55 protein-coding genes and 1 tRNA gene (2 of these 56 cut by a window edge) are annotated in these 57671 nt (G+C 46.9%); 24 read left to right on the top strand and 32 right to left on the bottom strand.

All coding sequences use genetic code 11. The features are described 5' to 3' along the window. From J3P40_RS11275 to J3P40_RS11255, 5 genes are all read left to right on the top strand, one after another. Window positions 1–2150, top strand: partial view of a S9 family peptidase gene (locus J3P40_RS11275; protein WP_256005605.1) — the 3' portion only. The gene continues 7 nt to the left of window position 1, outside the view; only the last 2150 of its 2157 coding nucleotides appear in the window; its start codon lies off the left edge, out of view; it ends in the stop codon at window positions 2148–2150. Between the two features lie 66 nt (window positions 2151–2216). Beyond that, window positions 2217–2972, top strand: coding sequence for an MlaE family ABC transporter permease (locus J3P40_RS11270; protein WP_256005603.1), 756 nt, complete (start codon window positions 2217–2219; stop codon window positions 2970–2972). A 5-nt stretch (window positions 2973–2977) separates the two neighbouring features. Continuing rightward, window positions 2978–3745: an ABC transporter ATP-binding protein gene (locus J3P40_RS11265; RefSeq protein WP_256007073.1), complete on the top strand. Its 768-nt coding sequence runs from the start codon at window positions 2978–2980 to the stop codon at window positions 3743–3745. Between the two features lie 3 nt (window positions 3746–3748). Next, window positions 3749–4732 (top strand): MlaD family protein, encoded by a 984-nt coding sequence (locus J3P40_RS11260; protein ID WP_256005601.1) that lies wholly within the window; start codon window positions 3749–3751, stop codon window positions 4730–4732. Between the two features lie 3 nt (window positions 4733–4735). Next, window positions 4736–5605 carry an aldose 1-epimerase family protein gene (locus tag J3P40_RS11255; RefSeq protein ID WP_256005599.1) on the top strand — a complete coding sequence of 290 codons (870 nt, stop codon included), beginning with the start codon at window positions 4736–4738 and terminating at the stop codon, window positions 5603–5605. On the opposite strand, the gene J3P40_RS11250 is transcribed toward J3P40_RS11255, so the two are convergent. The 3 genes from J3P40_RS11250 to J3P40_RS11240 all read right to left on the bottom strand — a co-directional run bounded on the left by J3P40_RS11250 (window position 5595) and on the right by J3P40_RS11240 (window position 10041). Beyond that, entirely contained in the window at window positions 5595–6794 is a 1200-nt protein-coding gene (locus J3P40_RS11250; protein WP_256005597.1) for a GAF domain-containing sensor histidine kinase, read from the bottom strand. The genes J3P40_RS11255 and J3P40_RS11250 overlap by 11 nt on opposite strands. A 126-nt stretch (window positions 6795–6920) precedes the next feature. Next, a complete protein-coding gene (locus J3P40_RS11245; protein ID WP_256005594.1) occupies window positions 6921–7706 on the bottom strand; it encodes a DUF4249 domain-containing protein in 786 nt (261 codons plus the stop codon). Between the two features lie 4 nt (window positions 7707–7710). Further along, a complete protein-coding gene (locus J3P40_RS11240) occupies window positions 7711–10041 on the bottom strand; it encodes a TonB-dependent receptor (protein WP_256005591.1) in 2331 nt (776 codons plus the stop codon). Window positions 10042–10128: 87 nt separating this feature from the next. On the opposite strand from J3P40_RS11240, the gene J3P40_RS11235 reads away from it, so the two are divergent. The 4 genes from J3P40_RS11235 to pdeM are packed head-to-tail and all read left to right on the top strand — an operon-like array spanning window position 10129 to window position 15854. Then, window positions 10129–11133, top strand: coding sequence for a ligase-associated DNA damage response exonuclease (locus tag J3P40_RS11235; RefSeq protein ID WP_256005589.1), 1005 nt, complete (start codon window positions 10129–10131; stop codon window positions 11131–11133). Next, complete coding sequence (locus tag J3P40_RS11230) at window positions 11130–12722, top strand: ATP-dependent DNA ligase (RefSeq protein WP_256005587.1); 1593 nt, start codon at window positions 11130–11132, stop codon at window positions 12720–12722. Before J3P40_RS11235 ends, J3P40_RS11230 begins: the two co-directional genes overlap by 4 nt. A 5-nt stretch (window positions 12723–12727) precedes the next feature. Next, on the top strand, window positions 12728–15229 hold the full coding sequence (locus J3P40_RS11225) for a ligase-associated DNA damage response DEXH box helicase (protein ID WP_256005584.1): 2502 nt from the start codon (window positions 12728–12730) through the stop codon (window positions 15227–15229). Continuing rightward, entirely contained in the window at window positions 15204–15854 is a 651-nt protein-coding gene (gene pdeM / locus J3P40_RS11220; RefSeq protein ID WP_256005582.1) for a ligase-associated DNA damage response endonuclease PdeM, read from the top strand. The genes J3P40_RS11225 and pdeM overlap by 26 nt, the downstream gene beginning before the upstream one ends. Here pdeM and J3P40_RS11215 read toward each other — a convergent pair. From J3P40_RS11215 to J3P40_RS11200, 4 genes are read right to left on the bottom strand one after another with little or no spacing between them, the layout of a single operon-like run. Continuing rightward, complete coding sequence (locus J3P40_RS11215) at window positions 15851–16459, bottom strand: hypothetical protein (RefSeq protein ID WP_256005580.1); 609 nt, start codon at window positions 16457–16459, stop codon at window positions 15851–15853. The two genes, pdeM and J3P40_RS11215, sit on opposite strands and share 4 nt — an antisense overlap. Beyond that, the gene (bioA, locus tag J3P40_RS11210; RefSeq protein ID WP_256005578.1) at window positions 16449–17726 is read right to left on the bottom strand and encodes an adenosylmethionine--8-amino-7-oxononanoate transaminase; all 1278 of its coding nucleotides are present in this window, start codon (window positions 17724–17726) and stop codon (window positions 16449–16451) included. The genes J3P40_RS11215 and bioA overlap by 11 nt, the downstream gene beginning before the upstream one ends. Next, window positions 17704–18180 (bottom strand): NUDIX domain-containing protein, encoded by a 477-nt coding sequence (locus J3P40_RS11205; RefSeq protein ID WP_256005576.1) that lies wholly within the window; start codon window positions 18178–18180, stop codon window positions 17704–17706. Before J3P40_RS11205 ends, bioA begins: the two co-directional genes overlap by 23 nt. Beyond that, on the bottom strand, window positions 18177–19154 hold the full coding sequence (locus J3P40_RS11200) for a cation diffusion facilitator family transporter (protein ID WP_256007072.1): 978 nt from the start codon (window positions 19152–19154) through the stop codon (window positions 18177–18179). Before J3P40_RS11200 ends, J3P40_RS11205 begins: the two co-directional genes overlap by 4 nt. A 131-nt stretch (window positions 19155–19285) precedes the next feature. Between J3P40_RS11200 and J3P40_RS11195 the strand changes: the two genes are divergently transcribed. After that, window positions 19286–20479, top strand: coding sequence for a pyridoxal phosphate-dependent aminotransferase (locus tag J3P40_RS11195; RefSeq protein WP_256005574.1), 1194 nt, complete (start codon window positions 19286–19288; stop codon window positions 20477–20479). Window positions 20480–20561: 82 nt separating this feature from the next. On the opposite strand, the gene J3P40_RS11190 is transcribed toward J3P40_RS11195, so the two are convergent. After that, window positions 20562–21803: an ABC transporter permease gene (locus J3P40_RS11190; RefSeq protein ID WP_256007071.1), complete on the bottom strand. Its 1242-nt coding sequence runs from the start codon at window positions 21801–21803 to the stop codon at window positions 20562–20564. A 128-nt stretch (window positions 21804–21931) separates the two neighbouring features. Between J3P40_RS11190 and queA the strand changes: the two genes are divergently transcribed. Beyond that, window positions 21932–22981 (top strand): tRNA preQ1(34) S-adenosylmethionine ribosyltransferase-isomerase QueA, encoded by a 1050-nt coding sequence (gene queA / locus J3P40_RS11185; RefSeq protein ID WP_256005571.1) that lies wholly within the window; start codon window positions 21932–21934, stop codon window positions 22979–22981. A gap of 39 nt (window positions 22982–23020) precedes the next feature. After that, complete coding sequence (locus J3P40_RS11180) at window positions 23021–23698, top strand: 2-C-methyl-D-erythritol 4-phosphate cytidylyltransferase (RefSeq protein WP_256005569.1); 678 nt, start codon at window positions 23021–23023, stop codon at window positions 23696–23698. A gap of 33 nt (window positions 23699–23731) precedes the next feature. Here J3P40_RS11180 and J3P40_RS11175 read toward each other — a convergent pair whose 3' ends face one another. The 6 genes from J3P40_RS11175 to J3P40_RS11150 form a co-directional block, all read right to left on the bottom strand. Next, window positions 23732–23884 (bottom strand): lmo0937 family membrane protein, encoded by a 153-nt coding sequence (locus tag J3P40_RS11175; RefSeq protein WP_256005567.1) that lies wholly within the window; start codon window positions 23882–23884, stop codon window positions 23732–23734. A 138-nt stretch (window positions 23885–24022) separates the two neighbouring features. Next, complete coding sequence (locus tag J3P40_RS11170; RefSeq protein WP_008240955.1) at window positions 24023–24244, bottom strand: DUF2795 domain-containing protein; 222 nt, start codon at window positions 24242–24244, stop codon at window positions 24023–24025. A 112-nt stretch (window positions 24245–24356) separates the two neighbouring features. After that, window positions 24357–24905, bottom strand: coding sequence for a cob(I)yrinic acid a,c-diamide adenosyltransferase (locus J3P40_RS11165; RefSeq protein ID WP_256005563.1), 549 nt, complete (start codon window positions 24903–24905; stop codon window positions 24357–24359). A 22-nt stretch (window positions 24906–24927) separates the two neighbouring features. Then, a complete protein-coding gene (locus J3P40_RS11160) occupies window positions 24928–25686 on the bottom strand; it encodes an ABC transporter ATP-binding protein (RefSeq protein ID WP_256005560.1) in 759 nt (252 codons plus the stop codon). A gap of 48 nt (window positions 25687–25734) precedes the next feature. Beyond that, window positions 25735–26025, bottom strand: a complete 291-nt coding sequence (gene gatC / locus J3P40_RS11155) for an Asp-tRNA(Asn)/Glu-tRNA(Gln) amidotransferase subunit GatC (RefSeq protein ID WP_256005559.1) — start codon at window positions 26023–26025, stop codon at window positions 25735–25737. Further along, window positions 26025–26753 (bottom strand): lysophospholipid acyltransferase family protein, encoded by a 729-nt coding sequence (locus tag J3P40_RS11150; RefSeq protein ID WP_256005556.1) that lies wholly within the window; start codon window positions 26751–26753, stop codon window positions 26025–26027. The genes gatC and J3P40_RS11150 overlap by 1 nt, the downstream gene beginning before the upstream one ends. A 74-nt stretch (window positions 26754–26827) precedes the next feature. Here J3P40_RS11150 and trpS point away from each other — a divergent pair, with 74 nt between their 5' ends. The 10 genes from trpS to J3P40_RS11100 all read left to right on the top strand — a co-directional run bounded on the left by trpS (window position 26828) and on the right by J3P40_RS11100 (window position 42079). Then, on the top strand, window positions 26828–27826 hold the full coding sequence (gene trpS, locus J3P40_RS11145; RefSeq protein ID WP_256005553.1) for a tryptophan--tRNA ligase: 999 nt from the start codon (window positions 26828–26830) through the stop codon (window positions 27824–27826). 70 nt (window positions 27827–27896) lie between these two features. Continuing rightward, entirely contained in the window at window positions 27897–28514 is a 618-nt protein-coding gene (locus J3P40_RS11140; protein ID WP_256005551.1) for a deoxynucleoside kinase, read from the top strand. Between the two features lie 2 nt (window positions 28515–28516). Further along, window positions 28517–29251, top strand: a complete 735-nt coding sequence (gene kdsB, locus J3P40_RS11135; protein ID WP_256005549.1) for a 3-deoxy-manno-octulosonate cytidylyltransferase — start codon at window positions 28517–28519, stop codon at window positions 29249–29251. Continuing rightward, entirely contained in the window at window positions 29248–29790 is a 543-nt protein-coding gene (locus J3P40_RS11130; protein ID WP_256005547.1) for a hypothetical protein, read from the top strand. Before kdsB ends, J3P40_RS11130 begins: the two co-directional genes overlap by 4 nt. 288 nt (window positions 29791–30078) lie before the next feature. Further along, a complete protein-coding gene (locus J3P40_RS11125) occupies window positions 30079–32850 on the top strand; it encodes an outer membrane beta-barrel protein (protein ID WP_256005546.1) in 2772 nt (923 codons plus the stop codon). Window positions 32851–32955: 105 nt separating this feature from the next. Further along, entirely contained in the window at window positions 32956–34572 is a 1617-nt protein-coding gene (gene pyrG / locus J3P40_RS11120) for a CTP synthase (protein ID WP_256005544.1), read from the top strand. Between the two features lie 18 nt (window positions 34573–34590). Further along, window positions 34591–36387 (top strand): membrane protein insertase YidC, encoded by a 1797-nt coding sequence (yidC, locus tag J3P40_RS11115; protein ID WP_256005540.1) that lies wholly within the window; start codon window positions 34591–34593, stop codon window positions 36385–36387. Between the two features lie 110 nt (window positions 36388–36497). After that, window positions 36498–39272, top strand: coding sequence for a S9 family peptidase (locus tag J3P40_RS11110; RefSeq protein ID WP_256005537.1), 2775 nt, complete (start codon window positions 36498–36500; stop codon window positions 39270–39272). 49 nt (window positions 39273–39321) lie between these two features. After that, complete coding sequence (locus tag J3P40_RS11105; RefSeq protein ID WP_256005534.1) at window positions 39322–40593, top strand: spore maturation protein; 1272 nt, start codon at window positions 39322–39324, stop codon at window positions 40591–40593. An 85-nt stretch (window positions 40594–40678) separates the two neighbouring features. Further along, window positions 40679–42079 (top strand): exonuclease domain-containing protein, encoded by a 1401-nt coding sequence (locus J3P40_RS11100; protein WP_256005531.1) that lies wholly within the window; start codon window positions 40679–40681, stop codon window positions 42077–42079. Here J3P40_RS11100 and J3P40_RS11095 read toward each other — a convergent pair whose 3' ends face one another. Beyond that, complete coding sequence (locus J3P40_RS11095) at window positions 42080–44068, bottom strand: beta-L-arabinofuranosidase domain-containing protein (RefSeq protein ID WP_256005528.1); 1989 nt, start codon at window positions 44066–44068, stop codon at window positions 42080–42082. 165 nt (window positions 44069–44233) lie between these two features. Between J3P40_RS11095 and J3P40_RS11090 the strand changes: the two genes are divergently transcribed. Both J3P40_RS11090 and J3P40_RS11085 read left to right on the top strand, forming a co-directional pair. Beyond that, on the top strand, window positions 44234–47335 hold the full coding sequence (locus J3P40_RS11090; RefSeq protein ID WP_256005525.1) for a ligand-binding sensor domain-containing protein: 3102 nt from the start codon (window positions 44234–44236) through the stop codon (window positions 47333–47335). Next, the gene (locus tag J3P40_RS11085) at window positions 47332–48093 is read left to right on the top strand and encodes a response regulator transcription factor (RefSeq protein ID WP_256005522.1); all 762 of its coding nucleotides are present in this window, start codon (window positions 47332–47334) and stop codon (window positions 48091–48093) included. Before J3P40_RS11090 ends, J3P40_RS11085 begins: the two co-directional genes overlap by 4 nt. Window positions 48094–48103: 10 nt before the next feature. On the opposite strand, the gene J3P40_RS11080 is transcribed toward J3P40_RS11085, so the two are convergent. From J3P40_RS11080 to J3P40_RS11000, 17 genes are all read right to left on the bottom strand, one after another. Next, a complete protein-coding gene (locus tag J3P40_RS11080; protein WP_256005519.1) occupies window positions 48104–48514 on the bottom strand; it encodes a DUF6691 family protein in 411 nt (136 codons plus the stop codon). Window positions 48515–48523: 9 nt separating this feature from the next. Beyond that, a complete protein-coding gene (locus J3P40_RS11075) occupies window positions 48524–49099 on the bottom strand; it encodes a YeeE/YedE family protein (protein WP_256005517.1) in 576 nt (191 codons plus the stop codon). Window positions 49100–49146: 47 nt separating this feature from the next. After that, window positions 49147–49443, bottom strand: coding sequence for a nucleotidyltransferase domain-containing protein (locus J3P40_RS11070; RefSeq protein WP_256005515.1), 297 nt, complete (start codon window positions 49441–49443; stop codon window positions 49147–49149). A 5-nt stretch (window positions 49444–49448) separates the two neighbouring features. Beyond that, on the bottom strand, window positions 49449–49883 hold the full coding sequence (locus J3P40_RS11065) for a nucleotidyltransferase substrate binding protein (RefSeq protein ID WP_256005513.1): 435 nt from the start codon (window positions 49881–49883) through the stop codon (window positions 49449–49451). 74 nt (window positions 49884–49957) lie between these two features. Then, a complete protein-coding gene (locus tag J3P40_RS11060; RefSeq protein ID WP_256005510.1) occupies window positions 49958–51277 on the bottom strand; it encodes a MutS-related protein in 1320 nt (439 codons plus the stop codon). Between the two features lie 66 nt (window positions 51278–51343). Continuing rightward, window positions 51344–51541: a PCC domain-containing protein gene (locus J3P40_RS11055; RefSeq protein ID WP_370687729.1), complete on the bottom strand. Its 198-nt coding sequence runs from the start codon at window positions 51539–51541 to the stop codon at window positions 51344–51346. A 9-nt stretch (window positions 51542–51550) separates the two neighbouring features. Continuing rightward, entirely contained in the window at window positions 51551–51922 is a 372-nt protein-coding gene (locus J3P40_RS11050) for a SpoIIAA family protein (protein WP_256005506.1), read from the bottom strand. Then, window positions 51912–52121, bottom strand: coding sequence for a hypothetical protein (locus J3P40_RS11045; RefSeq protein ID WP_256005504.1), 210 nt, complete (start codon window positions 52119–52121; stop codon window positions 51912–51914). Before J3P40_RS11045 ends, J3P40_RS11050 begins: the two co-directional genes overlap by 11 nt. Window positions 52122–52148: 27 nt before the next feature. Beyond that, the gene (locus tag J3P40_RS11040; RefSeq protein ID WP_256005501.1) at window positions 52149–52334 is read right to left on the bottom strand and encodes a hypothetical protein; all 186 of its coding nucleotides are present in this window, start codon (window positions 52332–52334) and stop codon (window positions 52149–52151) included. A gap of 584 nt (window positions 52335–52918) precedes the next feature. Next, window positions 52919–53560 (bottom strand): DNA alkylation repair protein, encoded by a 642-nt coding sequence (locus tag J3P40_RS11035; protein ID WP_256005499.1) that lies wholly within the window; start codon window positions 53558–53560, stop codon window positions 52919–52921. A gap of 53 nt (window positions 53561–53613) precedes the next feature. Beyond that, complete coding sequence (locus J3P40_RS11030) at window positions 53614–54030, bottom strand: transcriptional regulator (protein ID WP_256005496.1); 417 nt, start codon at window positions 54028–54030, stop codon at window positions 53614–53616. 29 nt (window positions 54031–54059) lie between these two features. Next, window positions 54060–54284: a DUF4287 domain-containing protein gene (locus J3P40_RS11025; protein WP_256005494.1), complete on the bottom strand. Its 225-nt coding sequence runs from the start codon at window positions 54282–54284 to the stop codon at window positions 54060–54062. Between the two features lie 35 nt (window positions 54285–54319). After that, window positions 54320–54727 carry a DoxX family protein gene (locus J3P40_RS11020; protein WP_256005491.1) on the bottom strand — a complete coding sequence of 136 codons (408 nt, stop codon included), beginning with the start codon at window positions 54725–54727 and terminating at the stop codon, window positions 54320–54322. 562 nt (window positions 54728–55289) lie between these two features. Further along, window positions 55290–55363: transfer RNA gene (locus tag J3P40_RS11015), tRNA-Arg, on the bottom strand. A gap of 107 nt (window positions 55364–55470) precedes the next feature. Next, window positions 55471–55647, bottom strand: coding sequence for a BF3379 family histone-like protein (locus J3P40_RS11010; protein WP_256005489.1), 177 nt, complete (start codon window positions 55645–55647; stop codon window positions 55471–55473). A 106-nt stretch (window positions 55648–55753) separates the two neighbouring features. Continuing rightward, window positions 55754–56851, bottom strand: coding sequence for a Gfo/Idh/MocA family protein (locus J3P40_RS11005; RefSeq protein WP_256005486.1), 1098 nt, complete (start codon window positions 56849–56851; stop codon window positions 55754–55756). A gap of 2 nt (window positions 56852–56853) precedes the next feature. Beyond that, window positions 56854–57671, bottom strand: the 3' portion of a protein-coding gene (locus J3P40_RS11000) for a Gfo/Idh/MocA family protein (RefSeq protein ID WP_256005484.1). Its footprint extends 637 nt past the window's final position; only the last 818 of its 1455 coding nucleotides appear in the window; the start codon falls outside the window, past its right edge; it ends in the stop codon at window positions 56854–56856.

The following is a 57671-nucleotide window of genomic DNA, read 5'->3' as shown; positions in this document are numbered from 1 at the left end:
ATAAACATTTTGTGTTTGCGTTAACCGCAGTCGTTTTTTCTTTCTTTAGCGCTGCTGCGCAGGACATCAAGTGGAAAGATGGCAGTTCGTATTATGAAATTTCTAACGGGGAGCTTGTTTCGATTACCCTGCCGGGGGGCGACCGCAAAGTGATCGTGGGGCGCAGCCTGTTGTATGGCAACCAGAACAGCGGTCTGACGAACTTCAAAGACTTCGCGTTTTCTGCGGATGGCTCAAAGGTGCTTTTGTATGCCAACGCGAAAAAGGTTTGGCGCTACGAGACCCGGGGCGACTATTTTGTGGCCGATCTGAAAAGCAACCGCATCACCAAACTGGGTAAGGATAAACCGGCTTCGTCGCTGATGTTTGCGAAGTTTTCGCCGGACGGCAATAAGGTGGCCTATGTAAGTAAGCATAACCTGTATGTGGAGGATCTGACGAGCGGAACGATAACGGCACTGACGAGCGACGGTACGGACCGACTGATTAACGGTACGTTTGACTGGGCGTATGAAGAGGAATTTGACTGCCGGGACGGTTTCCGCTGGAGCCCGGACGGCAAATCCATTGCTTACTGGCAGATCGATGCGACGCGGATCAAGAATTTCCTGATGATCAACAACACGGATTCGATCTATGCCTATACCATTCCGGTTGAATACCCGAAGGTGGGCGAAAACCCTTCCTCCTGCCGCATTGGCGTGGTTAGCGTAAACGGCGGTGCCACAAGCTGGCTGCAGGTGCCGGGCGACATGGTTCAGCATTATATTCCGCGTATGGACTGGATCCCGAACAGCAATGAGATCATCTTGCAGCAGTTGAACCGCGAACAGAATGTAAGCAAGCTGTTCGTGGCTAGCGGGTCGACCGGCAGCGTGAACAATATTTTTACAGAAACAGATAAGGCCTGGGTAGATGCCGGAAAACCATGGCACTGGCTGGATGAAGGTAAAAGCTTTATCTGGACCAGCGAAAAGGACGGATGGCGTCATTTGTACAGGATCAGTCGCGACGGCCGCAAGCAAACGCTGATCACCGTTGGGAATTACGATGTGATAGAGACTTCGCTGGTGGATGAAGAGAACGGTTTGGTCTACTTTATGGCATCGCCAACGAATGCCACGCAGCGGTATCTTTATAAAACGAAGTTGAACGGCTCGGGAAAGGCTGAAATGGTGACACCTTCTATCATGCCGGGAACACACAGCTACGACATCTCTCCGGGTGCCTTGTTTGCCCGACATAGCTATCAGAATGCCAGCGTCCCTCCACTCACGGAATGGATGCGCATGACGAGTTTAAATCCGCTTACCATGGAAGGCAGCATTACCAATCAGCTGGGCCGCATCAAGCCACCTAAAAATAAGGTGGAGTTTTTCAAGGTGACGACTGCCGACGGCGTGGAGATGGACGGCTGGATGAAAAAGCCGGATAATTTCGATCAGACAAAAAAATACCCTGTGGTGTTCTACGTGTATGGCGAGCCTGCAGGGCAGACGGTTACCGATACTTATGGTGCAGGAAGAAACTGGCTGTATGCCGGTGATATGGCGCAGGACGGATATATCTACATCTCGGTGGAGAACCGGGGTGCACCGGCACCTAAGGGCAGGGAATGGCGCAAAAGTATTTTCCAGAAGATCGGTACCCTTAACGTGCGCGACCAGGCGATGGCTGCCCAGGAGATTCTGAAATGGAATTTTGTGGATAAAGACCGGGTAGCGGTTTGGGGCTGGAGCGGAGGCGGTTCTTCTACCTTGAACCTCTTGTTTCAATATCCGGAAATATATAAGACCGGCATCGCGATAGCGGCTGTGGGCAATCAACTGACTTACGACAACATCTATCAGGAACGCTATATGGGGTCGCCGTTAAAGTCGACCGAGGCCTATGTGAAAGGATCACCTGTAACTCATGCCAAAAACCTGAAAGGGAATCTGCTTTATATACATGGTACGGGCGACGACAACGTGCACTATCAGAATGCGGAGATGCTGATCAATGAACTGGTAAGGCACAGGAAGGTTTTCCAGCTGATGGCCTACCCGAACCGCACACACAGCATTAACGAAGGTGATGGTACTTCGGAACATTTGGCGCTGACTTACACGAGGTTCCTTCAAACGTATTGTCCGCCCGGAGGTAAATAGCCAAAAGTGTTTACCTTTGCCATTTATGGCGCATAGTTTGATAGTGATGTGCATACCGTATTTTGAATGAATTTTAGAAATATATTTATCACCCTTTATGATGTATTTCAGTTTATAGGGCGTTTTTTTAAAGAGGCTTTTCTGCCGCCCTATGAGGGCAAGGAATTGCTGAAGCAGTGTTATGATATTGGTTATAAGTCGCTCGCCCTTATTTCGCTAACCGGGTTCATCACCGGAATCGTTTTTACCAAGCAGTCGAGGCCTTCCCTGGCTGAGTTTGGCGCGACATCCTGGCTCCCTTCGCTGGTGGGTATTGCGCTGTTGCGTACCCTCGCTCCGCTGCTGACCTCGCTGATTGCGGCTGGGAAGGTTGGTTCGAGCATTGGTGCCGAACTGGGGTCGATGCGGGTAACTGAACAAATTGATGCGATGGAAGTGTCGGCGACGAATCCTTTTAAATTCCTGGTGAGCACCCGAGTGCTTGCGGCGACGATAACTATCCCCATCCTGACCTTTTATACGGCTTTGGTAGGTATGCTGGGTGCATTGCTGAATGTGTCGCTCAGTGAAGGTACAAGCGCTAAACTGTTTTTTCAAGCTTCACTGGAGTCGATCAGCTTCCTGGACATAACCGCTTCTACGATTAAGGCAGTGATCTTTGGTTTCACGATAGGTATTGTAGGCTGCTATCAGGGTTATAATTCGGCAAAGGGAACCGAAGGTGTAGGTAGAGCGGCGAATGCCTCGGTGGTGATCGGAATGTTCCTGATCTTTATTGAGGAAGTCGTTTCCGTTCAGTTCTTTGGTTTATTCAGAAGTTGACCATGATGGAAAGACAAAGCGGGGAAAAACCGGTTAGCGTTATTGAAATACGGGATTTGTATAAGTCGTTTGGCGACTACCATGTTCTGAGGGGCGTCGACCTTGATCTGTATAAGGGCGAGAACCTAGTGGTGCTGGGTAAGTCGGGTACGGGTAAGTCGGTGCTGATCAAGATTGTGGTGGGTTTGCTTAAGCCCGATCGTGGGCGGGTAAGCGTATTGAACAGCCTCATAGATCAGATCACGTATAAAGAGTTGCTCGAACTGAGACTTAAGGTGGGGTTTTCATTCCAGAACAGTGCGCTGTACGACAGTATGACCGTGCGGGAGAACCTGGAATTTCCGTTGGTACGCAACCGTCGAAAGCTGACAAAACAAGAGGTGAGCCTGGCTGTGGAAGAGATGCTGGATGCGGTGGGTTTGCTGCAAACGATTAATCAGATGCCTTCGGAATTGTCGGGCGGTCAGCGTAAACGGATCGGTATTGCACGCACACTGATCCTTAAACCGGAGATTATGCTCTATGATGAGCCAACGGCGGGACTGGACCCAATTACCTGCCTGGAGATAAACAGTTTAATTAATGAGGTGCAGGAACGGTTTCACACCAGTTCTATCATTATTACGCACGACCTTACCTGTGCTAAGGCAGTGGGTGATCGCGTAGCCATGCTCCTGGACGGGAAATTTGAGCGCCAGGGTACCTTTGAGGAGGTATTTGATACTACGGATCCTCGTGTGAAACCATTTTACGATTATAATTTTATACAATAGAATATGCAGGCTACAGAGAATCGCAGGAAGATTACAGTGGGGATTTTTATTTTATTAGGACTGGTCATTTTTGTGGTGGGAATATTTACGCTCGGCTCGCAGAAAAAGGCTTTTGTGAAGAGCTTTACTGTGGACGTAGTTTTCGACGACATTCAGGGTTTGAAGGCCGGAAATAACGTTTGGTTCTCGGGCGTGAAGATCGGTACGATTAAGAAGATCCAGTTTTACGGAACATCGCAGGTGCAGGTTTTCCTGAATATTGAGGAGGAGGCCCATAAATACATCCACAAAGATGCTACGGCCAGCATCAGTTCAGATGGACTGATTGGCAACAAGATCATTGTGGTGACCGGGGGAAGTCCGAAGTTTCCTTTTGTGGAAGACGGCGACCGGTTGAGGGCAAGTACAACCTTGTCGACCGACGACATCATGCAGACTTTCCAGGTGAACAATAAGAACCTGGTGGATGTGACGGCTGACTTTAAGGTATTGGCACGGAGCCTTGTGGAAGGTAAGGGAACGGCGGGAACGCTTTTATCGGACGAGGAAGTGGCGTCGAATTTTAAACAGATTGTTGCGAACCTGAAAACGACAACGGCTTCGGCCGACAGGATGGCCCGTGAGCTCGATGCTTTTTCGAAAAGATTGAATACGAAGGGCGGGCTTGCCGATAAGCTGCTTACGGATACTGCGGTGTTTGCCCAGTTGGAATCGTCGGTCAACGAACTGCGCAAGACTGCCGCCTCGGCCGCTACCCTTACGGAAAATCTGAACACGGCATCTGGCAAACTGAACCAAACGGACAATGCGCTGGGTGTTTTACTGAACGACGAGGCGACTGCAGAACAGCTGAAGGGAATTGTGAGGAATATGGAGACCAGCAGCAAAAAGCTTGATGAGAATCTGGAGGCGCTGCAGCACAATTTCCTGTTGCGCGGCTTCTTTAAAAAGCGTGCGAGGGAACAGGCTGAAGCACAAAAACCATAACGGATGAATATGATTATTCTGGAAAACGATATTCTTAAGGTATGCATCGCAGAAAAGGGTGCCGAATTACAAAGCCTGGTGAACAAGCAAACCGGGAAGGAATATATGTGGAGCGGTAACCCCGACTTTTGGGGTAAGTTTAGTCCTGTTCTATTCCCTATTGTTGGCGGGTTGAAGGATAACCGTTATACCGTTGGCTGCAGTGAATATAGCTTGCCGCGACATGGCTTTGCGCGCGACCAGGTTTTTCAGTTAAGGGAGGAAGGAGATTTATATGCTACGCTTACGCTTGGCCACAGCGACGAAACGCTTAAGGTGTATCCCTTTGCGTTTAGGCTGAACATCAAATATACTTTAGACGGCGCTGCTGTGGTGTGCAGCTATGAGGTTGTTAATCCTGGTGATGAGCAGCTTTGGTTTTCTATCGGGGCACATCCTGCATTTGCGATAGACACCTCTGTGGCTGACTTTTCAAACTATTATCTGGAGTTTAACCGGGACAATGAACTTGTGAGGCATTTGCTTAGGAAGGATCTGATTTCTGAGGAGACGGAGATAATTCCGCTGGACAACAAGACTTTACAGCTTTCGCACGAATTATTTCAGGAAGATGCACTGGTCATGAAGTCGCTGAAGAGTGACAGGATCAGGCTGGGCAACGTTAAAAATGAAAACGGTATAGATTTCAGGTTTGAGGACTTCCCGTTCTTCGGTATCTGGTCGGCCCCCAACGCTGACTTTGTTTGCCTGGAACCCTGGTGTGGCATAGCCGATGAGGTGAGTCATAATCAGCGCCTGGAAGAAAAAACCGGTATTATGTCGCTCGCGGCCGGGACGACATGGCAAAGAAGCTGGTCGGTAACTACTTTTTAAGGTCTGCAGGCAGCGACATATTAAATATGGCGCCTTTACCTTTTCCTTCGCTTTCTGCCCAGATCCTGCCGCCGTGCGCCTCAACCATCGCTTTAACGATGGACAGGCCGAGACCGGTAGACCTTTCCCCTCCTGTGGGCTGGGCACTTAGACGGGTAAAACGCTGAAACAGGTTTGATTTATCTTCTTCGGTAAGTCCCTGTCCCTGATCGGCCACAGAAACGATGACCTGACCGTTGCTGCCGGTACGTATGGTTACGGTTATACGTGTGTGCTGCGGCGAATATTTGATGGCATTGTTGAGCAGATTGTCAATTACCTCGGAGAGCTTGCTCTCGTCGGCCCGTATATAGATGTCGTCCGGATTTATAAACTCTATAACCTGATTTTTGCGGTCGGCCAGCGGCTGGTTCATTGCAATAACGTTGGCGATGAGCGCTGATGCGTTAAGCTTGACGAGCAACAGTCTGGTTTTGCCCGCCTCGACGGCTCCGGAGTCCAGCAGCTCGTCGATGATATGCACGATATTTAACACCGAAGCTTTGATCTGGTCGCACATTTTGTCGACCATTTCCGGATCGCCTTTCTTGAGTTTGATCAGATCCGCGCGGACCGGAATGGTGGTCAGCGGATTCTTAAGATCGTGGGCAGTGGTATGCAAAAGCTGTCTGTTGCCCACCGAGGCTAGCTCTGATGTATATCTGAGCTCAATCTGCTCCATAACCAGGTCCCGGAAATCAATCAGTGTGTCAATATCTTCCTGCGAAAGTGAACGCGGCTGCACGTCCATGATGCAAAAGGTACCAAGATTAAACCCTTCTTTTGTTTTTAGGGGCGCAGCGGCATAGAACTGTAGTCCGTGCGCCTGAACGAGCGGACTGGAAACAGCCTCTGCATGAAGCAGCGCGTTTTCGATCACATATACATCGTCATACATAATCGCAGTTCCGCAGAGTCCATCGGCCCTGTTTATTTGTTCTGCCTGAAAGCCATATTTTGATTTGAACCAAATACGTCCTTCGTCTACGATACTGATAAATACCAAAGGGACGTTAAAATGTCTGGCGGCGAGTCGGGTTAGTTTGTCATAGCATGGCTCTGAAACCGTATCTAAAATCCGGTATTTATATAGAGCCTTAACCCTTAACGCTTCGTTTGAAGCTATATTTGAAACAGGTTGCATGCCCATCTAACTTTATTTATCTTGAAATAGGTAAGCTAATATAGTCTTCTCTTCCCTGAATTCAAAATTTAACTTTGACTTACAGTAGTTTAAGCACTGATGTACGATTTTTAGCGTATTCTAGCGGTATTTTTACTGGATTACCGCATTTCTCCTGCTTGAGGTATGCGCATTAAAAACACCTAATGCGCCGTTATTAAAGTTTGAGGGCGGATTTGCCGGCGAAACGGGAGGCCCGCCACCACCTGTGATCTGCTCCAGGCTGAAGAAGTATTTGTACACGTCGCGGTTGATGGACTGAAGTTCGACTTCCAGCGTGTCCCCTGTTTTTAGTTTGTCTAACTCATGATACAAGACATTAGAAATGACGTTGCCGTTGTTAAACCGGTCGTCACTAACATCGTCTTCTTCAACTTTATCTTTTACGGTTAAAAGATAGCGGTAATTGTTCTGCGCATTAGCCGGGTCGTTAAAGTTGGCCGCTACATAGGTATTTTCCTCGCCAAAGAAGCTCAGCCGTTTGAAGGAGAGTGAGTCGAGATAGACCTTTTCGGGCATGTAAGAGGTGGAGGTGTAGGTCACGCCCTCGACCGTAACATTCAAGGTGTAGCCTGTGCCGGGCATCCCCCGCATCCGCGGCGTACGGTAAACGCCTTTCTCTACTTCACGAAGGTTCACATCCAGCCCCGGGATAGACAGCACCACTTTAGCGCCTGCAACACCATTGAAGCTGTTGGGTTCGGTGAAGCTGTAGGTGCGTGATACACGAACGAAATGATACTGATAATTGTCATTCAGACTCGCATCGATCACAATTTTAGGTTCGGCGTTGTCCAGATCAAGATCGACGACCTTTTCGCAGGCTGCCGCCGCAACTGCCACTAAAATTAAACCAATAAAAATTCTTATCCTGCCCATCTGCTTAAAATTTAAAGTTCCACGTTACGGAAGGTATTATACCAAATAAGGTGGTTTGAACGGCCTGAGTCCTTTCAGGATCGTCGGGATTATCTTCGAAGTCGATTGAAAAAGCGTTATGGCGGTTGTAAAGGTTGTAGATTCCGAACGACCAGTTGGACTGTATTTTGCGTCCCGGCTTGCCTTCTAAAGTCGCGGATACATCCAGACGGTGGTAGTCGGGTGTCCGGTACCCGTTCTTTTCGGTGTAATAGAATACGGTGCGACCGTTGATCTGGTATTTACCGCTTGGAAAAGTAACCGCATTTCCGGTGTTATAAACGAACACGGACGAGAAGGTCCAGCGTTTGCCCGGCTTGTAAATCCCGACCAGCGAAAGATCGTGGGTCCTGTCCTGACGGGCGTAAAACCACCGGCCATTGTCGATGGCATCAAACTGCCGCTGGGTGCGCGACCAGGTATAGCCCAGCCATCCGTTAAGCTTTCCGAAACGTTTCTTAAAAAACAGCTCTATACCATAGGCCCGTCCATCGCCATACAGTAGATCGGCCTCTACGTTTGCATTGCCCCGAAGATCGGTACCGGTACGGTATTCGATCTGATTCTGCATCCATTTATAGTATACTTCGGCAGAAAATTCGTACTTGTTATCGCTGAAATTCCGGAAGTATCCTGAAGCGATCTGATCAGCGATCTCCGGCTTCACGTTGTTGCTGTTCATGATGTACAGGTCGGTAGGCGACGTTGAGGTAGAATTGGACATCAGGTGTATATGCTGGGTGTTCCTGGTGTACGCGGCTTTGATGGAGCTACTGGCATTGAGCTGATAGCTGGCTGAGACTCGTGGCTCCAGGTTGAAGTAGTTGCTGACTAGTTCGCCCCTACCGTAAGCGGTGGTCGTAAGTGTGTTGCCCTCTTCATCGTAGGTACGGAAATTTCCTGGGCCGAGCAGGGAGAAATTGCTTAGTCTGAGTCCGTATACCAGGTTAAACCGCTCTGCCGGACTCCATTCGTTGGATACATAGCCGGCCAGTTCCAAGCCTTTGCGATCTTCATAATTGGTGTTGTTTACACTGGATTGCGGACCGGACTCCAGGTTTCCGGGTGCTATGGTATGATGAATAGCGTTGACGCCAAATTTGAGCCGGTTATTATTACCAATACTGTATTCAAAATCCTGCTTAAGGTTAAAGTCTTTGATGGCGGACTTGATTTTGAAGCTGTTTTCTGCAATCTGGTTTTCGATAACGTAATTGTAATTGCTGTATATCAGTGAAGTATTGGAGAACAGGCGATTACTGAACAGGTGGTTCCAGCGCAGCGTAAGTGTCGAATTTCCCCAATCGAACCCAAAGGTTTCTGAAATCCCGAGATTGTCGCGGCCAAAATAACCCGACAGGAAGATGGTGTTCCGGTCGTTGATCTGATAGTTGGCTTTCGCATTCAAGTCGTAAAAATAGAGTGTGTTCCCTCTTACTGAGCTGTCGGGCGACAAAGCCAGGAAGGCGTCGAGATAGGTGCGCCTGCCGCTAATCATGAAAGAGCCTTTGTCTTTCGAGAGTGGCCCCTCCACTTTAAGCCGGGAGGAAATAAGGCCTATACCTCCTTCTGCGGCAAACTCCTTTTTGTTCCCGTCGTTCATCTTTATGTCGACAACCGATGAGAGCCGACCACCGTACTGAGCGGGCATACCTCCCTTATATACACTAACATCCTTTATGGCGTCTGAATTAAATGTAGAGAAGAAGCCGAGTAAATGGGAGGCGTTATATACCGGAGCTTCGTCGAGCAAGATGAGATTCTGATCGGTGGAGCCGCCCCGCACATAAAATCCGCTGTTGCCCTCCCCTGCTGATTTGATCCCGGGCAGCAGTTGAATGGTTTTGAGCACGTCGCGTTCGCCCAGTAGTACAGGTACGTCGTTGATTTCCCGAACGTTCATCTTCTGCAGGCCCATTTGCGGGTTGATCACATTTTCGTTTTGTCTGGTAGCAGATATGACCACTTCACTGAGCTGGTTGTCTTCCGTAAGTGCTACGTTTAAGCGCGTGTCTTTCCCGAGCGTTATGGTTTGGTTTTCGGTCTTGTAGCCCACAAAACTGATGGTAACGCTGTAGCTACCTGCCGGGGCGCTTAACGAAAAGAAGCCGTAGGCATTGGTAACGGCACCGCTGGTAACCGGGCCGCTTATTCTAACACTGGCACCTATTAACGTTTCACCTGTTGTGGCATCGGTTATGGTCCCGTTTATGGTATATTTATTCTGTGCCGCAGATAACTTACTTAACCCTACTATCAGCAAGATCAGCAACACGCATCGATGTAGCTTTTGCATACTTTTTCCTCGGCTGTAAAAGTAACAAACAAAAACCAATAGACGGTATAGAACAAACATTATCTTAGAACCTATGTTTCTCATTTAATGGCATTAATCAGTTTTACGAGCAAGGGTATTTATTGCCCGCAGGGCAAGTTCTACATAGATCCCTGGCAACCGGTGGATCTTGCGGTGACTACACACGGGCACGCCGATCACGTGCGTTGGGGCAACAGGGCTTATTTATGTCATAAATTGACGGAACCGATTTTGCGCCAAAGACTTGCTGAGGATTTAAGCATACAAACATTGGGATACAACGAGGAGATCAGCATCAATGGTGTAAAGCTGAGCATGTTCCCGGCCGGACATGTGATCGGTTCGGCGCAGATACGCCTGGAATATAGAGGTGAAGTTGCGGTGGTGTCGGGCGACTACAAGGTGGAGCACGACGGCGTGAGCACGGGCTTTGAACCGGTAAAGTGCCATACTTTTGTGTCGGAAAGTACTTTTGGCCTGCCTATTTACAAGTGGCAGCCTCAGCAGGTGATCTTTAACCAGATCAGGGATTGGGTGGGGGCCAACAAAGACAGAAATAAAACCAGTGTACTTATTGCCTACAGTCTCGGTAAGGCGCAACGGCTGATCAATGGCCTGACTGGTTTCAGCAACATCTATGTACATAGCAGCATTGCGAACCTGAATGACAGATTTATAGCGGCTGGTGTGGATTTGCCTGAAACCATCCGGATTACGCCGGAACTGCGAAAGGAGGAGCTGCAAAAGGGTCTGGTGATTGTGCCCCCGGCCATGGCCGACGGTCGCTGGGTCAAAAATCTGATCAGTCCGGCCGTAGGCGTTTGCTCCGGATGGATGCGGGTACGGGCTGGCCGACGATGGAGAAGTGCGGACGCAGGTTTTGCGCTGAGCGATCATGCTGACTGGCCGGGACTGCTGGATGCGATTAAAGCTACCGAAGCGGAAAAGGTGTTTGTGACGCATGGATTTACGGCTACGTTCTCGAAATACCTGAACGAGATTGGGATTGCGGCTGAAGAGGTGAAGACCCAATACGGGACAGAAGAGGAAGAAAGCGAGGTGGTGGAATGAGAAGATTTACTCAGCTGATCCAGGAGCTTGAAACAAGCAACAAAACGAATGATAAGATAGCCGCGCTGGTAAACTATTTTACGGAAGCGGATGATCGTGATAAACCATATGTGATTGCCATGTTTACCGGCAAGCGGCCTAAGCGACCGGTAAATACTTCCCTGATAAGACAATGGGCCGTAGAGCTGAGCGGTATACCGGAGTGGCTGTTTGCCGAAAGTTATCATAATGTGGGCGATTTAAGTGAAACGATTGCGCTGGTACTGCCCCCGCCCTCCCATAGGGCCGAGCGTAAGCTGCATGAATGGGTTGCTGACCTTAGCGCGCTGCGCACGAAGAGCGAGGAGGAGAAAAAGGCATTTATTGTGCAGGCATGGGATAGCCTGGAACCTCAGGAGCGCTTTGTATTTAACAAGCTGATCTCAGGGAATTTCAGAATCGGTGTATCTAATAAGATGCTGGTAAACGCGCTGGCGAAGATAAGTGACGTAGACCCCAGCAAGATTATGCACAGCATTATGGGACAATGGCAACCGGACGCGATCAGTTACGTGGATCTGCTTGCGGGTGTGCATGTAAATACGGACAATTCCTGGCCCTATCCTTTTTGCCTGGCTTATGCCCTTGAAGCTGAACCCGCCTCGCTCGGGGAGGTGAGCGAATGGCAGGCTGAATGGAAATGGGACGGCATAAGAGGTCAGATCGTAAAACGGAATGGCGAACTCTTTATCTGGTCGCGCGGCGAGGAACTGGTGACCGAACAATTTCCTGAACTCCACTTTTTGCGGGAAAAGCTGCAAGACGGGACGGTACTGGATGGTGAGATTCTTTCGGTACGCGATGGACAGGTGCAGGCTTTTAGTTTGCTGCAGCAGCGGCTAAACCGCAAAACAATCAGTAAATCGCAGTTGAACGACGCACCAATAGGCTTTTTTGTGTACGATCTGCTGGAACACAATACCCGGGATATGCGCGATGTCGCTTTGAGAGAAAGGCGGCGCTTGTTAGAACAGGTATTTGCCGAGATAGGTAACGCCACGATGGTGAGCCTCTCGCCTACCATCAGTTTCTCGACCTGGGAGGAGCTGGCAGAACTAAGGCAGGGTTCGCGCGATATGAACAGTGAGGGTATCATGCTCAAGAAACTGGACTCGCTCTACCATTCGGGAAGAAAACGGGGCGACTGGTGGAAATGGAAGATCAACCCCTACACCGTAGATACCGTGATGATCTACGCCCAGAAAGGAAGCGGCAGGCGCGCAAATTTTTATACAGATTACACTTTTGCGGTGCGGGATGGTGATAAGCTGGTTACCGTTGCGAAAGCCTATTCGGGCTTAACCGATAAAGAGATAAAAGAGGTAAATTCGTTTGTGCTAAAAAACGCGGTAGAAAAATTCGGCCCGGTAAGAACGGTGAAACCTGAGCTGGTCTTCGAAATTGCTTTTGAAGGTATTGCAGAAAGTAAACGTCATAAAGCGGGACTTGCTCTTCGCTTTCCCCGCATCGCGAGGTGGCGAAAAGACAAAAAGGCGGACGAGATCAATACGCTGGACGATTTGAGGCAGTTGCTGCAATCGACACTGTAATTTTTATGGGTATAGAGACAAGTAAGGGTTACAAACAGGTAATAAAATGGCTGAAAAGCGACCGCAGAAAGCCTTTTAAATTTCAGACGGATGCCTGGCAGTACTATGCGGAGGGCTACAGCGGGCTGGTGAACGCCCCAACCGGTTTCGGAAAAACATACTCGCTCTTTCTTGCGGTGGTGATTGATGAATTGAACAGGCGGGCTTCGGCCGGCACAAAAAAACATACGGGCGGCTTAAAACTGATCTGGATTACGCCTTTGCGCTCGCTGGCTAAAGACTTGGCACGGGCCATGACGGTGGTATGTAATGAGATGGAACTGGGCTGGTCGGTAGGCGTACGCAACGGCGACACGGCACAGAGTGAAAAACTGAAACAGAAGAAACAGATGCCGGATGTGTTGATCATCACGCCGGAAAGTATGCATTTGCTCCTTGCTCAAAAAAGTACCTTTAATTATTTCAGTGAGCTTCAATGTATTGTGGCCGATGAATGGCATGAACTGATTGGCAGCAAACGCGGCGTGATGGCTGAGCTGGCGATATCGAGGATCAAGGGACTTTTGTATGAGCAGCACCCGGAACGATTGCTTCGCATATGGGGTATATCGGCAACCATCGGGAATATGGAACAGGCCCTGGATGTGCTGGTTCCCTATGCGGATTTGCTGAAGGTAATTGTGACCGCCGATATCGAGAAGAAAATTACGATCAAATCCATCCTGCCCGATCATATTGACATGCTGCCCTGGGCTGGTCACCTGGGCCATAAACTGGCGCCTAAGCTGCTCCCTGTGATCTATGCAAGCAAGACGACGCTGATCTTTACCAACACGAGAGGTCAGGCAGAGCTGTGGTACCAGACCTTGCTTGCAACGGATGAGAACCTGGCGGGCCAGCTGGCCATCCACCATGGTTCGATAGATCATGAACTGCGCAACTGGATCGAGGATGCGCTGCATTCGGGTATATTGAAAGCGGTAGTGTGTACTTCTTCACTGGATCTGGGTGTGGACTTTAAACCGGTAGACACCGTGGTGCAGATCGGATCACCGAAGGGCGTTGCGCGCTTCCTGCAGCGAGCAGGGCGTAGCGGGCACTCCCCTTTTGAGACGTCCAAGATTTACTTCCTGCCCACGCATGCCCTTGAACTTGTGGAGGCGGCGGCGATTAAAGAAGCCGCCCGGACACAGAACATTGAGAGCCGGGAGCCCATGGTGATGGTGTTTGATACACTTGTACAGTACCTGGTTACGCTTGCGGTGGGCGACGGCTTTGACGACGAGGTAATTTTTAATGAGGTGCGGCAGACTTACGCTTTCAGGGAACTGCTGCCTGAGGAGTGGAACTGGATCATGCAGTTTATTACCACCGGCGGCGACAGTCTGACAGCCTACAATGAGTTCAGCAAAGTAGAGCGTGTAGAGGGCCGCTGGAAAGTTACCAGCCGGCAGATCGCCATGCGGCACCGGTTGAGCATTGGTACGATTGTGAGCGATCCGATGATGAAGGTTAAATTTCTGAGCGGCGGCTTTATTGGCATGATTGAGGAGTCTTTCATCTCAAAAATGAAACCGGGCAATAGTTTTACCCTGGCGGGGCGTGTACTGGAATTCATCATGATCAAAGACATGATGGTGATTGTGAAGAAGAGCAAGCAGAAACAGGCGGTAAACCCAAGCTGGATGGGCGGGCGGATTTCGCTTACGGCTAATCTGGGCAGCGTGCTGCGCAAGAAATACAATGAAACGCTGGATAAAAAGCATGGTGACGAGGAACTGGACTTTATTCTACCTCTGTTTGAGCGGCAGGCCAGGGTGTCGCACGTACCTAAGCACAATGAATTTTTGATTGAAATGATCGAAACACGCGACGGTTTCCACTTTTTTGGATATCCGTTTGAAGGGCGGCAGGTACATGAGATCATGGCTGCGCTGATTGCTTACCGGCTGGCCAAAATTAAACCGATCACCTTTTCTATTGCGATGAACGACTATGGTTTTGAGCTGTTGAGTGAACAACCCATTCCGCTAGATGAAGCCAATGTGAAAAGCATTTTTAGTCCGGTGAACCTTGCGGACGATATTGTTTCGAGCATTAACGCTACAGAAATGGCCCGGAGGAAGTTCCGGGACATTGCCTGCATATCGGGTCTGGTATTTCAGGGATATCCTGGGAAGTATGTGGCCAATAAGCACCTGCAGTCGTCTGCCGCACTATTTTTCAACGTGTTTAGCGATTATGATAAACATAACTTATTATTGCGCCAGGCTTATGATGAAGCCTTTTACCAGCAAATTGAAGAACCAAGGCTTGCTGCGGCTTTACACAGGATACAGGCCAGCGAGATTGTTATTGTACGGACCGACAGGTACACACCTTTGTGTTTCCCGATCAAGGTTGACAGTCTGCGCGACAATATGAGTTCGGAGGAGTTAAGTCAGCGCATCGTGCGGATGACTGCTGAGGCGGAGAAGAAGAATGCAAGAAGGAAAAATGACCATTGACTGCAATGGCGAACAACTGATATTAAGTAAAGAGCGGGCGATTTTCTGGCCTCGGGAGCGCATGCTGATCATCAGCGATCTTCATGTGGGCAAGTCGGCACATTTCCGCAAATCTGGCGTACCGGTGCCAGGCTCGGTGGGCACATCTGATCTGAAGCGCCTGGCATCCCTGATCAGGGAGTTTGAGCCTGCTACGCTTTTGGTGACAGGCGATATGTTTCACAATCATCTGAACAGCGACGTGGAGGTTTTTCGCGAATGGCGAAGCAAGTATCCCGAGTTGAAGGTTGTGCTGATAAAAGGCAATCATGACCGACTGAGCGACTCGGAATATGAGGGCCTTGATATTGAAATTCACCATAAAGAGCTATTGCTGGCCCCGTTTCGATTTATCCACGACAAGCCAACTGTGTCTGATGCGTATTTTAATATATCCGGGCACATCCATCCCGGGGTCGTGCTTCATGGCAGGGCAAGGCAGCGACTAAGGTTTCCTTGTTTTTATTTCAGCAGTCACTGCGCTGTTCTACCGGCATTTAGTGTGTTTACTGGGCTGTTCCTGATCAAACCTGAAGCGGGCGACCGGTTTTATGCCATTACCGCGAAAGATGTGGTGGCTGTCTAAGCGATCTGTCGGCCAAGGTTGCTCATCCAGCCTTCGAACATTTCCTGTTCTATGCGAATGATCTCTGCTGCATGCTTTTGCCATTCTGGTGAGAATTCTTCCAGTTGTTTGATCATTTCTTCCAGGTGACCTTCTTCTTCAAGGATAATCGACTTAACGTTTACCCTGCTTTTTGCGTTGCTGAGCACTTCCTGATAGATGGGATACAGTTCGTCTGCCCTTACTTCGATCACATAGGTTACAAAAAGATAGGCGGCAAACTTTAACTCGTAGCCGCTTAGGTTGAACTCCTTTTTCAGGTAACGACAAGCGGCAATATCAAGCGCGTTGAGATAGTATTTGGTATGATCTGGTGTGAGCAATTCTTCGTTGGTATAGGTCTGAAAGAGATTTGCACCCAGTTTGTCTATTTGTTTTTTAAGATAGTAAGCATGCCTGTGCTCCTCTGCGGCATGCTTGAGGATAATGAGATGCACGCTTTCCTTGTGCTCAGATGCGGAAATCTTTTTTGCACCTGCATTTTCCATGAATGAAAGGGTATTTAACCATTTGGCATGCAAAAGGTTATCGTTCACTATATGTTCCAGTATGGGTTTAATTTGCATAGTCAATTTCTGTTAATGCTGCTGATATTGCGCTGTAAATATAGTCCAGATCGTCGTTACTGATGACATAAGGCGGTAAAATATAAATGATATTTCCCAGGGGCCTCATGATAATTCCACGTTCGAGGAAGAAATTATAGAGCCGATTGCGTAGTCCGCTGAGGTAAGATGCATCTTCCCCTGCCTCCCATTCTATAGCCAGTATAGTTCCCGCCTGGCGTACGTCTTTCAATTTGGGATGACCCGCTATTTTGGCGGCAAACTGGCTATGCTGTTTCTCGATCCGTCTGATGTTGTCCATGGTTTCCTCCCGCTCGAGGATATCCAGGCTGGCCAGTGAAGCCGCGCAGGCGACCGGGTTGGCCGTAAAGGAATGGCCATGATACAGCGTTTTAAGCTTATCGGTGCTGTAAAAGGCCTGATATATCTTGTCGTTGCAGGTCGTAATACCCATCGGCATCGTACCTCCAGTAAGCCCTTTGGAAAGGCAATATATATCGGGCGCGGTTTTTAAGGCCTCGCAGGAGAAGTATTTGCCTGTGCGACCAAAACCAGTCATTACTTCATCGGCTATGGTTAAAATACCGTGCGACTGGCAGCTTTCGATCAGCGCATCAAGATAGGCCGCGTCGTACATACGCATGCCTGCCGTTCCCAATACCATGGGTTCAAAGATAAAACAGGCAACTTCGTTCGACAGGTAATTGATTCGAGATCTTAGCTGGCTGATATTTGCTGCGCTAGGCAAATCCAGGAACTCTACATCAAACAACAGGGAATTAAATGGCTCGGTAAACATACTGCGTCCGCTTACAGACATAGCACCGAAGGTGTCGCCATGATATGCTTCCCGAAATGCAAGTATTTTAGTGCGTGGCTTGCCCCCGTTCACCCAATACTGAAGGCACATTTTCAGGGCGACTTCCACAGCTGTAGAACCATTGTCGCTGTAAAATACCTTCTCCTGCCGGCCTGGCAGCAGCGGCAGGAGCCGTTCGGCTAACTGTACTGCCGACTCATGGGTGAATCCAGCGAAGATCACATGTTCGAGCGTTCTAAGCTGTTCGGCCACTTTAGCCGCGATGTGCGGGTGTGCGTGACCGTGAATATTCACCCACCAGCTGGAAACCGCGTCGATATAGCGTTGCCCCGCATCATCGTATAAATAGCATCCTTCGCCACGTACAATGCCGATATGCGGCAGTGCATCCTTCATTTGAGTGTAGGGATGCCAGATAACTTTACTATCCCTTTCGGTTAAATTCATGTAGGGTATTTTTTATTTGTTCGTTCTGCATTAGTATGACCTCGACAACGCGCTGATCGGTACGGAATGTTACATCGCTGGTGCTCAGCTTCTCCAGGGCAACCCATCTGAAGGATTGCAGCTTTCCTTCGTCGAAATCGTACACCTGGGTCTTAAAGGAAAGGTTGAGCGGTGTAACAGGTTTTACCAGGTAATAGATACTCAGGATCTGGCTGTCGTTGAATGACGACTTCTCGTAAAAATCGGTGGTATACAGGTGGCTAAGCACTTCTACCTCAACTTCGCATTCCTCTATAAATTCCCGCTTAAGCGCTTCCAGAAGACCTTCTCCAAGTTCTACGCCACCGCCGGGGAACTTACTGAAGGTCCGGTCGCCCGACTGCTCGTCGCTGATCAGAACCTGATTCTCCTCGTTGATCAGCACGCCATATACCCGTACGTTAAAGTAACTCATTGATCAAAATGTTTTTGGTTCTTGGTAGCATTCTCAATGGTCCATACAATCTCCTCGCGGAAGGGCTCGCGGCGTACCGGACATTCCTTCATATGGCAGTAATGGCAGCACTCAGGCAGACAAGGATCGGCGTGTATAAACAGCTCGGTCTTGTGCGGCGCGGTGCCGTTGATGGTCTGATCTATCTCGGATATCTCGCGGTGAACCTGTGTGAGCTCAAAATAATAAGGCAATGTAATATGGCAGTCGATATGCAGATCGGCGCCATACTGCTGCGCCCTCAGATTGTGTATATCGATCCAGGGATCGCGCCTGTTATGCTGCAGAATAGCGATAACATCTTTGACAACTTCCTGGTTACTCTCGTCCATAAGGCCGCCGACAGAACGGCGGATAAGTTTGTAACCGTTATGAATGATATAACCGGCAAGCAAAATAGATATCACGGAATCCAGCCATGTTAGTCCCGTAACCTTGATCAATATGATTCCGCCGACAAGTCCCGCGCTGGTTATGGCATCCGTAAAAAGGTGTTTGCCGTCTGCTTCGAGGGTAATGGACCTGTGTGTTTTTCCTGCTTTGATCAGATATAGGCCGGTAAACAGATTGATGATACCAGTAGCTCCGATAATGATCGCACCCTCCAGCAGGTTTTCCAGTGTTTTCGGATAGATCAGATCGGCCCCCGATTTAAGCAAAATAATGACACCGGCCGCGGTAATAAGCACGCCTTCCAGAAAGGCTGAGAAAAATTCAATTTTGCCGTGGCCATACGGGTGGTTGTTATCTTTTGGTCTGGTGGCGAGATAGATGCTGTAAAAAGCGAAGGCACTGGCGATGACATTGACGATGCTTTCGGCTGCATCTGTAAGAATGGCATTGGAATGCGTGATCAGATAGGCCCCAAACTTGGCCAGCATCAGTAAAACACTGATGGACAAGGCAATAAGAATGGCTGTCTTTCTAGGATGCAATGTTCTCGATTTGGTGTTCAAAAATACTGTTTAAGGCGCGCATTCCATTAAAAGTATTTTTTTTAGTTCATAATCCGGTGAGGTTCATATCTTTGTGTCCGCACAAATTTTATTGCTATTCACCACCAATTATGACATTTTTATCTAAAAGAATCAACAACCTGTCTGAGTCGCAAACCATTAAAATGGCTAAGCTGGGCAGAGAGCTATCCGCCAAAGGGATAGATGTTATTAACCTGAGTTTCGGGGAGCCTGATTTTTATACGCCTGACTTTGTAAAGGAGGCAGCCAAAAAAGCCATAGATGAAAACTACTCATATTATACTCCGGTATCGGGATACGCTGATTTGAGAAAAGCGGTTACTGAAAAACTATTAAACGAGAATAACCTTACCTATACTCCTGAGCAGATTGTTGTATCGACCGGTGCCAAGCAATCGCTTGCAAATGCGGTTCTGTGCCTGGTAGATCCGGGTGATGAAGTGATCGTTCCTACGCCTTACTGGGTATCGTATTCAGAAATGATCAAGCTGGCGGAGGGCGAGACGGTGTTTATCAACGCAACTGTGGAGAATGAGTTTAAAATCACTGCCGACCAACTTGAAGCTGCAATAACACCTAAAACCAAGCTGTTCATGTTTTCTTCGCCATGTAATCCGACCGGTTCGGTCTACAGCAAAGAAGAACTTGCTGCACTGGTAGAGGTTTTTGAGAAATATCCGAATATTTACATCATATCGGACGAGATTTATGAGCACATCAATTTTGTCGGCCAGCATGCTTCTATTGCTGAATTCGACAGTGTGAAAGACCGTGTGATACTGATCAACGGCTTCTCTAAGTCGTACGCCATGACCGGATGGCGTGTGGGCTATATGGCGGCCAACAAAGAGATCGCTTCTGCTTGTGATAAATTGCAGGGCCAGATCACTTCGGGCACCTCTTCAATCGCGCAGCGTGCTGCTTTGGCTGGTTACCAGGGTGGCTTAGATTCTGTAAAGGAGATGGTTGCAGAATTTAAAAAACGCAGAGACATTGTTTACGCCCTGCTTAAAGAGATTCCGGGCGTTAAGGTTAATCTTCCTGACGGTGCGTTTTACTTCTTCCCGGAGATTAAGTCTTATTTCGGGAGAAGGAATGGCGATACGGTAATCAACAATGCGGAAGACCTGTGTTTATACATCCTCAATGAGGCTCACGTTTCGACCGTAACCGGCGAAGCTTTCGGTAATGAAGACTGCATCAGGATTTCCTATGCAGCGTCTGAAGACCAGCTAAGAAAAGCGGTATCAAGAATTAAAGATGCTTTAGTGAAGTTGTCGTAAGACACTTATCAAATGATAACGAAAGCCGGATATTTTATCAATATCCGGCTTTTTATGTTTTGTCTCCTGATCTGGTTGCCGGTTATGATCTAATGGCTTCGACGGGGTCGAGACGGGAGGCTGAATATGCTGGCCAAAAACCGGAGATAACTCCAATGATCACTGATACACCTATTCCCAGAATAATGTTCGACATAAACAATACCATCTCAAATCCGAAGGAGCCCGCGATCAGCGTACCGATATATACGAGCAATAAGCCAAGTAGCCCACCTAAAAGACATAGTGCAATGGCTTCAAACAGAAACTGAAGCAGGATAAAGTAGTTTTTGGCACCCAGGGACTTTTGTATACCAATGATGTTGGTACGTTCCTTTACAGAAACAAACATGATGTTGGCGATGCCGAAGCCGCCCACGAGTATAGAAAAGCCCCCGATGAACCATCCGGCAAGGTCGACCACCCCAAACATCGTATCGAGCTGATCGGAGGCGATGGTACTTTTGTTGAGCGCAAAGTCGTCGTCCTGTCCGGGCCTGATCTTTCTGATGGAGCGCATAGCTCCTCTCAGCTCACTTTCGACTTCTTCGAGCGCGATGTGATCATAGCCTCTCACTGTAATGGTGGGGTCGTAACGGCCGCTTTCTACATCCATCATACCGCGCGCTAAATTAAGCGGCATAATGATATTCTTGTCCTGCGACATGCCCATCATGTCTTCCCCCTCCTTTTTAAATACGCCTACCACCGACATTTTTCTTCCCATGACCGAGACCTTTTTGCCTATGGCTGGCTGACCGTTGAACAAGCCTTCTGCAAGTGCAGCGCCAATGAGCACTACCGGCGAACCGGCCCTACCCTCGTTCTCGGTAAAATACCTGCCTTCCTGAAATTCCAGGTTCCAGGTTTTGTTAAAGTCCTGCGAAACCGCCCTCAGTCCGGCGCCCTCCACAGCATTTACGCGGTATTTGACGGTGCGCTCGTTTGCGTAGATTTCGTAGGAAACCCCCTGGGCATAGGTTAATCTTTCTTTTAGCAGATCATAATCCCGGAGAGAGGGTTCGGGACGGTTAACATACTTCCACCATGGATAGTCGCCAAATCCACCCCATGGCCACTTTTGGATAAAGATTGTTTTGGAACCTAACTTATCTATACTTTCCTGAAGCTTACTTCTGAACGTGTCGGCCGCTGAGAAAACGAAAATAATGGCAAAAATGCCTATGGTGATGCCTAAAAGCGATAGCATGGTGCGCAGCTTATTCTGGCGTAGGGCATCAGCTGCAAAACGGAAACTCTCGGCAATCAGTCTAAAAATTATCATCATCAGGATTTAGATCAAATGTACCCAAAAAGGTTACAGCTGGATCACTTTAACTTAAAAATTGCTCAACTAGGTTTATAAAAATTATATTAGTAAATTTGCGCCCTAAATTATTACATCAGAAAAATATGAAATTATCTCAATTTAAGTTTAATTTACCTGAGTCGTTAGTTGCAAACAATCCATCTGAACAGAGAGATGAAGCGCGATTAATGGTTCTGCATAAAGATAGTGGCAAAATTGAACACCGGATTTTCAAAGATGTTTTAGAATATTTCGATGATAAAGATGTAATGATCCTGAACAACACCAAGGTGTTTCCGGCCAGACTTTATGGCAACAAGGAAAAAACAGGTGCTACTATCGAGGTTTTCCTGTTACGCGAACTGAACCGCGAACTTCGCTTATGGGACGTTTTGGTTGATCCGGCCCGTAAAATACGTGTAGGTAACAAGCTTTACTTTGGCGATGATGACCTGCTTGTTGCTGAAGTGGTAGATAATACGACCTCGAGAGGGCGTACCATCCGTTTCCTTTTTGACGGTACTGATGAGGAATTCAGGAAGAACATTGAGATACTTGGAGAGACCCCGCTTCCAAAATATATTAAGCGTAAGGCAACCGCTCAGGATAAAGAGCGCTATCAGACGATCTTTGCGAAACATGAGGGTGCAGTTGCTGCTCCTACCGCCGGATTGCATTTCAGCAGGGAGCTTATGAAGAGACTTGAACTGAAAGGCGTTGACTTTGCAGAAGTAACTTTGCATGTGGGTCTGGGTACTTTCAGGTCTGTTGAAGTAGAAGATCTTACCAAACACAAGATGGACTCAGAGCAGTTCATCATTGAACAGCGCGATGCAGATATTGTTAATAAAGCTATTGAAGAAAAGAGAAAAGTTTGCGCAGTTGGTACAACCTCCATGCGTGCCATAGAATCTGCTGTTTCTTCTAACAGGACACTTAAAGCTGCAAATGACTGGACAAGTAAGTTCATATTCCCGCCTTACGATTTCAGTATTGCCAATTCCATGATCACCAATTTTCATACGCCTGAATCGACGCTGCTGATGATGGTAAGTGCCTTTGGTGGATATGAGCATGTAATGAACGCTTACGAAATTGCCGTTAAAGAAAAATATCGCTTTTATAGCTATGGCGATGCGATGCTGATTATATAGGTACTCGTTTGAAGCGAGATTACCGGTTTAAACAAGTCAATGAAATATTTCGCTATTATAGTTGCCGGTGGATCTGGAAGCCGTATGCAGAGCAAGGTTGCCAAACAGTTTTTGTTGCTGAGGGGCCGACCTGTGATGATGTATACGATTCAGGCCTTTTATAAGTGCACACTTAGTCCAGAGATAATAGTTGTACTAAATAGACATCAGCATCACTATTGGGCAGAGCTATGCCGTCTTCACCATTTCGACATTCCGCATAAGGTTGTGGAGGGTGGTGAAACGAGGTTCCACTCGGTTAGAAATGGCCTGTCTCATATCCTGGAACAGGGTGTGGTAGCTATTCACGATGCCGTAAGACCGCTTGTATCGCCGGAACTCATACTCAGGTCTTATAAACAGGCGGAGAAAAAAGGTAATTGTGTAGTTGCCGTCTCTCCTACAGACTCGCTCAGAAAACTGGATGAGGCTGAAGGAAGCCTTGCGGTGAACAGGAATGATTTCATTTTAGTACAGACCCCACAAACATTTATCGTGGAGACGCATAAAGACTGCTATGATATTCCGTACGAGGAGAAGTTTACGGATGATGCCACTGTAGCTGAACATTGTGGCCACGCTATCCATATCGCGGAAGGAGAGCGGGAAAATATCAAAATCACCTATCCAGAAGATTTGGAGATCGCTGATATTTATCTAAAAAAAAGGGGCTTTTAATATAAAAGCCCCTTTTTGTATCTGAAATACTGACTAAGCCGCACTTCTGATAATTCGTAATATTACGGCAATCACTGCAATAACTAAAAGAATGTGGATGATTCCTCCTGTATAGAAATTACCGAAAAAGCTAATCGCCCAAATGATTACCAAGATTACCGCAATTAAATAAAGTAGATTTCCCATAACGTTTAATTTTTAAGTTTATGTTTTTAGATAGATGTAAGAAGCTTATTACTTCATGACAATACATAAACAATCTTCGTTCCAAAATAAAAACCCCGCTGTTTGGCAGCGGGGTTTTTATTTGAGATTGGTACAATCTTAATATTCGTCTTCGTTGAAGAAGAAATCGTCTTTGGTTGGATAATCTGGCCAGATCTCTTCGATTGTTTCATATGGTTCACCATCATCTTCGAGTGCCTGAAGATTTTCGATTACTTCTACGGGTGCTCCCGATCTGATACCGTAATCGATTAATTCGTCTTTCGTTGCTGGCCATGGAGCGTCTTCCAAATGCGATGCGAGTTCTAGTGTCCAATACATATTCTTAATGTTATTTAAGTTGTTCTACAATAATTCGCAAAAGTATATTAAAAAACCTGACGAAAACAAACTTTTTTTTCCACTATTCACAATGGGTTTTGTATGATAACGCTCAGGAACGCGGAATCCAGATATCTTCCTTAAAATCCCCGTCAAAATTGATTTTCCGTGACAGAACAAAGAGGTAATCACTTAGCCTGTTTAGGTAGATCACAACCTTTTGATCTACGAAACTTTCCGAGGCGAGGTGGACAACAAGTCGCTCGGCCCTCCGGCAAACGCAGCGGGCTACATGGCATTGGGCGCCTGCCGTTGAGCCGCCGGGGAGAATAAAATGAGTCAGGTCGGGAAGTTCCAGATTCATCTCATCGATCTCCGTCTCGAGCAGTGTAATGTCAGCGGCGGTAAGGTCCGGAATCTTCATTTTGGATTTATCAGGATCGGCCGCCAGACAGGCACCTATGGTAAACAGTCTGTCCTGAATGTGCTTAAGCATTTCCTTGTAAGGATTGGCCGCGGCATGACTCATGATAAGGCCAAGATGTGAATTGAGCTCGTCGACCGTGCCGTAACTTTCGATACGCAGATCGTATTTTGGGACACGGGTACCGCCTATAAGGGAAGTAAGTCCCTTATCACCTGTTTTCGTGTAAATCTTCATTCGTAATGATTAAGACGGAAAATTAGACAATTTTCTCGAAATCGTTACCCTTGCTCTTGAGTTCAGCAAGCCTTGGAGATACCGCTTTTACATCGGTATTTAAATAGTCTTTCTCGATCAGACCATCCCTCATGCGAACAATGCGGTGAGCATGCTGTGCAATGTCTTCTTCGTGCGTAACGAGTATGATGGTATTGCCTTTGCTATGGATCTCTTCCAGAAGCCCCATGATCTCAATGGATGTCTTCGTGTCCAGGTTACCCGTCGGTTCATCGGCCAGAATGATGGAAGGATTATTGATCAAGGCCCTGGCTACGGCAACACGCTGGCGTTGTCCGCCAGAAAGCTCATTTGGCTTGTGCATTACGCGGTTTCCAAGCCCCACGTTTTCCAATGCCTGTCTGGCACGACGCTCGCGGTCGCTTTTACCAACGCCGGCATAGATGAGCGGAAGGGCAACATTATCCAGTGAACTGGATCTTGGCAAAAGGTTGAACGTTTGAAATACAAACCCAATTTCCTGGTTCCGCACTTCCGCAAGCTTATCGTCTGACATCTGGCTCACATTGATCCCGTTCAGTATATATTCACCTTTACTGGGTGTATCCAGACATCCGAGAATGTTCATAAGGGTAGATTTTCCTGAACCTGAAGGTCCCATAAGCGCAACAAACTCACCTTTAAAGATTTCAAGCGAAACGGACTTCAGTGCGTGGATAACCTCCGCCCCGATTACATATTTACGGCCAATGTCTTTAATGGTAATTAACGCTTCGCTCATGATTTTTCTTTTTAGACACCCTGCTGCAGGCCGTTGTTACATCTGTTCCTATTTTTCTATGATTTTGGGGACCATAAAAAAGCTTTCGTTATGCAAGGCAGCGTTCCTAAGCCCTTGCGAAGTGGTTACTTCCTGCTTCACGACGTCTTCCCGCCAGACATTCTCTTCATGATTCATATAAATCAGTGGTTCTACGCCAGTAGTATCCAATTCGTTAAGCTTTTCCATAAAGGTCAGAATCTTGTTCATTTCGCTGATCAGCGTATCGACCTGATGATCTTCTATCTCTATCCTGGCCAGATCGGCGACTTTGTGGATGGTTTGCTTGTCGATATTCATTATTGGAGAAGTTTACTGTTTATGGTTTCAAAAATACGGTCTTTTAGCGTATCTGAATCATCTATGTTCAAATCTTTAGTGGCAACAGGCTTGTGAACATAAATACGGCAAAGGCCAGGCTTGCTTCCAAACCTTGATCCATCGTCCCACATTTTCTGCCAGACGCCGATCAGCGAGACCGGTACAATGGCTACATTCTTCTCAATAGCGAGTCTGAACGGCCCGTTTTTGAAGGGAAGCAGAACGGGTGGATAATGGTCGTCGATCTTTCCCTCAGGAAAGATGATGAGGCTCATCCCTTTATCGAGGTTGTCGCCCACCCTTTTAAACGCCCGGAAAGATGACATTTTGCTGTCGCGGTCGACCGGCACATCGATCGTTTCAAAGAAAATGCGGAGCACTGGATTGTTTAGCAGCTCCTGCTTTCCCATAAAATGAAATCTGCCCCGGGCCAGGATGCACATGATCATAATATCCAGATTTGAGGTATGATTTGCGCAGTAGATATAGGTTTGCCGGTGATTGAGCGGCTCCTCGTATTCGAAGCTGAAAAAGATGCCGGTGAAGACACTGATCATCATGCTATTGATTTTTCGCAACCGGTTTAAGACACCGTAGCCGCGCTCATTTCTGGAAAAGGCATAGTAGAATGGGTAAAATAAGAGCGATAAGGCGACTATGACAAACAGGGTGTAATAGCGATGCGTGTGCCGGAGAATTTTATTCATTAAATCAAAAATATTAAATTCAGTTGCATCTGAATCACTTGCCGGCGTATTTATATTTTTATTATTTTCGGCCCATGAAAGAAACGGTAGTGAGCGGTATCCGGCCGACAGGACAATTACACCTTGGAAATTATTTTGGTGCTGTAACCAATTTTGTGAAGATGCAGTATGATTATAACTGCTACTTTTTCATAGCTGACCTGCATTCGCTCACCACACACCCCACGCCTCAGGACCTGAACGGTTATGTAAAACATGTTCTTGTAGAATATCTTGCTTGCGGTATAGATCCGGAGGAAACGACAATCTATATTCAGTCGGACGTACCAGAGGTGGCTGAACTGTATTTATACCTGAATATGAATGCCTACCTGGGCGAACTGGAAAGAAGTACTTCTTTTAAGGATAAAGTCCGCTCACATCCGGATAACGTTAATGCGGGTCTGCTCACCTATCCTACGTTAATGGCGGCCGACATCCTGATTCATAGGGCAGTGAAAGTTCCGGTGGGCAAGGACCAGGAACAACACCTGGAAATGACCCGGACTTTCGGCAACCGGTTTAACAGGTTATATAAAACGGAGTATTTCCCTGAGGCTTTTGCCTTCAACTATTCAGAGAATCTTGTTAAGGTGCCAGGATTAGATGGCAAGGGAAAGATGAGTAAATCAAGCGGCGATGGCAATTGCATTTATCTTGCCGATAGCCCGGAGGTGATCCGTAAAAAATTGTCGCGCGCAGTAACGGATGGCGGGCCTACCGAAGAAAATCAGGAAAAGCCTGAAGCGATACAGAATCTTTTTGATCTTATGAAGATCGTATCTACGCCAGATACGCTTGCGCATTTTGATGAACTGTATAATAGAATGGCGATTCGCTACGGTGATTTCAAGAAGCAGCTTGCCGAAGACATGATTGTTTTCAATACACCAATACGTGAACGTATCGAGGACCTTTCAAAGGATACCTCTTATTTAAGGCAGGTGGCTAAACACGGTGCTTTGAAAGCCAGGGAAAGTGCGCAGAAGACGATTAGGGATGTGAGAGAACTTATCGGTTTCAAAGCATTTTAACATTTAGCTTAATTTTATTACCTTACTCCTGTTGGCTCACTTCGGTGGTCCGGCGTTTACTAGATCATATATGCATATTGCAATAGTTGGAAATATCGGTGCCGGAAAAACTACGCTTACCGGGCTGCTCGCAAAGCACTATAACTGGGAAGCTTTGTATGAAGTGGTTGATAACAATCCTTATCTGGAAGATTTTTACAGCGATATGAAGCGCTGGAGCTTTAACCTGCAGATCTATTTTTTAAATACCCGGTTCCAGCAGGTTGTGGATATACAGAACTTGAACAGAAATGTTGTTCAGGACCGGACCATTTATGAGGATGCGCATATATTCGCAGACAATCTTCACGACATGGGCCTGATGACTACACGGGACCACCACAATTACAAAGCTATCTTCGAAAATATTACCTCTTTTATTAAGCCTCCTGACCTGCTGGTTTATCTTCGCGCCTCGGTACCAACACTGGTAAATAATATTCAACGCAGGGGCCGGGAGTATGAAACGAGTATACGGTTGGATTATTTATCCAAACTGAACGATAAGTATGAGGCCTGGATAAAGAACTATCAATTAGGTAAGGTGCTTATATTGGATAAAGACAAGCTGGATTTTACGGATAATCCGGAGGATCTGGGCACGATCATACAATCCATCGACGCGGAAATAAACGGAATTTTTAATTAGCTATGAAGATCCTGGGCGTTATACCAGCCAGATATGCATCGACGAGGTTTCCCGGGAAACCGCTGATAGATATTCTGGGTAAAAGTATGATAAGACGGGTATACGAGCAGGCTATCAAAGCCGGAAGTCTGGACGAGGTTGTGGTGGCTACGGACGATGATCGAATTGCTGAAGAGGTGCAGAATTTTGGCGGAAATTACATCATGACCTCTTCTGAGCACGCTACGGGTACAGATCGTTGTGCAGAGGTTGTCGCGGCCCTGCCTCTATACGATGTCGTCATTAATATCCAGGGAGATGAACCCTTTATAGACCCGGCACAGATTGATCTGCTTGCCTCCTGTTTCGACCAGGAACACACAGGTCTAGCCACACTCGTAAAAAAAATCACCTCGGTCGATGAGCTCTTGAACGTTTCTATACCAAAGGTGGTCCTCAATGAAACCGGCGAAGCGCTATATTTCAGCCGGCAAACCATACCCTATCTGAGAGGTGTGGCTCAGGAGAACTGGCTTGAGCATGGAACGTTTTACAAGCATATCGGGCTGTACGGATACAGGTCGGCCACTTTGCTGGAATTAACAAAATTGCCTCCCTCCGCTCTTGAAATTGCGGAGAGCCTGGAGCAGTTGCGGTGGATATCTGCTGGTTATAAGATACAGACCAAGACTACCACAATAGAGACATTGGCTATAGACACACCGGAAGATCTGGAAAAAGCTAAAGAACGACTATGAAATTCCCTGCTAAACCGGCCCTGGCAGTTTTAATCCTGTTTGCAGCATGCCTCTTTGCCTGTACACAGTCGGCCACCCCTGATGAGGCCGGATTCAAAAATGCCGTATTGAAGCCTTTTAGCGATACTTTGCATGCAGACACCTTTAAAGTGCGTATCGTTGGCGATTCGCCAAAGGACATGAAAATCGCTTTTCAGATCTCGGCGCATACCGGCAAGGTGATCTATGCTGTTGATATCAAGGCATCAGATCTCTTCAGCAACTACGACGCAACGATCAATCTGGATAAAAAGAAGAATCAACTTCGTTTTCTTCGAGAGGAAGCTAAGAATTTTCTGCATGATGAAAATTTCATGGAGCCTGCAGTAACCGGGGAAGAAGAGCCTGATGAACATGTGCCAGACAAAGCATTTTTTGAAGAGCTTAGAAAGACCGCATTTAACGGGTTCAGCTATCGCCTGGGCAAAGAGAAGAAAATATACATCGCGTGGTCGGCCAGGGAGCACAAAGTGAAGCCGTATTATGTGTGCTGCGAGTGATCAATATCGAGAAGCAACCAGAACAAAAAAGGATTTTTTTAGAAAAGATGAAAATAAAATTATGATAATAGAATATTTAGTTTTATGTTTATAAACCGAAACGATCTGACAAACAATACCATCCAGACAGATCGCAGGAATTCATAAAAAACTGACTATTCTAACCAAATATATTTTTCAGTGCCCGGAAGGATTTTCCGGGCCTTTTTTTTAAGAAGATTTTTGCCTTCCCGCCCTTCGAATATTAAAAAACATTACATTTAATACCGGAAAGCCGTAACGGGGTCTATGCGTAAAAAGTTAATAGTATTTTTCTTTCTTGCCTTTACAATATTATCCGTTTCGGCACAGCATGCAGATATTACTGGTTTGGTAAGGGATAGCCTAAACAGACGAAACCTGCAGAACTGCTCGGTGCTGCTTTTGAGACATGGAGATTCCGTGATCACGAAAAGTACCGCCACAGATATTAATGGCCGATTTGTTCTGAAGGGCATCAGCAAAGGAAACTATCAGCTCGCAATAACGCACATTTCGATGGGTAACTTTTCGTTGAACCTTGAACTGTCTGACACCAGCAGAATTAATCTGGGCCATATTTACCTCGATCCTAAAGCTAAAATACTAAATGAGGTCGTGATCCGGGCAACCAAAAGAGCGATCAGGCTGAAGGGCGACACGATTATATTTCAGGCCGACAGTTTTGCGGTACGCAGGAACTCCAATGTGCAGTTGCTTCTTCAGAAACTACCCGGCATGTCGGTAAACAAGAACGGAACAATTTCAGCTCAAGGAAAAACCGTCCGAAGTGTTCTCGTCGACGGTGAGGAGTTTTTTGGAGATGATCCGCAATTGGCCACGAAATATCTTAAGGCAGATGCTGTTGAGGAAATAGAGGTGTATGACCGGAAAAGCAAGCAGGCTGAGTTAACAGGAATTGACGATGGCATAAGAAACCGGACGGTGAACATCAAACTGAAGGAAAACTCAAAAAATGGATATCTAAGCTCGGTTGATCTTAACCATGGAACAAATGATTTTCAGGACTATGGCGGAATGGCGGGGGTATTTGGGGAACGCACAAAGGCTGCGGCCTTCGGCACGTATACCAATCTGATCAATGAATCGCGTATATATACCTCTATGCGTAAACTGAAAGGCGAAGATTATGATGTGATTGAGGTAGGCGACGATGGCAGTTCAGTGATGTATGCATACGGCATGGATGATGATGAGGATTATACTCAGCCATCCGGCGGTTTGCCAAACAACCTGAACGTAGGCGGCTATTTCTCCCAGCGCATTAAAGACCGAATGGGAATGAAAGTTAGTCTGAAAGCATTCGACTACGGGAATAAGGACCTGAGAACAACCCTGACCCAGGAGCTGTTGCCGGGCGGAGCGCAATTTACGTCCCTTTCCCGCGATGACGACAGGTCTAAAAGTGCCGGAAAGAGTGTAAGAGGCAATTATACCTATAAACTCGATGCGGGTTCGACATTGAAAGTTGCTTTTGGGGCGCAGCAATCCCGGAATTTTACGGAGGCTGACCGGCTGGATTACACAAAGAATGAAAAAAACGATGTATTCATCAGCCAGAACAATCAAAGCCGGGTCGAGAGCGGCGAAAATGCGACAACCAACGGGAACATCAACTGGTTTAAACGATTTCAGAAGAAAGGTCGCACGCTTTCTATCGATATTCAGCCTGAGCGTCAGGTAAGTAGTGCGGCCGGCACGAGCGTAAACCGCACCTACTATTTCGATGACCAGGGTGGAATGAACCGCTTTGAAGATGTTATCCTGAATAAAGACAATACCAACAAGCGCCTTTCGCTTGGAACGCGATTTAATTATACCGAGCCGCTTACGGAGCAATGGACACTGGAGGCGGGGTATAGTTTCAAGACCATATCCTCTACAAGTTACCGGCTCATCCGAAATAACAGGAACCTTAAGGTTGACTCGCTAAGTAACAATTTTAAGTTTGTCAATTTCTCGAACGTTGGAAAAATGACCATGCAGTACAAGTTCGAAAACTTCTCCATTTCCGGCGGATTGCAGGCTACACAAACCACTTTTGAACTGAAAGATCTGGATGTCCGTAATGAGTTTGACCGCGATTATCTGAACCTCGCGCCCAGTACGAACATCTTTTACAAACTGGACGACAACAGTACAGTTTCCGTAAATTATAACGGTTACATGCAGCAGCCAGGCATAGAGCAAATTCAGCCGGTGAAACAGTTGGACAACCCACTGTATCAGATTGTTGGAAATACTAATCTGAAGCCTTCCTTCACAAATACCTTTGGAGTTTCTTATAACACCTACAGCCCCAGATCAGACCTGTTTGTTTCGGCCTATCTGAATTATGGATTCACCAGAAATGCGATAACCGATACGGAGCTTGTCGACGACTTCAATAAAAGGATATTAAGTTTTACCAACCTTAATGGTATCAACTCGACCTCCGGAAATATCTATTTTTCCAGAAATTTCTCGAAGATTAACCTGCGCCTGGGACTGGATCTTGGTTTCAATACGGCCAACGCAATTACGGTAATAAACTTTACGACAAACAAGACAAGGAACAACCGTTACAATCTGCGTACGCATATCAATTATAATACACCCAGGCTGGACCTGAGTTATTCGCCCTCCGCAAACTTTATGTATGGGAAGTCGTCTATTGGCGGCTTGAACGACGGAAAGAGCCTGTCGCACGAGCATGAGTTTTCCGGAAGTGTTCAGCTGCCCTACCGCATGGAGTTTAACACGACGCTTTCTTTAAATTTCAGGCCGTCGAATGCTTCGTTCGACCGCGCCTTAAACGTGGCGATTTTAAACAGCTATCTGGCGGCAAAACTACTCAGAAATGAATCACTTGAAGTGAGAATTACAGCCACAGATCTGTTAAACCAAAAAATCGGGTACAGCCGCTACGTGGGTGGTAACGTTATAAGCGAGAATACCTTTAGCTATATTCCCCGTTATGCCTTGCTGGGTGTCAACTGGAATTTCAGCGGTAATTTTAGAAGAAGTGCGCCGGGCAGATAAGCAGATTTAAAAAAAATACCCCCCGACTTCGTTTTAATTGCTAACTTTGTATCCCGTACAAAAACAATTAAGGCAGCGTAAATACTGCCTATATCACATTCAAACATGACTAAGTATATTTTTGTTACGGGCGGTGTTACTTCCTCATTAGGTAAGGGCATCATCTCCGCTTCATTAGCTAAATTACTGCAAGCACGAGGCTACAGTGTTACCATTCAAAAGTTCGACCCGTACATTAATATTGATCCGGGAACCCTGAATCCGTATGAACACGGTGAATGCTACGTGACTGAAGACGGAGCGGAAACAGATCTTGACCTTGGTCATTATGAGCGCTTCCTGAATGTGCCTACTTCGCAGGCCAATAACATAACCACGGGTCGTATATACCAGAACGTGATCAGCAAAGAACGTCAGGGAGAGTATCTCGGGAAAACAGTTCAGGTAGTACCTCATATCACCGACGAAATTAAACGCAACATGCGGATACTCGGTGAAAGCGGACAGTACGATATCGTGATCACTGAACTTGGGGGTACGGTGGGCGATATCGAGTCGTTACCTTTTATTGAAGCGGTACGTCAGTTTAAATGGGAAGAAGGCGCCAATAACGCCATTGTGATTCACCTTACCCTTATCCCCTTCCTTGCTGCAGCCGGTGAACTGAAAACGAAACCTACGCAGCACTCTGTAAAAGCACTTCTTGAATATGGTATTCAGCCAGATATCCTGGTATGCCGTACGGAGCATCACATTACGCCAGACATCCGTAAAAAGATCGCCCTGTTCTGTAACGTAAACATCAATGCTGTTATCGAATCTATAGACGCTTCGACGATCTATGATGTGCCTTTGCTGATGATGAAGGAGCAACTGGACAAAACGGTACTGACAAAGCTGAAATTGCCTCAGAAAAATGAGCCGGACATGGAAAGCTGGAAAGATTACCTTGGCCGCTTAAAAAACCCAACTGCTGAGGTTACCATTGGTGTAGTGGGTAAATATGTAGAGTTGCCGGATGCTTATAAATCCATTACAGAATCATTTGTGCACGCCGGGGCAAAGAACGAGTGCAAGGTCCGCGTACAGTATATCCACTCGGAAGAGGTGTATGCCGACAACGCCAAAGAGAAATTAGGGCATTTGGACGGACTGCTTGTTGCACCCGGTTTCGGAAGCCGCGGTATTGAAGGTAAGATAGAAGCCATCCGTTATGTAAGGGAAAACAACGTTCCTTTCTTTGGGATTTGTCTGGGTATGCAATGTTCCGTTATTGAATTCGGCAGAAATGTATTAGGCCTGCAGAACGCAAATACCACCGAGATCGATGAGGAAACAAAATTTCCGGTGATCAATATGATGGAAGAACAGAAGAAAGTTACTTCCAAAGGTGGAACGATGCGACTTGGTTCTTATCCTTGCGACCTGAAAAAAGGCACCAAAGCGTACGCTGCTTATGGTAAGGCTCATATTACCGAACGCCACAGGCACCGCTACGAGTTCAACAATGCCTATCTGAAACAATATGAAGAGGCGGGTATGGTTGCCTCGGGTATAAACCCAGACAGCAAACTTGTGGAAATCGTAGAACTAAAAAACCATCCTTTCTTTGTAGGCGGACAGTTCCATCCCGAATTAAAATCAACTGTAGCGAATCCTCACCCGCTTTTTGTTAAATTTGTCGCCGCTGCGATGGATTTCTCCAAAAAGAGAACTAAATAGTCGCTTTAAATACTCATAATGGATAGAAATACTTTTACAGGATTGTTCCTGATTTTAATTATTCTGGCTGGCTCATTTTATTTTTTCAAGCCGTCGGAAGCAGAAATACAACAAGAGCAGGCGCGTATAGCGGCCGACTCGGCACGTAAAGCTTCGGCCGGGCAGCCTAAGGCGGTCGCCCAAGCCACTACAGCAACAAATACTATTGATTCCGCTGCGCTTGCCGGTCCTTTCGGAGGGAGCATTTCTGGCACCGAACAACAAACAGTTCTGGAAAACGAGAAATTGAAACTGACTTTTACCAACAAGGGCGGTAAAATCCGTTCGGTACAAGTAAAGGGTCAGAAAACTTATAGCGGAAAACCTGTAGTGCTGTTCGACGGGGATGATAACAAATTCGGATTTAAGCTTAACCTTGCAGGTAAAGTCTTTAACACGAATGATCTGTACTTCACCGCAAGTTCTACCAGCAACAGCGTTAGCATGCGCGCCAATTATTCGGGCAACCAGTACCTTGAGTACAATTATACTTTAAAGCCTAACAGCAACAATGTTGAGCTGAGCGTTAATCTTAACGGACTTAATCAGGTAGTCCAGGGTAATGCCCTGTTGCTCAACTGGGAAGCTACTTTGCTGGAGCAGGAAAAGTCAAGCAAGAAAGAGCAGGAACACTCGGCCCCTTACTTTAAATATGTGGAGGAAAACCCGGATCACCTGAGCGTGGCTAAAGACGATAAGCTGGAGTTGAACGAAGGCAAAATTGAGTGGGTTTCCTTCAAACAGCACTTCTTTTCTGCGGTTTTGTTACCCTCTGCACCTTTCGAGAAGGGTGATCTGGAGGTAAAGCTCAGCACAGATTCGGGTAAGGTTAAATGGTATGGTGCAAACCTGCAATTGCCTTTCAACCAACTGGCTTCACAAAGCTACGGCTTTACCTTTTATTTCGGAACCAATAAATTCTCTGTACTTAAGGAACAGGGACATGAAATTGAAAAGCAGGTAGATATGGGCTACTGGCCGTTGAAATACATCAACAGATTTGTGGTATTGCCTGTGTTCAACTTTTTGGAAGGATTCGGATGGAACTACGGATTGATTATCCTGGTACTTACGATCCTGCTTAAAGTGGCTATGTCGCCCCTTACTTATAAATCATACATCTCCATGGCGAAAATGCGTATTCTGAAGCCTGAAATGGATGTGATTAAAGCGAAAGTAGGCGAAGACAATCCGACACTCCTGCAGCAGGAGTATCTAAAGCTGTATAAGCAGGTCGGTGTTAACCCGCTGGGCGGCTGTTTGCCAATGCTCTTGCAGTTGCCTTTCGTTATGGCCTTCTTCTTCTTCTTCCCTAACCTTTTTGAATTAAGAGGCGAAAGCTTCTTATGGATGAAGGACTTGTCGACCTACGATGATTTCATCAAATTTGGCTTCAACATTCCGTTTATCGGCGATCACTTGAGTTTAATGTGTTTGCTGATGACGATCTCCACCCTGATCTATACGTACTTCAACAACCAGATCTCGGGAGCGACAGGTCAGATGAAATATATCGGCTACATCATGCCGCTGGTATTTCTTGGTGTACTGAACAGCTACCCTTCCGGACTGAACTACTACTATTTCCTGGCCAACATGCTCACTTTCCTTCAGCAGTTTATCATCAAGTCGATGGTAGATGACGAAAAGATTCATCGTACGCTTCAGGAGAATAAGGCAAAGCCTGCAGAAAAGAAGAAAAAGTCTAAATTCCAGGCGCGGTTAGACGAATACATGCGCCAACAGCAGCAAGCTCAAGCTCAAAAGAAAAAATAAGCAGCAGAAAATGTAATTTTTCTATGATAATATGCAAAAGGGCACCCGATGAGGTGCCCTTTTTTATTATTTTTAAGCCACCACACTGGGGTAACATAACCAAACACACTATGTACAAGTACCTGAGCCTAACACTTCTGCTGTGTGCAAGCGTATGCTTTGCACAGAAAAAACCACTCGACCATACCGTGTACGACAACTGGGAATCGGTCTCCACCAAAAAGCTGTCTAACGACGGCAATTGGGTTGCCTATGTGATTGCCAGGCAGCAAGGCGATGGCAACCTGTACTTCAAAGGATTGAAAAACAACGCTGACCTGAAAGTGCCGCGCGGTGAAAACGTAGCGTTCAGTGCCGACAACAAATTTGCAGTGTTCCTGATCAAACCTTTATACCAGGACGTCCGCACCGCAAAGATCAAAAAGAAAAAGCCAGAGGAAATGCCAAAGGACTCGCTGGGAATTGTTAACCTGAACAACTTGTCGCTCACCAAAACTGCGATGGTCAAATCGTATAAGCTCGCGGAAGAAGGGAACGCTTGTCTGGCATATCAACTGGAAAGGCAACCAGATACAGCAAAAACAAAACGGGATGACAAAGAAGGCACTGATATGATTTTTAAGAACCTGGGTACCGGAATTGAGCGAAGGTTTACTTATGTGTCCGACTACCGATTTGACAAAAAAGGCGAGCGACTGGTGTTCAGCACCACCGGATCGAAGACCGACAAGGCAGCACCGGCAGGAGTTTCCCTGCTAAACATCCAGAGAGGTACCATTAAGACACTCGTAGCCGTTAAAGGCAACTTTAAAAACTTTGTATTCGATGAAGAGGGCGAAGCCCTTGCTTTCCTGGGAGAGACTGATCCTGAAAAGAAAGAAATCAAAAACTATCGCATCTATTACAGCTCCCCGACTCTGGATACCGCGCAGATCCTGGTAGACCAGGACCTACCCGGTCTGCCCCAAAAATGGGCTGTGAGCGGAGAGGCAAACCTCAGGTTCAGCAAGAACGGAAGGAAACTGTTCTTCGGCATCGCGCCGGTCAGACAACCTAAAGATACGAGCCTGGTCGACTTTGAACACGCTAAGCTGGATATATGGGGTTACAAAGACGACTACCTGCAACCCATGCAACTGAAAAATGCCGATAAGGAGATCAAAAGAAGTTATCTGTCTGTAATGGACGTGTACAGCAGTGATGTGCGTATGATTCCGCTGACCGATCTTAAGCTCCCCGACGCAAGTCTGGTTGATGAAGGGAATGCCGACTATGTACTGGCTTCTACAGATTTCGGCAATCGTATTGCCGCACAGTGGACGGCGAGCAGTCTGCGCGACTACTACATGGTAAATACTAAAACCGGATCCCGGAAAAAGATCATTGAGAGTCTGCACGGCAGAGCGATGCCCTCTCCTTCGGGTAAGTTTGTACTTTATTTCGACAATAGAACCGGCGGCTGGTACACTTATGAAGTTGTCACCGGCAATACCGTCCATTTAAACCGGGATATCATCGTGAAACTGACCGATGAGCAAAATGACGTGCCGGACTTCCCTTCGGCGTACGGGGTAGCAGGCTGGACGGAAGATGACAAGTCTGTACTGGTATACGACAGGTATGATATCTGGGCATGCTCACCCGACGGCAAATCGACCCCAAAAAACCTTACCAATGGTTACGGACGCACTAACGAAATTACCTTCCGGATAGAACAAACCGATCCGGAGCAACGATTCCTGGAATCGCGGGAACGTGTGTTGCTCAAGGCCTTTAACAATCAAACCAAAGAAGCAGGTTTTTACCGGGCAACTCTAGGCACCACCAAGAACCAGGAGCTTATTGTCATGAATAAGGCCAGTTACTCCGGGGTGGAAAAGGCCAAAGAGGCCGAGCGTTATGTGTACGACAAGGCCAGTTACACCAGCTCACCGAACGTGTTTGTGTCGGCCGACCTGAAAACCGAAGAGCGCTTAAGCAATACCAACCCTCAGCAGCAGAATTACAACTGGGGTACTGCCGAACTCGTTAAGTGGAACACACCAAAAGGACTCACTTCTGAGGGTATTTTATATAAACCAGAACATTTCGACCCGGCTAAGAAATACCCGATGATTGTTTACTTCTATGAAAAATTGTCGGACGGCCTGTACAACTATATCGCTCCAGCTCCTACACCATCGCGTCTGAACATCTCGTATTTTGTAAGTAATGGGTATCTTGTTTTCGCACCCGACATCAGTTACGAGACTGGTTACCCGGGTCGCTCGGCCGAAGAGTTTATCAACTCGGGTGTGCGCTCGCTGACTAAAAACAGTTGGGTAGACAGTACGAAGATCGGTATCCAGGGACAGAGCTGGGGTGGTTACCAGGTGGCGCACCTCATTACGCGTACCAATATGTATGCAGCGGCATGGGCCGGTGCGCCGGTGGTTAACATGACCTCTGCTTACGGCGGAATGCGCTGGGAAAGCGGAATGAACCGACAGTTCCAGTATGAAAAAACACAGAGCCGCATTGGCGCCAGTTTGTGGGAAAAGCCCGATCTGTATATCGAGAACTCGCCCTTGTTCTTCCTGTCTAAAGTAAATACCCCTGTGGTGATTATGGCGAACGATGCCGATGGTGCAGTGCCATGGTACCAGGGCATTGAGATGTTTAATGGATTGAGACGTCTCGGAAAACCGGTATGGATGCTCAACTATAATAACGAAGCCCATAACCTGGTACAGCGCCAGAACCGTAAAGACATACAGATCAGGGAACAGCAGTTTTTCGACCACTACCTAAAAGGGGCAAAAGCGCCGGTATGGATGGTTAGCGGTATCCCGGCTACAGAAAAAGGCAGAAACTGGGGTTTCGATCTGACCGACGAAAAGCCCTGAGAATATTTCAGAAAAATGCTACATTGAGCAGCTCAAACTATAGCGAAAAATGGCATTAAGCAGAATATGGTCGGCATTCATCATTGTTGCGATCACTGTGGCAGCAATAAAGTGCTTCTTTCTGGGGCAGACAGAAATATTCAACTGGATGGTAATCGGAAAGGCTGACGACCCGGCCAATCCGCTGAAGCTGGACGGTATCATTGAAACATGCTGGACGGCGGTAAACATCTGCTTAAAGCTGATCGGTATCATGGCGCTGTTTATGGGCTTCATGACTATTGCAGAACGCGCAGGAGGCATCCGGCTGTTGTCACGACTCATCAGCCCCTTCTTTTCCAAACTTTTTCCGGAAGTACCAAAGGGACATCCGGCCACCGGGCACATGGTGATGAACTTTTCGGCGAACCTGCTGGGACTGGACAACGCCGCAACACCATTCGGACTTAAAGCCATGGAAAGTCTTCAGGAACTCAACCCCCGTAAAGACGTTGCTTCCAATGCTCAGATCATGTTTTTATGTCTGCATGCCTCCGGGCTTACCCTCATACCCGTAAGCATCATTGCCGTGAGGGCCTCGCTGAACGCAAGCAACCCAACGGAGATCTTTATCCCCTGCATGATCGCAACATTTGCGGCGACCATGGCAGCCATGCTGATTGTGTCTTTCAAGCAGAAAATAAACTTGCTGCAACCGGCCATACTTGCTTGGGTAGGAAGTATCTCGGCCATTATTGCCGCACTAGTATGGTACCTTGTTGGGCTGCAGACCTCAGAATTGCAGTCCTTTTCAGGGATTTTAAGTAACGGCTTGCTGCTGCTCATCTTCCTGCTCATTGTGCTTGGGGCGGTGTACAAAAAAACTGATGTGTTCAGCGACTTTGTAGACGGTGCAAAGGGCGGCTTCGAAACCGCTATACGCATTATACCTTATCTTGTCGGGATGCTCATTGCCATTAGTATGCTGCGTACCAGCGGCACCTTTGATATGATTATCGGTGGGATGAAACAGCTGTGCAGCATGCTCGGCGCTGACACCCGCTTTATCGATGGAATCCCCACCGCGCTGATCAAGCCCATGAGCGGCAGCGGCGCAAGGGGCATGATGGTAGATACGATGACCACCCATGGGGCAGATTCGTTTGCCGGTCGCCTGTCGAGCATCCTCCAGGGCTCGTCGGACACTACCTTTTACGTGGTAGCCGTTTATTTTGGCGCGGTTAGCATCAAAAATACCCGGTATACCATAGGCGCTATGCTGCTGGCCGACCTAGTGGGCATCTGCACAGCTATCGGCCTCTGCTACCTGTTTTTTGGATAGTCTGCCAGCGAATTAAAAAGTTTCACAATTTTTAATATTAATACTAATTTTATTAGCATCTTTACATCACCAAATGCTGTAGAAGATGTTATATGCTGTAGTAGATATTGAAACCACCGGAGGCTATGCATCTGCAAATGGAATTACCGAAATCTCCATCCAGGTGCACGATGGTACGGCGGTGGTCGACACCTTCGAAACGCTCATCAATCCTCTTCAGGATATTCCTCCTTATATTGAAGCATTAACAGGGATTAGTAATGAAATGGTGGCTACTGCGCCCACGTTTGAGATGGTCGCCGAACGCATTTACGGGATGCTGCATGATAAAGTATTCGTAGCCCATAATGTCAATTTCGATTATTCCTTTATCCGGCACCAGCTCAGCGGTTGCGGCTACGATCTGCAATGCAGAAAACTCTGCACGGTTAGACTAAGCCGAAAACTGCTGCCCGGGCATCGCTCCTACAGCCTCGGCAAACTCTGCAATGCACTGAATATAGAGATCAAACAACGCCACCGTGCCGGCGGCGATGCGGCTGCGACAGCTATCTTGCTGGGCATGCTTATAGCGGCCGACCAGGAAGGTTTCATACCACACACCTTAAAGAAAGCTTCGAAAGAACAGGTGCTTCCACCCAACCTGTCCAAAGCACAAATTGATCGGATACCGGCTGGTGCGGGAGTATATTATTTCAAAGACAGCAAGGGCAAGGTCATTTATGTGGGTAAGGCCAAAAACCTTCGCAAGCGTGTCTGCTCCCATTTTACTGGCAATAACACCGGCAGGCAGCGACAAAATTTTCTGAAAGACATCCACACCATCGATTTTGAACTATGCGGCACTGAGCTGATGGCATTTATCCTGGAAGCTGCAGAAATAAAACGGCTTTGGCCCGAGAATAATCGTGCCATGAAGCGGTATGAGCATAAGTATGCGCTGTACACCTTTGAGGATCAGAAAGGCTATATCCGTTTCGGCATCGATAAAGCCAAAAAAAATCTGACGGCGCTTTACAGCTTTAACACCTTGCTGGAAGGACATAATTTATTGCGACTACTCATCAAATCGCATTTATTGTGCGAAAAGCTCTGCTGTATACAGCGTGTGGCTGCAGCATGCACAGCACACGCACAAGGCAACTGCACCGGTGCTTGTATCGGTAAGGAATCTGCCGCAGCCTACAATGTGAGGGTAAAATATGCCATAGAAGAACTTAGGTCCATGCTGCCCTCTTTTGCACTGATCGATACCGGCAGGCATGACGACGAACAAAGCTGTCTGCTGGTAGAGCAGGGCCGGTTCTATGGCATGGGTTATATTTCCCACCATGCTGACATCGCCGAACCGGAAGCGCTGAAATCTGTCCTAAGCCCCTACCCATCAAACGATTATATTCTGAATCTGATCGTTTCTTACGCTGCCCAGCATCCTCACAAAAAGCTCGCCCTCAAAGGCAGCCATATTATCGCGGAGGCCGTCTGACTATCGGATCACCGGAAACTGGGAGATACGCAGTTCCGTGCAGCCGTAGGGAATTAATGTGATCTCTTCAGTCTGCTTATCCGTCTCAAGCTGGAAGATGGTACTGAAAGGCAGCGGTCCGGCCATTTCATTATACAACTGCCAGCTCGGAATGCGCTTGGCCTTGGTTTTGATCTTTAGCGGAGCCCCTTCCTGATTCCATGGATATGCCGGAAAAGGCTTGTCGGCTTTTTCAACGATATAATTCTCCGCGAGACGGTCGTTTTGAACATTGAGGAGACCGTAGTTCCAGGGCGTGGTCGGCTTAACTTCATAATAACCTTCACCATACTCCTGCGGGTCGAGGGTATTTTTCACATAGTGCTTATCCTCGCCTATCTTCAATCCGTACACCAGAGGGCCCCGTTCTATAGATACCGAACGCTCTAACCAGGTATTTTTATAAATATGCATAGGCAAGACGAGCTCAATCACATCGCCAGATTTCCATTCACGTACTATTTTCACAATCTGGTTGCCCTTCTCTTCTTTATATACCTCACCATTGATACGGATGGTCGCGTTTTTACACCACTCGGGAATTCTCAGGTGAAACGGAAAGGTGGCCGACTTCTTCTTCAGGAAATTGATCCGGAACTTAATATCCTCATTAAACGGATAATTGGTCTCCTCAACTATACGCACGGGTATATCATTCGCCACCTTCAGCGTCACCTCACTAGGCGAGTACACCAGTGCCGCAATTCCCTTATCGGCGGTAGCGTAAAACAAGTTCTGCGTAAACTTTGGCCACCCCTGATGCATATTGGAGGTACAGCAAGGATAACCTGTAAGCACCCCATAACAAACGTCAGTTCCGTGATGGTTCACCTCAAAATTCCTGGTCTGACGCGTAGCCATCACCTGATTGGCCTGCTGAAAATACTGGTGCGTGAGAAAATCATCTGAAGCCTGTGCCGGAAGCGCATTGAATGCAATCTTTTCCAGGTGATCAGCAAAGCCAATATTCCCGGTAATTTCCAGCATACTTTCCAGGGAGAACATCATTTCTACTGCCGAACATAGCTCAGAACCCTGCGTTGGGTTGTTACCATGCAAAGCTTCGTCGCCCCCATAAAGGCCATGGGCCATGCCATTGTAGTGCATCAGATCCTGAAATCCCTTTTTCGTCGCATCCAGATATTTTTGTTCGCGGTGATGCTGGTAATAAATGATGGGCGTTTTAATACCCTGGGCCAGATTGACGCAATGAATACTGGCCGGCGTGGCAAGCAACCTGCTATTTAAGAAGGCATTGGTATAGTCGAAGGTCTGCTTATAGATCAGGTCGCCGAGCTCAAGCAAAAAGTTCTCTTTGGTAATGCCGTGGAGCCAGTACACCATCATCAGGTTGTCGCCGCCACGGTACCTTGCCCAAAACGTCCAGTTATCCAATGGTTTAGCAGGCAGTTCCTTTAGCTGATACTTAAAGTAGTTCGTCATCAGCCGGATCACCCGCTGGTCGCCCGTAGCACTGTAATATTGTTTCAACACTTTCAACATAACCATTTTAGGCCACCAATCCTGGCTATTGTCGCGCTGCATGCCGTATTCATACGGATAGTCTTTGGCGGGGCCAAAGTATCCGTCGGCCCGCTGACTTTTAATTGCCCATTCTACCCAAGGTTTAGTCTTGGCAATGAGTTCCTTATCATCTAAAATATAGGCCAAAGGCAACAGTCCGTCGAGCCAGTACGGTCCTCGCTCCCACTGATCCCCATCGCCACCCAGCCAGCCGTTTCGCTCGCCCATCACGATCGGATAAAGCTGATCAAGTTTGCCGGTAGACCCGGTTTTCTGGCGGACAAGCATTTCGCGCAGCCAGCCCTGGGGCTTGATAGCGCCGAGCGGAAGTTCTTTATAAGGGTTTTCCGATAAGGCGGAAGATTGTGCCAAAACGTTGAAGGGCTGGGTGCAGACTGCCAGCAACAGTAAAAGGTATCGTTTCATGTGGTTTTTAAATGCGGTATGTATGAATACAAAATAACTGAGGTTGAATTTAATACAATTAACCCAGGGTCTCAAAAGCTATTCAATTTGTTTCAAAGCGTTGTGCCAGAGAAGTCGCACCTCAAATTGGTGGTGCCTTTTTGTACTTTTGAGTAAAGATCAGCATTGAAAAGGATACTCACCGCTACACTATTTGCTTTTATTGCCATCACCAGTAATGTGATTGCCCAGCCCTACTATTTTCGGAACTATCGCGTAGAAGACGGCTTGAGCAACAATACGATCTTTACGGTGACCCAAGACCAACGAGGTTTTATGTGGTTTGGCGGCAAGGAAGGGCTGATCAGATTTGACGGCAGCAACTTCAAAGCCTATAACGACGCAGGCTATCCGGAAAGCGTCCGCGGGTTTATCCTAAAAATTGTGGCTGCTGGAGATGGAGCTATATGGATGGCGACCAGGGCGGGTGTATATAAATTCAACGACCAGACAGAAAGATTCTCATTGTTGAAACAGATTCCCCAGATTGAAATAGAGAAGCTCGCTGTGGACAGCCGGGCTAATATATGGGCCATTGCAGGTCGTAAGCTGTATCGTTACAAAACCCTTCGTAAAGAAACGAAGAGATTTTCAGTCGGCCAGGACGCCGACATCGCAACTTTTAACACAAACGGAGAGGCGATGTGGCTCTGCACCACCTCGGGCTATATTTACGAGCATATAAATGATGGGGACCGCTTTGTCTGCGCGAACCCAGACGATCCCCTTGCCACGGGCCACGGACGGATCACAACAATATACAGCGCAGGCAGCACCGTGTTTTTGGGATCGACTACGGGGTTGATCGCTTTTGATCGTCAGTCGCGAAAACACCGGTATGTCATTAGCTCCAATACGTTTGGTCAGCCAGTATACGTCAGAAACATGCTGCAGAAAAGTGAAAATGAGTTTTGGATTGCTACAGAGGCTGGTATTGTCATTTATAACCGTAAAACTCAAAGCATTTCGCGACTGACGCGAAGCTATACAGACCCTTATGCCCTTAGCGACAATGCCGTTTATAGTTTATTTAAAGATGTGGAAGGCGGCATATGGGCAGCTACGTATTTTGGAGGTTTAAGCTATTATCATCCAAGATTATCGGTTTTTAAAAAGTATTTTCCCAACTCAGCCTCAGACGCAATAAGTGGAAATGCGGTCCGTGAGATATGTAAGGATGAGTACGGGAACCTCTGGGTTGGGACAGAAGATGCCGGACTGAACAAAATTGAAAAAACAACAGGTAAAATTATCAGCTTTAGAAGTGCTCCGAAGAAAGGCGCCTTGTCATCTGACAACGTACATGGGCTGCTGGCCCAGGGAAAAGAACTATGGGTAGGCACGTTTGAACGAGGTTTGGATATTCTCGATATCAAAACCGGTAAAGTCATCAGGCACTACGGGGCTGAAAGTTCTTCGAGCGGACTAAAAACGAACTTCATCAACGTTTTATATAAAACCAAAAGCAAGATCATATATGCAGGGACGGACCGGGGACTTTATGCCTACGACCCTGTCGCAGATCGCTTCAGGCTGACAGAAGGACTGCCTGGCGACTGTTATGTGACGACGCTGCTTGAAGACCATGAGGAAACGCTGTGGGTGGGCACCGTCCGAAACGGTGTGTTTTTTAAAGAGAGATCAGGTAAAAAGTGGCTAAGCTATAAACATAGTGATACTGAGGACAACAGCCTTAGCAATAACATGATATCGGATATCTTCCAGGATAGCGACCATCATTACTGGTTTGCCACGGAAAATGGCGGACTTAATTTCCTTGACAAAAACAAGAGAAGGTTCAAGAGGATTACCCTAGACGATGGATTGCCGAGCAATCTTGTTTTAAAAACACTTGAAGATGCAGAAAAAAACATTTGGGTAACCACCTCCAAAGGGTTAGCGCGATATAACCGCAAGGCCGGGAACTGGACTATTTTTGATCAGCCTCAGGGACTTCTGACTGATCAGTTTAACTACAACTCTGGGCTGAACGACAAAGGAACTTTTTGCATAGGTACAATACGCGGACTCATAAGTTTTCAGCCAGCCGAGTTGCAGTTGGCGGCCGTCCTGCCACGTGTCTACATTACAAGCTTTAAGGTATATAACACTGAACTTAAGATCGACAGCAGTATATTAAAGAGATCGATAAGCTATACGGATACCGTACAACTCAGACATGATCAGTCGTCCTTCAGCATCGGTTTTTCGGCATTGAGCTTTATCGCTCCGCGGGTTAGTCAATACCTCTACAAGATGGACGGACTCGACACAGCCTGGACCTTCCTGAACAACAATAATATAGCCCACTTCACCAAGCTGTCGCCCGGCACCTACCGTTTCCGCGTAAAGCCGGCAGCTACACCAGATACGCCCGGCGCGGAACAGCAACTCGTGATCGTTATAGACAGGCCCTTTTGGCTCAGTCATTACGCACTCGCTTTTTATGGTGTGTTAATCCTAGGAGTGTCGACCTGGCTCATTTCCAACTACCGCAGAAAAAGCAGGGAAAAGACCGAGCGACACTTAAAACAGCTTGCGCTCAATAGAGAAAAAGAGATGTACCAGTCTAAAATAGAATTTCTGACGAATGTAGCGCATGAAATCCGGACTCCCCTTACCTTGATTAAAGGCCCGTTGGAACAGGTCATGGATGAGGTCGGCCAAATGAAGTCAGTATCTAAAAGCTTAAACAACATCTCTCGCAATACGGAACGGCTAATAAAACTCAGTGATCAGTTGCTCGATTTCCGCAGAGCAGAATCTGAGCTGGCCGGCAAAACCAGTGCGCAGATTAATTTATCTGCCTGCCTTCAGGAAATCATTGATGCCTATTCCGATATGGTAGCTAAGAGCGAAATTCGGTTAAAAAGCCAACTGCAACCCGGTGTACTGGCCCGTATAGACGAAGAATCGTTCACCAAGATAGTTGACAACCTGATTGGAAATGCTGTTAAATACGCCAAGAGTGCGGTATATATTGAGTTCCAAACAGTTGAAAAGGACGCTGATTTGTGCATGAAGGTGGCTAACGACGGCTTCGTGATACCAGCACATTTAAAAGAAAAAATCTTTGAAAGTTTCTATCGCATCCCGGATACAGCACATATTTCCGGATCAGGAATAGGTCTCACTTTAGCGAGATCGCTAGCTGAATTGAACGGTGGTACACTTGTGCTGGAAACAAATGAAGCGATGAATATATTTGTCCTGAAGCTGCCGCTATGATGAATGCAACAATTCTTTTGATTGATGATAACCCGGAGATACTTGAGTTCATAGAAGATTCAATCGCTGCACATTATCAGGTTTTGAAGACTCAGCAACCCATGCTTGTTGAAGATATACTCAGAGGAAATCCAGTAGATCTGATCATCAGCGATGTTATGATGCCAGACCTCGATGGCTTTGAACTATGCCGGCAGCTCAAATCCAGCATGGCCTGGTGCCATATCCCACTCATACTGCTTACGGCAAAAAATACGCTTACATCAAGGATCGAAGGGCTCGAAACCGGGGCCGATGCATATATCGAGAAACCCTTTTCACCCCGGCACCTGCTGGCGCAGATCAAAAATCTGCTCGAAAACCGAGACACCATCCGAAATTACTTTGCATCATCGCCGCTAAGCCATTTAAAATCAACAGCGGGCAACAATGCAGATGAACAGTTTCTGGCAAGACTCAATGATGCAATCACCAGCAACCTGGACAATCCGGGCTTTGACATCCAGTCGCTCGCAGATCTATTGTGCATAAGTCGGCCCACACTCTATCGCAAGGTGCGTTCCGCCTCTAATCTTACCCTAACGGAGATTATCACTTTAGCCAGGTTAAAAAAAGCCGCAGCCTTGCTGTCGGAAGGCACTTACCGAATATCAGAAGTCGCAAACATTACCGGTTTCAGCTCGCCTAACCATTTCAGTCGCAGCTTCTTCAGGGCATTCAAAATGTCGCCAAGTACCTTCATCAAGAACCTGGAATGACCTCGCTGTATTAATGCGGCAGCCTGTCTCGTATAAGCCCATACACCCAGGTGCCGGCAATGGCACTTAACAAAGTCACCGCAACGACCGTCGTCCCAGTGCCGATCTGCGCGAAAAGCGGTCCTGGACAAGCACCGGTAAGCGCCCAACCGAAACCGAAAATCAAGCCGCCGTAAATCTGCCCCTTGTTAAACGTTTTCGGAGCAATCTTAATCAGTTCGCCGTAGATGGTTTTTATCTTGAACCGCTTTATTATAAAGATAGACACCATCGCCGTTATCACCGCGCTGCCAATAATCCCGTACATATGAAAGGACTGCAAACGGAACATTTCCTGGATGCGAAACCAACTTATCACTTCCGATTTTACGAAGACGATACCGAACAGCAGGCCAACGAACAGGTACTTAAGGTTTTTCATATGCCGTGGTTAAAGTGAAAGTATCAAAGGTAAAATCAAATTGGCCATGGCAAATCCGCCAATCATAAAACATATAGTAGCCACAAGCGATGGCCATTGCAAATTAGCAATGCCCATAATGGCGTGCCCGCTTGTACATCCCCCGGCATAGCGCGTACCGAATCCGACGAAAAAACCACCGACAATGATCAGTAAGAAGCCCTTCATGGTGAGCAGCGACTGCCAGTTAAATAATTCCTCGGGAACCAGATTATCGTAGTCGGTGATTCCATATCCAGCGAGTTCTCCTGCCAGGGCTTGGTTTATTTCTACCGGATCTGGATTCGACAAAAAGCTGGCAGCGATGATTCCGCCTAAAAATATTCCGAACACGAAAAGAAGGTTCCATACCTCATTTTTCCAATTGTATTTGAAAAACGGAATGTCCGCAGGGATACACATCGCACAGATATGTCGTAACGATGAGCTGATACCAAATGATTTGTTGCCGATAAGCAATAGTGTGGGTACGGTAAGCCCGATCAGCGGACCAGCAACGTACCAGGGCCAGGGCCCTTTCAATACTTCCAGCATATCTTTTTCCATTGAGCTAAATATCGGAAAAATCCACTTGCGGGACAAGGCGCGAGGGCTTACACAAAGTCGATCCCTACCCGGGCAATGTGTTCCAGTAATTCCCTATTGTCGATGTGGTGGTATAGCGCAATATCCAGCTGATAAGGAAGCAGCAGATCATCCAATTCCATTTCGATATGGTGTAATTGTCCTAAGCTAAGTTCCGGAGCCACCAAAACCAGATCAATATCAGAGCCAGGTCTGAAATTGCCCTTTGCGCGTGAACCATACAATAGCACCCGTTCAACCTTCGGAAACTTTCCAAAGACCTCCTGCATGGCACTAATGGTTGATTCCTTGAGCCCGTACCGCATGGCAGCTATGAAAAAATATCTGTTTGCTGCGCCGACAGGCTGAGCATTCTCGATTCAAACTCCCTGAACAAACGATAATAGAGCGCCTGGATGTCTTCGGCTATTTCTTCAGCAGTTTCTTCATTATAGGTATGCGAACTCTTGTTCCGGCTTTTAATCATCTCCATCCAGCCCTCGCCATCCACAATTAGACCTGTCTTGAATGCTTCTCTAGACGCATCTCTTGAACCAGTGATGGAACTATTTCCTTGATAGATAAAATAGTCCTTCATAACATTCCAGGCCAGTTCATGGGTAAACTCGAAAGCCTGAATCAGCCCTTGCTGTTCCAGGTCACTTAGCGTTCTGACCTTTCCCAGTTCAACAGCTTTTGATAAACGCTCCAACGCCTTTCGGTAATTGGAAAAGCGCTGCTTCCACCTGATGTCTTGCTCAGCCATAATTAATCAAATAGAGGCCGGCAAAGTACAAAAAATTCTCCGAGAACTTATGAAGCTGGCCTTTGAACTACCCTCTAACAATTTAAGATCCTAAAAATCCCTTCGTTCTCGACAATCCAAAGCCCCAGGCGCTCATCTGTAATCCCTTTCTGAAGGCGATAGGTAAATACAGGCTGCCCGGCAATCATTTTAGTCTCCAGAAATCTAAAATTAATATTTTCCCTCTTCTCAAGTTTCTTCGCTACCTCAGTTATATGGGTGGACACCATAAAAAAACTGCTTTTGATCTTAGCAAAGGAATCGATAATGGAAAGCGACGCGTCATAAGCATCCTTTACATTTGTACCTCTGAACAGTTCATCGAAAATCACAAGCATACTCTTTGCCTCACGAACCTTTTCGGCCACATGCTTTACCCGCTTCACCTCGGTATAAAAATGGCTATACCCTTCGTTGAGGCTGTCTGGCAGGTTTATCGTCGTAATTAATCCATCTAAGACACTAAACTCCATATGCTTCGCGGGAACGGGCAAACCAAGATGAGCGAGATAAACACATACGGCTACAGACTTGAGGAATGTCGATTTTCCTGCCATGTTCACCCCGGTAACGAAACATACATTTTGATCCTGTGAGAAATTAATATCGTTGGTTACAGGATCCTTCAAAAACAAATGAAACGCTCCTTGAATTGTTAGAACATGTGATGTGTCTGTCTTCAATATGGGATAGCTTAACCCATATATCTTGCCTGCTTTCACGACCGCGACCGACGCGTCCAACTGGTAAATGAGTTCGAGAAGAATTTTGACCTCTTTAAGCAAACTCTTTCTGATCGTAAAATTACATCTATTTAATTGGCTGATATTCAATATGCCAGGACGGGTGTCTATCCCTGAGCGAATATTTACATCCTTCAGTAACCCTAAAACAGCATCTTTAATAGCTAAAAGCAACTCGGGAATTTCGCCCTGAAGATCATCACAAAATGCTTTAATGACTTTGATAAGATCCAGGAGCTCATGAACACCGCGAAGCTTATTGTAGCTCTCCTGAGTAAGTCCTGTAAAGTTATTGATCGCCTCCCATACCACTCCAATCTTACTGAAAGGCTTGGGCGAGCTCCTTTGGTTAACAAAATATTCAATAAAGTCGACGGCCTCCTTGTCGAAATTCAGTTCTATTTCATGCTCAAGCAAATAGGAAAACAACGCATGCCTGCTCGCCAACAGCTCTGCGTCCACCAATGGGTTTTCAAAGATGAGCTTTAGCTTTTCACTTCCACCTAGTGTAGAGGTCTGGTTGAAAAGGGAAAATACACTTTTGTCGCGCTTTTCGACCCCAAATATCTGAAGATCCCTGAAGGTTTGAGCATCGACGTCGAATCTTTTCATTAAATTTATCTGGCCGCGAAAGGATTGCCTAATCGTAAATATAAAAAATAAGTTCAAGTCTTACGCCTATTGCAGCTGCAAAACGTTAGCCCCAAGTGGTTCTTCCATTTTCCGCTCCAGCTTTTTATCGTGAACAATAACCGTGATTTCCAAAGAGCCCGTACTCACCGTCGCCTCGAGCAAATGCCCGCCCCAGGCTTTGAAAGAAGCATCCGTGACTACCCCATGCACATGCAGGGAAGGCTTCTCCTTTTGCCAGGCGATCGACCCATTTCAATCCGCTTTAGTGCTCACCCAGGTGATCGCCTCATCCAGTTCAGACAGCGTAAAACCTTTGGCCTCACCCGGACTCACGTAACTGAATAAATCTGTAAACTTTTCTACGGCCTTCTGATCGGTCACAATCGACATTTTCTTCCAATGGGTGAAATGCTTAATACCCGCAACCAGATCACTCCACCAGGCTCCGGCCGTAAAATTCTCTACAGGCGTTTCCAGCACCAGCAAATAGTAGATCTCATTATACTCCTCCGCCAGCGCCTTCAACCCCGGCAGCAGCACATTGTCCAAGTCATTTTTATCCACTTCCCCGGCGGCGCGGACACCCAATACATAATCAGGCAGGTTTTCAATTTTAGTCAGCATAACAAGATTTAAAAGACAACAAATCCATACCGGGATGGTTTGTATGATCCACAAACGCGTCCACATGTTCACCACCCTGGAGGTAGCCATCGACAAACGCGGCAGCAAACTCTTCGTCGACAACATCCCCCAAAAGACTCCAAAACCTGGGCGACCTATGGAAAGACCTCAGCAGCCCGGAAATCAAAACTGCCAACACGAAAATCCTGAATACTTTGCTAAAAGATCAAGAAGATAAATTGATCTTCCGAAGCAATCTCCCGATGATCACCTGCCTGCTTCCACCTTCAAACTCGACCAGCATCGCCCCATTTCTGCCACGAACACACTTACTACCAATCCGAACAGCCCGGCAAAGCTGTCCCCTCCATACAGACGCCGTCTGCCTGTCCCCAAGATAGATGTATTCCATTGACCTTGGTTGATAGAAAAAGAAAAGCGGGAAAGCATCATTCCGACCCTTCCCCGCTATCTAAATTAACGCTCTGTTATAATAAACGCTGGATCTTCGATTTATTGTGTAAACCGCCTCTGAGCGTCTGATTAGTCAAACGCGCAGTTATTGCCCGGATTGGAACACTTTGTTCGAAAAGTATCGTCAGAGGCCGAAATCCGAACTGGCCGCGTTGGATCCAACCCATTTTCTACGATCAGCTTCAGGAAAGTATCGAAATTATTTTCGAAGAGCAGAACGGGCAAAAGCAAATGCGTGTTATCATTAACGGTAATGAAAGGATTGTCGAAAAAAGAAGATGGGATTCATTTAAAGTGAGGCAATCTATTTATGCTAAAGTGCTTTTATCCATCTTTTGAAGCAGCCTCCGATCGTGATATGCCTCTTGCCATTTCCAAACACCACAAGCATTGCCCCATTTTCCTGTACATTACAATGCTGATTCCATTATAGTGGAATTAGCAACGCTGGACTGGCCAACTAACGAGATCAAGGAACCCACTAAGGCTTCGGATGGAAAGCCTCAGCAGAAGTTTCACACGCTACTTTTCCAACTTGGCAGCTTGTACAGCTATAAACTTCGGTAAATAGCTTGGGGTACAATTTTTTGCGACCATCTCGTCTTTATACAAGCCGGTTCGCTCGCCTAGCGCAATGCAGCGGTCCCGGTACTCAGGCTGAAAGACACCGATCTGACCAGCTGTAAAGTTCATGGCCCATTGTACTTCCGGCGATTCTTCTTCTATGCGTTTCTCTATCACCTGCAACAGCTCTTCAGTATTCGGTGGAGGCGTTTGACCAACCCACCGCAGACGGGCCTGGTAATACCAGTATGCTCTTCTTTGTAAAGCGGAAGGGCTATCTGACCAAGCCTGCATCAGAGCTATGGTTTTCCTGTCTTTAGAAAGTTGGTTCGCCATCAGCCAGTCCAAAAGCTGGCTTTTTTCTTGCTGACTGTGACACTGCATGTCCTTGTCGAGTTGATTGATGGCCTGCTGCGATAAAAGTTTGGAATCCATAATCAGAATGGCAAGCTGTCGGGCTAGAAAACTGCCTGATCCCCACAACTCCATAGCTAAACCATGGTCTTTTTTAATTTCTTTGGCAATCTTCCTAAGCTCCCCAAGTTTAGTATCCTTCTTGCTGATTTGCGCGAGGATTTGCGCTGCTGTAGAACTACTCATAGGCCTCCGTTACCAGATTTACTAAAATGAGCGAGCCGATCTTTTGACTCTACTCACAATTGATCCTTTTTCCTCATCATACATTGCACGTCCCCGTCATTAAAATACCACTCCAGCCCATAGCCCTCAGGATCCACATCCGGCAAGCTGGTCAACTGCTCAAATGCACGGCCTATCGCACTAACGTCAGACATAAAGTCCTTGACAATAATCGAAAGGTAGTCTCCTTTTGGAAGCACGACCTTTTCCAGACCTAAAGCATCCAGTTCCCCTGGTGAAAGCGCTGTCGCCCCGGCTTTATATATCATGGTCCGATTCTCCCATCTGGAGATACCAAAATACTTGCGCTCATAAGACAAGGGCACTTTGGCATGCAATTGCTTGTGAGCCTTTAAGGCCCCCTCTGGAAACGTCTCTGCAGTCACGCAATAGACCGTCAAATTTTCCGGAATCATGTAGTTCTCTATCATAGCACTATGATAAATTTCTTAACAAAAAATCATTTGCTGCTTTCATCCTTTAAGCCCTTAAGCAGCGCGTAGATCGCCATAGCATGTCCATGCCCAAGATCAAATTCTTCCTTTAACCATTTGGTGATGTCACCCGCCTTTACGGCCAGTTGCCCGTTAACTGTAAAACCCCGCTCTCCAGCCAGTGCCCTGAAATCCGCTGCAGTCTTACCGGTCTTGTCCTGTATCGCCTTTAAATATCCTTGAAATGACATATCTCATTGTTTAAATTTTCATATTAAGCCACCTTTCACCGCTTGCTCCGGACAAAAGGAAAAAGATGTCTGAAGCCTTCATTGCGCAGCCAAACGCTGCCCCACATCAAAATACCAACATAGACCGGAAAGAAGGTATGAGAGAACAGCGGGCTGTCTATTCTTAAATGCGAGGCAACGGCCCCGCCAAGGTGAGCGGTAAGCAGAACAGCCCCTAAAATCCTGGTGCGGGGGATGACAAACAATATCAACGGCAAAAGCGCTGACAACCCATGTACAATGATATGGTGGTCCTTATAGCCTAGCTCACCAATAGTTGTCCGGATTACCGGCTCAGGCTTTATAAACTTGATGACCCCGTCAAATAGCATAAATAATACCACCATCCAATGCATAATAATCCCAGCCCATCTGCCGGCCTTTGAATTTTCAGTGCTTTCCATTTTACGATTGGGTTTGATTAAAATTGATCATCCAGCGAATACCGAACTGGTCCTCGAGCATACCAAAATAGGCGCCGCACTGTCCATTAAAGTAAAGATAGGTATCTGTACCGGTCATATTTTAAAAGTTTACAAGCAAAGTTAACAAGCATACGACGGAATTTAAAGGTGTAAATACGGCATTATAAGGTGCAAATACGACATTATTAGACGGGTGTTACAGGTGCGATTACCGTACAGCAAAATCGCAGAATAGATTTGTCACCAGTTGCAGAGCTGGATGAGCTGGACGAAAAATTGAAGTTAGACCGCAATATCTTCGATATATTGGACGAATCACTTGAAAGCCTCAAAAACCTGTCTAAACTAAACTCCGGGGCCGATATCGAAGGAAGGCATTATATCATTGGCTCGATCTTCCCCGAAAAATTCGATTTTGATGGAACCATAGATCGAACCAGCAAGATGAATCTGGCCTTCGAACTTATCTATCACATTAACAACAGGTTAGAAGGCAAAAAAAATAGAGTTGGCTCTAAAAAAAGAACCAACTCTAACCAAGTACCCCGGAAGAGGTTCGAACTCCTGACCCACGGTTTAGAAAACCGTTGCTCTATCCAGCTGAGCTACCGAGGCATTCCCTTTAGGAGCGCCAAAGATATAAAATCGGCTAATTAAGCGCAAATCTTATTGTAAATAAAAAAGGCTGGTTTTACAACCAGCCTCTTATATCTTGCAATGGATTACTTAGTGTTTTTCTTCTCAGTAATTTCTGTACGGATTTCCTGAGCAAGTCCCTTCAGTTCCTGCATTGCCTTACGTACTCTTGTACCAGCAGCGCCATTTCCTGAGTTGTAAAATTTGTCAGCATCAGCCTCTACGCTTGCAACCAATTCTTTCAGTTTTGAAAATTTGTCCATGTCTTTCTTCGTTTAAGATTTTAATATTTTTTTAATATATCGCTCTAAAGTAATTCTTTATTGAATATAGTCCAAAAGAATATTCAACAATCTTTTTTAATTTTTTTTAACTGTTCAACATCACAATATGGCCTGTGCGGACCGACTCGTCGCATGCCAGGGCAATCTTTAAGCTGTTCACTGCGTCGGCCGTAGCGTCCGAAAGATCAGCATCGCTGCGTATCGCCTCGAGAAAGAATCGCTGCTCCCTGTTGCAAAGCTCCTGATGATCAGGCTCATCGCTTAAATCGACCCATTCGTCTGAACGTGCAAACAGGCCATCCGCCCCTAGTTCGGCATGGTGAACCTTCAAAGATTCTGTCTTGGTATGCGCATCTATATTGTCTGAATTTCCGCTGGCTGAGGCATTTTTTGCGACAATGGAAACACTGCCCTTGGGGCCTATCACATCTTTAATAAAAAACGCTGTTTCACTCATCATCGGCCCCCAGCCTGCCTCGTACCAACCAATAGAACCGTCCTCAAAACGGATCTGCATCTGACCGTAATTATAGTTCCAGGCCGGAATATCGTCGGTAAGCCTAGCTCCGATCGCGCTCACCTGTACAGGCCGCGAGCGGGTCATCTGGCACATCACATCGATATAATGTACCGCGCAGTCTACAATCGGACTCAGACTGTTCATCAGATTGCGGTGCACCGTCCATTTGGCGCCGCTGCTCTGCTGGTTCAGGTTCATACGCATCACCAGTGGTTTACCGGCCGACGCCGATAGCTGAATGAACTTCTGCCAGGAAGGATGATACCTTAAAATGTAGCCCACTACCAGTTTCTTTCCATTCCTGCGTGCGGCCTCAGCTACGCGTTCGGCTCCTTCTACCGTATCTGCAATTGGCTTTTCAATAAACACATGGCAGCCGGCGTCGAGAGATTTCACTGCATAGGCTTGATGGGTATCCGGATATGTCGCGATACACACGGCATCGGGTCGTGTGGCTTCAAGCGCCTCGTAGAAATCACTGAACAAGGCATAGCCGCCGCCAAGCCGGTTGTTCAGTGTCTCTTTGCTTTGGCCGGTGGATACCAGTCCGCAAATCTCAAACCCGTCCATATGGTGATAGGCTATGGCATGGGAAGCGCCCATATTGCCGCAGCCTACCACAAGTACCCGAAGGGGCTTATCCGTATTCATCTCTAAGTCCATGCTTATATACCAAGCGTCCAGCCTGCCCGGTAATTTCTCTTTACAAACTGATTTACTTCATCAAAATTGGTGACTTTCAGGTTTTGCTTATCCCACAGCAGCTTGATGTCGCGACCTGGGTAACTGATCCTTCCGTTGGCATCTCTGCGCTGCACATCAATTCCTCGAATGGCCAGATTTGCGATCAGCAGTGTTTCGGTGAGGGGACCAGCAGTTTCAAAGGGCGAACTCAGTTCCATCTTGCCGTAGCCAGCAATGGAGGCCTCGGCAAATTGTGCATAATGGCCATCCTCCTGTCCGGGCACCCTGGTTATGCTCACTTTGGTTTTGTCGGATTCGTTTCTTGAAAGCGGAAGTAACTTTGGATTCATGCCATAGGTTTCGCAGATCATCTTGCCCTTTGTTCCTATAAACAACACGCCATTATCACCAAAGCTTTCATTCGGACCCAACTCCTCTGGTCGCTCCGGCTTTATACCACCGTCCATCCAGTGAAGCTGCACATCATCTTTAGCCTTTCCTGTTTTATTGAAGGTCATAATGACATGGCTGGAAGGGGGACAACTCTCAGGGAAATAGCCTCTTCTGAATTCATCTACATATACGCTGCCCACGCTGCATTCTACGCTTACCGGCGTCTCGAGCCCTAAGACCCTGAAGGGTGGCTCTACCAGGTGACAGCCCATATCGCCTAGTGCGCCTGTACCGTAATCCCACCAGCCGCGCCAGTTGAAGGGTACCATTTTATCTATATAAGGTTTGTACGGCGCACTGCCAAGCCATAAATCCCAGTCTAATTCTTTTGGAACCGGTGCTGTTG

This window comes from Pedobacter deserti (assembly GCF_024436415.1).
GTDB lineage: Bacteria > Bacteroidota > Bacteroidia > Sphingobacteriales > Sphingobacteriaceae > Pedobacter > Pedobacter faecalis.
The sequence above is the reverse complement of the archived record's forward strand: the minus strand, read 5'-3'. Positions and strand labels throughout refer to the sequence as shown.

What these genes read in the sequence shown, in the direction of transcription:
- J3P40_RS11270 (WP_256005603.1), top strand. Translation starts at nt 2,217, where the DNA reads ATGAATTTTAGAAATATATTTATCACCCTTTATGATGTATTTCAGTTT.
- J3P40_RS11265 (WP_256007073.1), top strand. Translation starts at nt 2,978, where the DNA reads ATGGAAAGACAAAGCGGGGAAAAACCGGTTAGCGTTATTGAAATACGG.
- J3P40_RS11260 (WP_256005601.1), top strand. Translation starts at nt 3,749, where the DNA reads ATGCAGGCTACAGAGAATCGCAGGAAGATTACAGTGGGGATTTTTATT.
- J3P40_RS11255 (WP_256005599.1), top strand. Translation starts at nt 4,736, where the DNA reads ATGAATATGATTATTCTGGAAAACGATATTCTTAAGGTATGCATCGCA.
- J3P40_RS11250 (WP_256005597.1), bottom strand. Translation starts at nt 6,794, where the DNA reads ATGGGCATGCAACCTGTTTCAAATATAGCTTCAAACGAAGCGTTAAGG.
- J3P40_RS11245 (WP_256005594.1), bottom strand. Translation starts at nt 7,706, where the DNA reads ATGGGCAGGATAAGAATTTTTATTGGTTTAATTTTAGTGGCAGTTGCG.
- J3P40_RS11240 (WP_256005591.1), bottom strand. Translation starts at nt 10,041, where the DNA reads ATGCAAAAGCTACATCGATGCGTGTTGCTGATCTTGCTGATAGTAGGG.
- J3P40_RS11235 (WP_256005589.1), top strand. Translation starts at nt 10,129, where the DNA reads ATGGCATTAATCAGTTTTACGAGCAAGGGTATTTATTGCCCGCAGGGC.
- J3P40_RS11230 (WP_256005587.1), top strand. Translation starts at nt 11,130, where the DNA reads ATGAGAAGATTTACTCAGCTGATCCAGGAGCTTGAAACAAGCAACAAA.
- J3P40_RS11225 (WP_256005584.1), top strand. Translation starts at nt 12,728, where the DNA reads ATGGGTATAGAGACAAGTAAGGGTTACAAACAGGTAATAAAATGGCTG.
- pdeM (WP_256005582.1), top strand. Translation starts at nt 15,204, where the DNA reads ATGCAAGAAGGAAAAATGACCATTGACTGCAATGGCGAACAACTGATA.
- J3P40_RS11215 (WP_256005580.1), bottom strand. Translation starts at nt 16,459, where the DNA reads ATGCAAATTAAACCCATACTGGAACATATAGTGAACGATAACCTTTTG.
- bioA (WP_256005578.1), bottom strand. Translation starts at nt 17,726, where the DNA reads ATGAATTTAACCGAAAGGGATAGTAAAGTTATCTGGCATCCCTACACT.
- J3P40_RS11205 (WP_256005576.1), bottom strand. Translation starts at nt 18,180, where the DNA reads ATGAGTTACTTTAACGTACGGGTATATGGCGTGCTGATCAACGAGGAG.
- J3P40_RS11195 (WP_256005574.1), top strand. Translation starts at nt 19,286, where the DNA reads ATGACATTTTTATCTAAAAGAATCAACAACCTGTCTGAGTCGCAAACC.
- J3P40_RS11190 (WP_256007071.1), bottom strand. Translation starts at nt 21,803, where the DNA reads ATGATAATTTTTAGACTGATTGCCGAGAGTTTCCGTTTTGCAGCTGAT.
- queA (WP_256005571.1), top strand. Translation starts at nt 21,932, where the DNA reads ATGAAATTATCTCAATTTAAGTTTAATTTACCTGAGTCGTTAGTTGCA.
- J3P40_RS11180 (WP_256005569.1), top strand. Translation starts at nt 23,021, where the DNA reads ATGAAATATTTCGCTATTATAGTTGCCGGTGGATCTGGAAGCCGTATG.
- J3P40_RS11175 (WP_256005567.1), bottom strand. Translation starts at nt 23,884, where the DNA reads ATGGGAAATCTACTTTATTTAATTGCGGTAATCTTGGTAATCATTTGG.
- J3P40_RS11170 (WP_008240955.1), bottom strand. Translation starts at nt 24,244, where the DNA reads ATGTATTGGACACTAGAACTCGCATCGCATTTGGAAGACGCTCCATGG.
- J3P40_RS11165 (WP_256005563.1), bottom strand. Translation starts at nt 24,905, where the DNA reads ATGAAGATTTACACGAAAACAGGTGATAAGGGACTTACTTCCCTTATA.
- J3P40_RS11160 (WP_256005560.1), bottom strand. Translation starts at nt 25,686, where the DNA reads ATGAGCGAAGCGTTAATTACCATTAAAGACATTGGCCGTAAATATGTA.
- gatC (WP_256005559.1), bottom strand. Translation starts at nt 26,025, where the DNA reads ATGAATATCGACAAGCAAACCATCCACAAAGTCGCCGATCTGGCCAGG.
- J3P40_RS11150 (WP_256005556.1), bottom strand. Translation starts at nt 26,753, where the DNA reads ATGAATAAAATTCTCCGGCACACGCATCGCTATTACACCCTGTTTGTC.
- trpS (WP_256005553.1), top strand. Translation starts at nt 26,828, where the DNA reads ATGAAAGAAACGGTAGTGAGCGGTATCCGGCCGACAGGACAATTACAC.
- J3P40_RS11140 (WP_256005551.1), top strand. Translation starts at nt 27,897, where the DNA reads ATGCATATTGCAATAGTTGGAAATATCGGTGCCGGAAAAACTACGCTT.
- kdsB (WP_256005549.1), top strand. Translation starts at nt 28,517, where the DNA reads ATGAAGATCCTGGGCGTTATACCAGCCAGATATGCATCGACGAGGTTT.
- J3P40_RS11130 (WP_256005547.1), top strand. Translation starts at nt 29,248, where the DNA reads ATGAAATTCCCTGCTAAACCGGCCCTGGCAGTTTTAATCCTGTTTGCA.
- J3P40_RS11125 (WP_256005546.1), top strand. Translation starts at nt 30,079, where the DNA reads ATGCGTAAAAAGTTAATAGTATTTTTCTTTCTTGCCTTTACAATATTA.
- pyrG (WP_256005544.1), top strand. Translation starts at nt 32,956, where the DNA reads ATGACTAAGTATATTTTTGTTACGGGCGGTGTTACTTCCTCATTAGGT.
- yidC (WP_256005540.1), top strand. Translation starts at nt 34,591, where the DNA reads ATGGATAGAAATACTTTTACAGGATTGTTCCTGATTTTAATTATTCTG.
- J3P40_RS11110 (WP_256005537.1), top strand. Translation starts at nt 36,498, where the DNA reads ATGTACAAGTACCTGAGCCTAACACTTCTGCTGTGTGCAAGCGTATGC.
- J3P40_RS11105 (WP_256005534.1), top strand. Translation starts at nt 39,322, where the DNA reads ATGGCATTAAGCAGAATATGGTCGGCATTCATCATTGTTGCGATCACT.
- J3P40_RS11100 (WP_256005531.1), top strand. Translation starts at nt 40,679, where the DNA reads ATGTTATATGCTGTAGTAGATATTGAAACCACCGGAGGCTATGCATCT.
- J3P40_RS11095 (WP_256005528.1), bottom strand. Translation starts at nt 44,068, where the DNA reads ATGAAACGATACCTTTTACTGTTGCTGGCAGTCTGCACCCAGCCCTTC.
- J3P40_RS11085 (WP_256005522.1), top strand. Translation starts at nt 47,332, where the DNA reads ATGATGAATGCAACAATTCTTTTGATTGATGATAACCCGGAGATACTT.
- J3P40_RS11080 (WP_256005519.1), bottom strand. Translation starts at nt 48,514, where the DNA reads ATGAAAAACCTTAAGTACCTGTTCGTTGGCCTGCTGTTCGGTATCGTC.
- J3P40_RS11075 (WP_256005517.1), bottom strand. Translation starts at nt 49,099, where the DNA reads ATGGAAAAAGATATGCTGGAAGTATTGAAAGGGCCCTGGCCCTGGTAC.
- J3P40_RS11070 (WP_256005515.1), bottom strand. Translation starts at nt 49,443, where the DNA reads ATGCGGTACGGGCTCAAGGAATCAACCATTAGTGCCATGCAGGAGGTC.
- J3P40_RS11065 (WP_256005513.1), bottom strand. Translation starts at nt 49,883, where the DNA reads ATGGCTGAGCAAGACATCAGGTGGAAGCAGCGCTTTTCCAATTACCGA.
- J3P40_RS11060 (WP_256005510.1), bottom strand. Translation starts at nt 51,277, where the DNA reads ATGAAAAGATTCGACGTCGATGCTCAAACCTTCAGGGATCTTCAGATA.
- J3P40_RS11050 (WP_256005506.1), bottom strand. Translation starts at nt 51,922, where the DNA reads ATGCTGACTAAAATTGAAAACCTGCCTGATTATGTATTGGGTGTCCGC.
- J3P40_RS11040 (WP_256005501.1), bottom strand. Translation starts at nt 52,334, where the DNA reads ATGGAATACATCTATCTTGGGGACAGGCAGACGGCGTCTGTATGGAGG.
- J3P40_RS11035 (WP_256005499.1), bottom strand. Translation starts at nt 53,560, where the DNA reads ATGAGTAGTTCTACAGCAGCGCAAATCCTCGCGCAAATCAGCAAGAAG.
- J3P40_RS11030 (WP_256005496.1), bottom strand. Translation starts at nt 54,030, where the DNA reads ATGATAGAGAACTACATGATTCCGGAAAATTTGACGGTCTATTGCGTG.
- J3P40_RS11025 (WP_256005494.1), bottom strand. Translation starts at nt 54,284, where the DNA reads ATGTCATTTCAAGGATATTTAAAGGCGATACAGGACAAGACCGGTAAG.
- J3P40_RS11020 (WP_256005491.1), bottom strand. Translation starts at nt 54,727, where the DNA reads ATGGAAAGCACTGAAAATTCAAAGGCCGGCAGATGGGCTGGGATTATT.
- J3P40_RS11010 (WP_256005489.1), bottom strand. Translation starts at nt 55,647, where the DNA reads ATGGACAAATTTTCAAAACTGAAAGAATTGGTTGCAAGCGTAGAGGCT.
- J3P40_RS11005 (WP_256005486.1), bottom strand. Translation starts at nt 56,851, where the DNA reads ATGGACTTAGAGATGAATACGGATAAGCCCCTTCGGGTACTTGTGGTA.